This is a genomic window from Novosphingobium sp. NPDC080210 (assembly GCF_050281025.1).
In the GTDB taxonomy this organism is placed as follows: domain Bacteria; phylum Pseudomonadota; class Alphaproteobacteria; order Sphingomonadales; family Sphingomonadaceae; genus Novosphingobium.
In genome coordinates, this window is sequence record NZ_JBNNWL010000003.1 from 500381 (window position 1) to 557232 (window position 56852).

Here is a 56852-nt window from a genome sequence, read left to right on the forward strand (position 1 = left end):
AACATCGCGGCCAGCCTGCTGGCGCGGCTGGCACCGGATCATGGTCTGCTGGCCAGCCTTGCCACGGGCGAGGCGCGGATCGCGCTGGCCTTTGGCGATAGCGGCGAAGTCCCGCTGGTGGCGGGCGCTGCCGATGCCGACTGGCTGATCCTGGCCGGGACCGAGCGTACCGTGCTGGTGGCGGCGGAAGGCGCAGGCCTGTCGCGGCGCAAGCGGGCGCTGATGGACGGCACCCAGGCAGCGGACCTTTCGGTCGGCGGCAATCTGCAAGTCGATAGCCTGCTGGCCGAAGGGGCCGCTGCTGCGGCGGCGCGGCAATGGGCAATCGACGCGCGCAACGCGGCGCTCTGTGCAGAGGCGGCGGGGCTGATGGACCGGATGGTGACGGATACGGCGGCCTATCTGCAACAGCGCAAGCAGTTCGGCGTGGCGATTGCGACCTTCCAGGTCCTGCGCCACCGGCTGGCCGATATGCAGATGGCCCTGCTCAAGGCCGAGGGCCTGACCGAACGCGCCGTGCTGCGCGAAGGGGATGAAACCTGGGCCCATGCGGTCAGCGCCGCCGTGGTCGAAACCATCGACGCGGTGCGCACGGTCGGCGAAGGCGCGGTGCAATTGCACGGCGGCATGGGCGTGACCGAGGAGCTGGCCCTGGGCGGCCAGTTCAAGCGCGGCCTCGCCATTGCGGCAACGCTGGGTCCCAAGAGCCAGCATCTGGCGCGCCACGCAGCGGCGGCCTGATCGCGTCTCACACCTTCGTCATTGCGAGGAGCGTAGCGACGAAGCAATCCAGGGCGAAGGGGGACGCGCGTTTCATCCAGCGCTCCGGGCGATGGCGAGGTCCGATTGGTTCACGCAGAGGCGCGGAGGAGAAAGGAAAGACGCAGAGGGGGGCGTTTGCGGCAATGCCGCGCGTCATTTCTTCGCCCGGCCCAACGCACTGGTCCGATTACACGCCTGCGGCGGATCAGTATCCTTCGCGTCCGTCTTTCTTTTCGGCGTCCTCTGCGATCCCTGCGCGAAACCTCTCTACCCGTTCGTCCTGAGGAGGCGTTGAAGCCGCAGGCAGAATCGCCGTCTCGAAGGACTGTTCTCTCGCGCCGTGGTTCGAGACGGCCCCTCAACCTTCGGTTTCGATGCCTCCTCACCACGAACGGGTACAGGTTCCGAAGGTGTGGAGGGAAGCCTTCCCTACCCCAGCACGGCCCGCGCGATCAGGTCGCGCTGGATTTCGTTCGACCCGGCATAGATCGTCGCCGCGCGGCCATTGAGGTAGCGCGGCAGGGCGGTCGCCAGCAGGTCGGGGCTCTGCCCGTCTGCCTCGGCCCAGCCAGCCAGCCCGGCGATTTCGCAGGCCAGGGTGTCGATCCGCTGCGCCGCTTCGGTGCCCTGAACTTTCAGGACCGAGGCATAGAGCGCGGACTTGGCCCCGCTGGCATTGATCGATTTCAGCTCCAGCGCCTCCAGCGCTTCCAGCGTCACCTTTTCGCGGCGGAGGCGCTCTTGCAGCACCGGATCGTCGCCCGCTTCGCCCTCCAGCTTCGCCAGCTGGGCGAACAGCCCCGGCGCATAACGCCCGCCGCGTTCGAAGGTCAGGAGGTACTTGGCCACCGACCAGCCATCGTTCTCCTCGCCCAGGCGGTTGGCCACGGGCACGCGGACATTGTCAAAGAACACCTGGTTCAGTTCATGCTCGCCGGCCAGGCTGATGATCGGATCGACTTTCAGCCCCGGCGTCGCCATGTCGATCAGCAGGAAGCTGATTCCTGCCTGCGGCTTGCCTTCGCTGGACGTGCGGACCAGCGCGAACATCCAGTTGGCGAAGTGGGCATGGGTGGTCCAGATCTTCGATCCGTTCAGGACATAGTGATCGCCGTCCCGCTCTGCCTTGAGCTTGAGCGAAGCGAGGTCCGATCCCGAACCCGGCTCGGAAAAGCCCTGGCACCAGTAATGCTCGCCCGACAGAATCCGGGGCAGGAAATAGGCTTTCTGCTCGTCCGTGCCGTAATGCATCAGGACCGGAGCGACCATCTTCAGCCCCTGCGGCAACAGGTTGGGCGCACCGGCGCGGGCGCATTCGGCGGAGAAGATGTACTTCTGCATCGGCGTCCAGCCGGTGCCGCCATATTCCACCGGCCAGTCAATCGCGCCCCAGCCCTTGGCGGTCAGGATCTTCTGCCAGGGGATCGAATGATCGGGGTGCGAGAACACGCTGGTGGCGCGGCGACCGGCACGCGCCAGTTCGGGCGGCAGGCTATCGCGCAGGAATTCGCGGACTTCGGCGCGGAAGGCGGCAAGATCGTCTGGTTCGGTCATGCCGGCAGGTTGCCGCAAAACGATCAGCTTGCAAACCGGTTGATCGCGGCCTGTGCAAACATCTTGCCCAGGCTGGGTCCCTGCTCGGGATAAAGGTAGGGTTCGATCAATTCCGCCTCGATCACGGCGAGTTGCCCGCCGCCCAGCCGGACCATGTCGATCCGGGCATAGAGCGGGGCTTGGTCGAACGGCAGCATGGCCATGACCGCTTCGGCCGCGGCGCGGTCTGCCGGGGCGGGATCGAGCGCTTCCTCGCGCCCGCCATAGAGCGACTGGATGCGGTAATCGCCGGACTGCGGACGCTTCACCAGCGCGTGGCACAATTCGCCGCCGATGAAGATGAAGCTCAATTCCCCTTCGCTCTGGATCACGGTCAGGAACGGCTGGATCATCCCGGCCTGGCCGAGGTGCCAATCAGCGGCGGGCAGGTCATCGCGGGAAAAGCAGTGCTGCCCGACCGCCCCCGAACCGACCCGGCGCTTGACCACCACCTTGTCGCACTGGAACTGGTCCAGCGCGGAGAGCACTTCGGCCCGGCCCGGATTTTCCGGCCAGAGCGTCGGGATTGCAGGCGCGCCGCGCGCCGCCAGCTCCTTCAAGTAAAGCTTGTCGGCGTTCCAGCGGATTACTTCTACCGGGTTGCAGACCATCACGCCTGCGGTTTCCAGCGCGGTGAGCCGGGCCAGAAACTCGTCCTTGGCATCGGTGTAGTCCCACGGCGTGCCCAGATAGGCGAGGTCGTATCCGGTCAGTTCGTCCAGCGGCGCGCGCCAGTCGATGTCCTGAACCTCTGCCCGGGTGCCAAAACCGTCGCGCAGGGCCGCCAGTTGCAGGTCATGCTCGAACGCATCGGGGCGGCGAGTGGGCGAATCGGGCAGGGTGGTGGGGCAGGCCAGGAAAGCGATCTTCACGCGGGTTTCTCCATCAATCCCGCGCCCTTGGGCGGGCAGAGCCGGTCTTGCAAGGCCTGACGCAGCCAGCGCCGCGCCGGTCCCGGCGGGCAGTCGCGCCGCCACAGCGCGGCAAAGGGATAGTCGACCCCCGGATTTTCCGGCACCCGCAGCCGCACCAGCCGCCCCGCCGCCAGATCGTCGGCCACCAGGTCGAGCGGCATATTGCCCCAGCCGATCCCCTCCAGCAGCAGCGCGTGCTTTGCGCCAAGGTCGGCCAGCCGCCAGGTCCGCGCCGCCGTGACGGAGAATTCGCGCCCCTCGGTCAGCGGCGAACGGTCGCTCAGCACCAGTTGCAGATGCTGGCGCGCCACGCCGGGCTGGATCGTCTCCATCAGGGCCAAGGGGTGGTCCGGAGCGGCAACCGGCACCAGTTCGACCGCGCCGATGACGCTGCGGTTGAGCTCGGGATAGTCGCTGACCACCGGCCCGCCGACGCCCAGGTCGGCCCGGCCATCGAGCAACATGGCGGCCACCCCGCCCAGTGCCTCGACATGGACGCGCAGCTCGACCGTCGGGAAAGCGGCGATGAATTCCTTGAGCAGGGCGGCCAGGGCGGCGGCGGGGTACATGACGTCGATCACCAGGGTCAGTTCGGATTCCAGCCCCTGGTGATGATCGCGCGCCTTGGCCAGCAGGGCGTCCATGTCCCCCGCCACGGCCCGGGCGGCGGGAAGCAGGGCGCGGCCTGCGGCAGTGAGTTCCGGGCGGCGCGATCCCTCGCGCTCGAACAGGCGCATGGCCAGCAGGGCCTCAAGCTGGGCGATCCCGTAGGATATGGCAGAGATGGCGCGCCCGAGCCGCTTGGCCGCGCCGTTGAAGCTGCCCTCGTCCACCACGGCGAGGAAGATGCGAAGCTGGTCAATCGAAGGCTGGCCCAATTGCATGTTCTGAATTCCTGAACATTTGAGCGTGATTTATCCCAGTTCCACGATGGAACGGCAAGGGCTATCTCCTGCTTCAACAACAAGGAACCTTCCTTGCGGGAGAATAACCATGATCGAACTTCGTCCCTTTGCTACGCTTGGCGCCGCAAACCACGGCTGGCTTGACGCGCATCACCACTTTTCCTTCGCCAGCTATTACGAGCCGGAGCGGACCCAATGGGGCGCGCTGCGGGTGTGGAACGACGATGCGATTGCGCCCAAGACCGGCTTTCCCCCGCACCCGCACCAGGACATGGAAATCGTCACCTATGTCCGCGCCGGGGCGATCACGCACAAGGACAGCCTGGGCAACATGGGCCGCACCGGGGCTGGCGACGTCCAGGTGATGAGCGCCGGAACCGGTATCCAGCACGCGGAATACAATCTGGAGGACGAGGAAACCCGCCTGTTCCAGATCTGGATTCTGCCCGATGAACGCGGCCATGCCCCCAGCTGGGGCGCGCGCCCGTTCCCGCGCGACGATCGCAGCGGCAAGTTCGTGGTCCTCGCCTCTGGCATGGCCGCCGATACCGACGCGCTGCGCATCCATGCCCAGGCGCGGGTTGCCGGGGCGCTGGTCCGGGCTGGAGAGTCCATCCGCTATGAAACGAACCCGGACCGTCACCTCTACCTGGTCCCCGCCACGGGCCGCATCCGCATCGGCGAAGTCGAAGCCAATGCCCGCGACGGCGTGGCGATCACCGGTGAGGCCGTGATCGAGATCACCGCCCTGGAAGATGCCGAACTCGTCCTCGTCGACGCGGTTTAATGCCTTTTATGCTTAAAAAGCATAGGATTAATCTGATATTGCCTTGTCGCCTTGGTGGCGACATGCCACATTGAGAGTATTATCCATCACACTGGAAGAGAATGTGGCAGGCAGAACGGCCGAAGATAAGCGGCAAGAGGTCTCGGGTCTTAATCAGACGCATATCCAAAATGAAGCGGCGAGAGATAATTTTATTGGACTAGCTCATACCGCCCTTTTTGCTGCATCTGTTGCATTCGTCGGCGACGTCGTCCCACTCAAGGAGGCTGTTTTTAAATCAGCACTTCTGCTCTCGTGGCTTTCTAGTTTGGTTGGATTGGTGGCTCTCACCTTCAGTTTTGACAGTGCGCGTCGCGACACTGACGCTAGGCGTCAGGCTATTCACGAAGATAATGCGCCAGAGTCTGTTCTTACAAATCGCCTTAACGCGATTGCGCTTTGGACTTTCCCTATTGCATTGATAATGCTATTTTTCTTTCTCCTTGCGAACGTGGAGAACTCTATGTCAGGTGATGAAAAGCGAAATAACGCTCAGCAGCTTTCAAAGGGAATAACTCCGCCTAATAGGGTGCCGGTGATAACTGATCAGCAATATGGTATAACGCCTCCGCCTCGGGCGCCGCAGGTGCCTGCTTCTCCACCGCCGACAGAAAAGAAATGAATCACTGCGGCTGGTAGCATTTTCAAGTTCTGGTTACCCTTTTAAGCCAATTGGCGGCCGAACGCCTTCGGTGGCTGAATGTGCGGCGTCGCGGCGTCCTTGCCACGGCACCCGAACTTTGCCATCCTCACCGCGTGACACCCGAATCCACTCTCCGGCGTCTTCGCTGCAAGTCGAGCCAACTCCTCGCGGGCCGTTAGCCCCGACGCACGTTCCTGCACGTGCGGTCCGGGGCTTTATCAAGCAGACAACTGACAAGACTATTGCCCGCCCGGAATGCCCAGGTGGCACGGAGAACGATGATGAATACCCCGGTTCGGGCCAAGGCCCGCCCGCCGATCCTGCTGTGCGAAAGCGATGCTGACCGGATTGCCGATCTTGCAGTGGGGGTCGAAACCCGCCTGCCGCAGGTGTCGGCCATGTTGCTGAAGGAAATCGATCGCGCCCGCGTGGTCAAGGATGGCGCGCTGCCTGCCGATGTGGTCGGGATGGGTTCGCTGGTCCGCTTTCGTGACGAAAACGCCGGAACCGAACGCACGGTGCGGCTGGTCTATCCGCATGAGGCCGATATCGCAGCGGGCAAGGTGTCGATCCTGACCCCCATCGGCGCGGGCCTGATCGGCCTGCGCGAAGGCCAGTCGATCCGCTGGGAAGACCGCGACGGTCATCCCAAGGTGCTGCAAGTGATCGCTGTCGGAGAGGAACTGGACTCCGCCGCATAGGGCGGAGTCCCAATTTCCGGTTAGCGCGGCAGTTCGCTCGTGCCCATCAGGGCTTCGTCGACTGCCCGCGCGGCCTGGCGGCCTTCGCGAATGGCCCAGACGACCAGGCTCTGGCCGCGGCGCATGTCGCCGCAAGCGAAGATCTGCGGATCGCTGGTGCGATAGTCGGTGACATTGGCGGCGACATTGCCGCGCGCATCCAGTTCGACGCCCGACTGGTCGATCAGGCCCGGCTTGCGCGGACCGACAAAGCCCATGGCGAGCAGGATCAGGTCGGCCTTCAGCGTGAATTCGCTGCCCGGAATTTCCTGCATCTTGCCATCGACCCATTCGACGCGGACGCAGTCCAGCCCGGTGACCTGGCCATCCTTGCCCGCGACGCGCTTGGTCAGGATCGCCCAGTCACGCTCAACGCCTTCTTCATGGCTGGTCGAGGTGCGCAGCTTGAGCGGCCAGTCCGGCCAGGTCAGCAGCTTGTTTTCCTTTTCCGGCGGCTGCGGCATGATTTCGATCTGGGTGACCGAAGCCGCGCCCTGGCGGTTGCTCGTGCCCACGCAGTCGCTGCCGGTGTCGCCGCCGCCGATCACGACGACGTGCTTGCCGGTGGCGAGGAGTGAGCCGCGCGGTGCGGCGCGCAGTTCGTCGTCGCCCGCGTTGCGCTTGTTCTGCTGGGTCAGGAATTCCATTGCCAGGCGCACGCCGGGCAGTTCGGCGCCGGGGATTTCCAGACGGCGCGGCTCTTCCGCACCGCCGGCCAGGACCACGGCGTCAAAGTTTTCCTTCAGGCTTTCGATCGAGACATGGACCCCCACTTCTGTCGAAGTGCGGAATTCCACGCCTTCCAGCTCCATCTGCACCGCGCGGCGGTTGATCAGCTGCTTTTCCAGCTTGAAGTCGGGAATGCCATAACGAAGCAGCCCGCCGATCCGGTCGTTCTTTTCGAACACCGTGACGGAGTGGCCAGCGCGCGCCAGCTGCTGCGCGGCAGCCATGCCGGCGGGGCCGGAGCCGACTACGGCGACCGACTTGCCGGTGCGGCGGGTGGGCACCTGCGGCGTAATCCAGCCTTCGTTCCAGCCCTTGTCGACAATCGCGCATTCGATCGACTTGATCGTGACCGGCTGGTCGATCAGGTTCAGCGTGCAGCTCGCCTCGCACGGGGCGGGGCAGATGCGGCCGGTGAATTCCGGGAAGTTGTTGGTCGAATGCAGCACTTCCAGCGCATTCTGCCAATCGCCTTCATAGACCAGGTGGTTCCAGTCCGGGATGATGTTGTTCACCGGACAGCCGTTGTGACAATAAGGAATGCCGCAATTCATGCAGCGCGAAGCCTGCGCCTTCAGCGCCGGTTCCTCGTGCGGGATCACGAATTCCTTGTAGTGGCTCAGCCGTTCCTTGGGATCGGCATAGGTGCGATCCTGACGGTCCAGTTCGAGAAAGCCGGTTTCCTTGCCCATCTAATTAGCTCCCGAATCCATATTCGTCATACCGGCGAAGGCCGGTACCCAGTCCAAGAAAACCCAATCCTTGTTCGGGCTGGGCCCCGGCCTTCGCCGGGGTGACGCTGAAAAGAAACAGCCCTGACATGACTATTCCGCGGCTACCGAAGCGGCAGACAGCCGCTCGGCCTCGATTTGCTTCAGTGCCTTCGCATAGTCGCGCGGCATGACCTTGACGAACTTGCCCAGCGTGGTCTGCCAGTCATCCAGCAGAGCGCGCGCCCGGGCCGATCCGGTGTGCAGGTGGTGACGTTCCAGCAGGACGCGCAGGCGTTCCGCATCGTGGCGCAGGTGATCGCCCATGCCGTTGTCATAGACGCTCTGCGTGCGCTGCTGCGGACGGCCCGCGCCGTCCTCAGCGTCCGGCTGCGCGCTGATCGGCAGGATGTCGACCTGGGCCGGGTTGCACAGCGCGGCGAAGCTCGCGTCGGGATCGTAGACGTAGGCGATCCCGCCCGACATGCCCGCAGCGAAGTTGCGCCCGGTCTTGCCCAGCACCGCGACCACGCCGCCGGTCATGTATTCGCAGCCATGATCCCCGCAGCCTTCGACCACGGCAATCGCGCCCGAATTGCGGACCGCAAAGCGTTCACCCGCCACGCCGTTGAAGAACGCCTCACCGGCAATCGCGCCATAGAGCACGGTGTTGCCGACGATGATGTTCTCTGCCGCCTCGCGGTTCACGTGGGACGGCTGGCGCACGATCACGCGGCCGCCCGACAGGCCCTTGCCGACATAGTCGTTGGCATCGCCGGTCAGGTCCAGGGTGACGCCGTGGGCCAGCCAGGCGCCAAAGCTTTGCCCGGCCACGCCGTTCAGGCGGATGTTGATCGTGTTGTCGGGCAGGCCGGCATGGCCATAGCGCCGCGCCACTTCGCCCGAAAGCATCGCGCCGACCGTGCGGTTGACGTTGATGACCTTGCGTTCGATCACCACGGCCTGCTTGTTGTCCAGGGCATCGGCGGCGGCGGCGATCAGGTCGTTGTCGAGCGCCTTTTCCAGCTCGTGATCCTGGACGCCGGTCCAGCCCAGCGAGGGGCTGTCGCCCAGCGGAACCTGGTGCAGGATGCGCGACAGGTCGACGCCGCTGGCCTTCCAGTGGTCGATCGCCTTCTTCATGTCGAGCCGGTCAACCCGGCCGACCATTTCGGCAACCGTGCGGAAGCCCAGCTCGGCCATGATCGCCCGCAGTTCCTCGGCCACGAAGAAGAAGTAGTTGATCACGTGTTCCGGCTGGCCGTTGAAGCGCGCGCGCAGCACCGGGTCCTGGGTGGCAACGCCAACCGGGCAGGTGTTGAGGTGGCACTTGCGCATCATGATGCAGCCAGCGGCGATCAGCGGAGCCGTGGCAAAGCCGAACTCGTCCGCGCCGAGCAGCGCGGCAACTGCCACGTCGCGGCCGGTGCGCAGGCCGCCGTCGGCCTGGACGCAGATGCGGCTGCGCAGGTTGTTGAGGATCAGCGTCTGCTGGGTTTCAGCCAGGCCGATTTCCCACGGGCTGCCGGCATGGGTCAGCGAGGTCAGCGGCGAAGCGCCGGTCCCGCCTTCATAGCCGGAGATCGTGACATGGTCGGCCCGCGCCTTGGAAACGCCGGCGGCAACCGTGCCGACGCCCACTTCGGAGACGAGCTTGACCGAGATGCGCGCGCCGGTGTTCACGTTCTTCAGGTCGTGGATCAGCTGGGCCAGATCCTCGATCGAATAGATGTCGTGGTGCGGCGGCGGGCTGATCAGGCCAACGCCCGGGGTCGAGTGGCGGGTCGCGCCGATGGTCTTGTCGACCTTGTCGCCGGGCAGCTGGCCGCCTTCGCCGGGCTTGGCGCCCTGGGCCATCTTGATCTGCACGTCATCGGCATTGACCAGGTATTCGGTTGTCACGCCAAAGCGGCCAGAGGCCACCTGCTTGATCGCCGAGCGCATCGAATCGCCGTTTTCCAGCGGCTGGAAGCGCTTGGGATCTTCGCCGCCTTCGCCGGTGTTCGACTTGCCGCCGATCCGGTTCATGGCCAGCGCCAGAGTGGTGTGCGCTTCCCACGAGATCGAGCCATAGCTCATCGCGCCGGTGGCAAAGCGCTTCACGATTTCGCTGGCCGGTTCGACTTCGCTGATGTCGATCGGCTTGTCGGCCTTCCTGAACTCCATCAGGCCGCGGATGGTGAGCATCCGGCTTGACTGGTCGTTGATCGACTGGGCGAACTCGCGGTACTTTTCCGGCACGTTGCCGCGCACCGCGTGTTGCAGCGAGGCGATGTTCTGCGCGGTCCAGGCGTGTTCCTCGCCGCGCAGGCGCAGGCCGTACATCCCGCCCACGTCGAGCATGTTGCGATAGATCGGGTTGTCGCCATAGGCGGCCTGGTGGCGGCGCACCGCTTCTTCGGCCACCTGGGTCAGGCCGATGCCTTCGATGGTGGTGGCAGTGCCGGTGAAGTAGCTGGCGATGAACTCGCTCGACAGGCCGACCGCGTCAAAGATCTGCGCGCCGCAATAGGACTGATAGGTGCTGATGCCCATCTTGGACATGACCTTCAGGATGCCCTTGCCGACCGCCTTGATGTAGTTCTTCTGAACCGTCTTGGCATCCAGCGGCAGTTCCTTGCGCAGGCGGATTTCCTCGAGCGTTTCGAACGCGACATAGGGGTTGATCGCTTCGGCGCCGTAACCTGCCAGCACGCAGAAGTGGTGCACTTCGCGCGCTTCGCCGGTTTCGACGACCAGGCCGGTCTGCATGCGCAGGCCCTGGCGAACGAGGTGATGGTGCACTGCGGCCGTGGCGAGCAGGGCCGGCATCGGGATGCGGTCCGGGCCCTGGGCACGGTCGGACAGGATCAGGATGTTCTTGTCCTGCAGCACGGCTTCGGTCGCCGCCCAGCACATTTCCTTGATCGCCATTTCCAGACCGGCGGCGCCGCTCTTGGCGTCCCAGGTGATGTCGATGGTTTCGGTGCGGAAAGCGCCGTCCAGCGCGGCTTCGACCGAGCGGATCTTGGCCACGTCCTCGTTGGTCAGGATCGGCTGGTCGACTTCCAGGCGCTTGTGGGTGCCGGCTTCCATGCCCAGCAGGTTCGGGCGCGGGCCGATCATGCTGACCAGGCTCATCACCAGTTCTTCGCGGATCGGGTCGATCGGCGGGTTGGTGACCTGGGCGAAGTTCTGCTTGAAATAGTCGTAGAGCAGGCGGCTCTTGTTCGACAGCACGGCAATCGGCGTGTCGGTGCCCATCGACCCGATCGGATCGTCGCCGTTCGCGCCCATCGGTTCCAGGAACTTGGAGACGTCTTCCTGGGTGTAGCCAAAGGCCTGCTGGCGATCGAGCAGGCTGGTCGTTTCGACCGGCAGCTGCGCCAGTTCCGGCTCGACCACTTCCAGGTCCTTGAGCTTGTACTGCGCGGCGTGGAGCCAGTCTTCATAGGGCTGTTCGGCCGAAAGCTGGGCCTTCAGCTCCTCGTCCTCGATGATCCGGCCCTGTTCGAAGTCGATCAGCAGCATGCGGCCCGGCTGGAGCCGCCACTTGCGCACGATGCTCTCTTCCTTGATCGGCAGGACGCCGCTTTCGGACGCCATGACGACGATATCGTCATCGGTGACCAGGAAGCGGGCCGGACGCAGGCCGTTGCGGTCCAGCGTGGCGCCGATCTGGCGGCCATCGGTGAAGGCCACGGCCGCAGGGCCGTCCCACGGCTCCATCAGGGCGGCGTGGTATTCATAGAACGCGCGGCGCTCCGGCGTCATCAGCGGGTTGCCGGCCCAGGCTTCGGGGATCAGCATCATGACCGCATGGGCCAGGCTGTAGCCACCGGCCAGCAGCAGTTCGAGCGCGTTGTCGAGGCAGGCCGTGTCCGACTGACCATGCGGGATCAGCGGCCACATCTTGTCGAGGTCGGCGCCGAGCAGTTCCGATTCCATCGTGCGGCGGCGCGCGTTCATCCAGTTGACGTTGCCGCGCACCGTGTTGATTTCGCCGTTGTGGGCGATGAAGCGGTACGGGTGCGCCAGCTTCCAGCTGGGGAAGGTGTTGGTGCTGAAACGCTGGTGAACCAGGCCGAGCGCCGAAACGCAGTCCGGATCGCGCAGGTCGTCATAGAAAGAGCCGACCTGGGTGGCCAGCAGCAGCCCCTTGTAGACCACGGTGCGGCTGGAGAAGCTGGGCATGTACAGCTCGGTCAGGCCGGGCAGGCCATGCTTTTCGGCCAGGGCCGCCAGCGGGTTCTGGGTCTGCTTGCGGATCGCCAGGATCTTGCGTTCGAACGCGTCCTGGTCTTCGCAATTGTCGCCGCGCGCGACGAAGCACTGGCGGATGACCGGCATCTGCTCCAGCACGGCCTTGCCCAGGCCTTCGGTCGTCACCGGCACGTCGCGCCAGCCGATCAGGCGCTGGCCTTCCTTGGCGATGAACTTTTCGAAGATGCCGACGATGAAGTCGCGGCTCGCCTCGTCCTGCGGCAGGAAGCACATGGCCACGGCATAGTCGCCCGGCTGCGGCAGCTTCAGCCCTTCGCGGTCGGCCCACTTGCGATAGAGGGCATCGGGCAGCTGGATCAGGATGCCCGCGCCGTCACCCAGCAAGGGGTCGGCACCCACCGCGCCGCGGTGGTCGATATTTTTCAGAATCTCCAGGGCCTGGCTAATGATCGCATGGCTTTTCGCACCTTTGATGTGGGCGACAAAGCCCACGCCACAAGCGTCGTGTTCGTTACGCGGATCATAAAGGCCCTGAGGCTCCGGAAATCCCATCGAGTCCATTCCTGTGTTCAAGCCACAATTCCACGATTCGCGCGCGACACGCGAACAAACCGCAGAAATCCAGCAATTAAGCGCAAGAATTCCAGCCGCGCGAGGCAGCGAAAATTGCGCAGGATTTTCCCATGGCGACAGGAAGCTGCTTTTGCAACTGCGAAAAGGGCCGATCTGCGCAGGCAGGCGGCCCCATAGCTATGTGGTGTCCGGAATGCGGCGGGCGGAAAGCGGGTTCAGGCGGCTCCGCGCAGGCGCTGAAGGTTGGTCAGGGCCGTGCGCAAGACCCGCTCGGTCGCTTCGCGGTCAAGCTGGCCATAGGCCAGGTTGTCGCGGCCGGAAGCGGGCTCCTGCGCGGTTTGCGCTTCGATCCGGCCGGGGAAAATCACCACTGGCTCTGTATCACCGGCCAACTGGCTTTCACTCAGCGGATGAATGACCGGGGCTTTTGCAGAGGACAACTCCTGCTCGGGCAAAGGATCCTCGTCCGGGGCCAGCACGGTCAGGTCGAAAGGCTCGCCATGCGTTTCGGAGGTGAGTTCCATGGCCGAAATATCCAGCACTTGCGGCGCGGGATGGCGCGCGGGCTGCGGCTCCGGGGCTGGCGCGGGCGGTTCGGCCCGGTCATCGTCCCGCCGGGGATCTTCCGTCATGACGTCGCGGTTGGCTTCGACCACCGGGATTTGCAGGGCCATTTCCTGCGCGGCGGCGTGGCCGCGTGACGTCACACGGCGCATCAGGCGCGCGGCTGTGGTGCCGATCAGCAGGCCCAGCGCGGAAAGCGCGAGGGCGAGGATCACCTGGTCCGGCAAGCCCGTTGCCGCCCCGGCATCCCCGACAAGGGCAGCCAGGCCGTACCGGAACAACAGGACATCCAGCAGCGCGGGCTTCACCGCCAGGCAGCTCAGGCCGAGCAGGGCGGCGAACCATAGCGCCAGGACCGTGGGGAACAGGGGATGCGCGGAAACCGGCTTCCGGTTGATCTTGTTCTTCTTGCGACCCGTCTTGCCCATGGGGTTTGCCCTTCCGGTATGCTGGCCAACGCCATGCCTATTGCCCCATCGGCTAGGCCGGGTTTGGTAAACATCTTCCTAACGAGGGCGCCCTGGGCAGTGATTCGCGGTGCGGCGGCGAATCCGCGCCCGCATTTCCGTAGCGGCGTTGCCATGGCCGCCCGCTTGCGCCACAAGACGGCCTTTCCCGCTTGCTAGAGGAGAGGCAAATGACCCCGCAGGAACTGCAGGCCAAGACTGGCGAAGTGCTTGGCGTTTCGGACTGGCTGGAAGTGAGCCAGGAGCGCATCAACAAGTTCGCCGAAGCCACCGGCGATTTCCAGTTCATTCACATTGACGAGGAAAAGGCCAAGCTGACCCCGTTCGGCGGCACCATCGCCCACGGCTTCCTGACTCTCTCGCTGGTTCCGGTGCTGGGTTCGATGACCCAGGGCGTGCGGATCGACGGCGTTAAGATGGGCGTCAACTATGGCGGCAACAAGACCCGCTTCATCAGCCCGGTCCGCGCTGGCAAGCGCGTCCGCAGCCACACCAAGCTGCTCGAAATGGTCGAGAAGCGCCCTGGCCAGTGGCAGCAGACCAACGAAATCACCATCGAGATCGAAGGCGAGGACAAGCCCGCCCTGATCTGCGAATGGATCACGATGCTGTTCGTTTGATTTTCAACACGTCCACCCCCCAATTGTCATTCCGGCGCAGGCCGGAACCCAGCAAGAAATGGAGCCGTCGCCCCGCGACGACCTTGTTTTTCCGGTCTGGGTCCCGGCCTTCGCCGGGATGACGCAAATGGAGAATTCCAATGTCACGTGACGCCGTCATCGTTTCCGCCGCCCGCACGCCGATTGGCCGGGCCTATCGCGGTGCATTCAATGCCACTTCGGGTGCGACCCTGGGTGCGCTGAGCCTGAAGGAAGCCGTCGCCCGCGCCGGGATCGACCCGGCCGAAGTGGACGACGTGCTGTGGGGTTCGGCCCTGCAGCAGGGCACCCAGGCCGGCAACCTGGCGCGCCAGGTCGCGCTGCGCGCCGGTCTGCCGATCACCACTTCGGGCATGACCATGGACCGCCAGTGCTCGTCGGGCCTGATGTCGATCGCCACCGCTTCGAAGCAGGTCGTGTTCGACCGCATGGACGTGGTCGCTGCTGGCGGCCAGGAATCGATCAGCCTGGTGCAGACCAAGGAAATGCGCGTCCAGCCGGACCGTGCCCTGATGGAAATGCACAACGCGATCTACATGCCGATGCTGCAGACCGCCGAAATCGTCGGCAAGCGCTACAACATCAGCCGCGATGCCTGCGACGAATACGCCCTGCAATCGCAGCAGCGCACGGCTGCGGCCCAGGCTGCCGGCAAGTTCGACGACGAAATCGTCGCCTGCTCGGCCACCATGGCTGTGACCAACAAGGAAACCGGCGAAGTCACGATGAAGGACGTGACCCTGGCCAAGGACGAAGGCAACCGTCCCGAAACCACGCTGGAAGGCCTGAAGTCGCTTGGCCCGGTCCTGCCGGACGGTATCGTCACCGCCGGTAACGCCAGCCAGCTGTCGGACGGTTCGGCCGCCGTGGTCGTGATGGAAGCCGCTCTTGCCGCGCAGAAGGGCCTGACCCCGCTGGGCCGCTATGTCGGCATGGCCGTTGCCGGGACCGAGCCGGACGAAATGGGCATCGGCCCGGTCTATGCCATCCCCAAGCTGCTCAGCCGCTTTGGCCTGAGCATCGGCGACATCGGCCTGTGGGAACTGAACGAAGCCTTTGCCGTACAGGTCCTGTACTGCCGCGACAAGCTGGGCATTCCTGACGAGCTGCTCAACGTCAACGGCGGCTCGATCTCGATCGGCCACCCCTATGGCATGACCGGCGCGCGCTGCACCATGCATGCCCTGATCGAAGGCAAGCGCCGCGGCGCGAAGTACGTGGTCGTCACCATGTGCGTCGGCGGCGGCATGGGCGCGGCGGGGCTGTTCGAAGTCCTCTAAGCCCGGCGCAAGCCAAAATGCAGAGGCCGCGCGTTCGAAAGGACGCGCGGCCTTTTGCTGTTCGGGGTGGGTCTGCCGCCGTGTTGAACGCATCCACCCTTCGACAGCTCAGGGTGAGCGGAGGGTGTGCAGGCCGGTTATCCAGCCCGCTCAGGCCGAACGGAGCCTTTGGAGGGTGCCGCAATCCAGCCCCGCTCAGGCTGAGCCCGTCGAAGCCGGATTGCATCGCCCGCGCCTCAAGGCTTCAGCACCACCTTGATGCAGCTATCCTGCTCATCGTGGAACCTGCGGTAACCTTCCGGCCCCTGGTCCAGTCCCATGCGGTGGGTGATCAGGAAGGTCGTGTCGATCGCCCCTTCGGCAATCGCGGTGTAGAGCGGTTGCAGGTATTTCTGCACGTGGGTCTGGCCGGTGCGCAGGGTCAGCCCTTTCTCCATCAGCGCGCCTAGCGGGAACTTGTCGACGAAGCCGCCATAGACTGCCGGCATCGAAATCCGCCCGCCCTTGCGGCAGGCCATGATGACCTGGCGGATCGCATGGGCGCGGTCGGTGCCCATGAAGGTCGATACCTTGATCTGGTCCATCACATTGTCGGCAAAGGCGCCGAGCGCTTCCAGGCCGACGCAGTCGATGCAGGCGTCCGGCCCGATTCCGCCAGTCATGTCCTGCAAGGCTTCATAGACCTTGCTCTCCTCGAAATTGATCACTTCCGCGCCAAAGCCCTTGGCCAGTTCCAGCCGGTGGGGGAAATGGTCGATGACGATGACCCGCTCCGCGCCCATCAGGAAAGCGCATTGCACGGCAAACAGGCCGACCGGCCCGCAGCCCCAGACGGCCACCGTGTCGCCCGGTTCGATCCCGGCGTTTTCCGCAGCCATCCACCCGGTCGGCAGGATGTCGGTCATGAACAGGACTTTCTCGTCCGCCATGCTTTCGTCCGGGATGACGAAGGGGCCGACGTCGGAAAAGGGCACGCGGACATATTCCGCCTGTCCGCCCGAATAGCCGCCCGTCAGGTGGCTATAGCCAAAGATCCCGCCCATCACCTGCCCGTAGGCTTCGCGGCCCAGGTCCTGCTTGTCGGCGGGATTGGCGTTGTCGCAGGCGGAATATTGCTGCCTTGAACAGTGATAGCACGAGCCGCAGGAGATGGTGAAAGGTACGACCACGCGCTGCCCGGTGCGCAGGGTGCTGCGGGCGCCAACGTCCACCACTTCGCCCATGAATTCGTGGCCCAGCACGTCGCCCTTTTCCATGGCGGGAATATAGCCATCGTAAAGGTGCAAGTCCGATCCGCAGATCGCGGTGGAGGTGATGCGGATGATCGCATCGCGCGGGTTCAGGATTTCGGGATCGTCCACGCTTTCGCAGCGGACGTCGTGCTTGCCGTGCCAGGTAAGGGCTTTCATGGCTGCGCCTCCAGTCGTTCCTCGCGCTGCTTCTGGGTGCGGGCTCCGGTGGCGATTTCGCCGGTCTCCATCAGCTGCTTGAAGCGGCGCAGGTCGCGCCGGGTCTGGATGCGCGGTTCGCGCTGGAACAGCTTGGCAACCATCTGTCCCACGCTGCCGCCGGGCGGATCATAGGCGATGATCGCGCGCACCATGGTGCCGCGCTCTCCCGCCTCGATGAATTCGATCTTGCCGCTGTTGGCCACATCGGCCCCTTCGGCAGACTGCCAGGTGATGGAGCGGCCCGGCTCTTCGGCGGTAATGACCGATTCCCACGACAATTCCTTTCCGGCCGGACCCTTGACCGTCCAGCACGAGCGGTCCTCGCCCAGCGGAACGATCTCGACCACGTTCTCCATGATCCGCGCCAGATTCAGCGGATTGCGCCAGAATTGGTAAAGCTCGCTGGCCGGGCGGGCGATGGTCACGGCCTCGGCAGACAATGCGCGTTCGGGATCGATGGTCTTTGACGCGGTGACGGGGGCATCATCGCGCGGTCGTTCGTGAGTGTCGGACATGGTGCGCTCCTCGTTCGGGACGCACATGGCAACGGGTCATCCTGGGCACCGTTCCGCCGGTCGCGGTACGGCGCCCGATTGTTCGGCTCAGGCGACGACCTTCAGCCGCGCCCGGTCATGCGGGAGTGTCGTGCCGGGCGATCCAGTCCTCCAGCACGGGCGCGATCTGTCCGCGCCACTTGCTGCCGTTGAAGATGCCATAGTGGCCGACTTCCGGGGCGAGGTGATACTTTTTCTTTGCTTCGGCCAGGCCGGTGGTCAGGTGCAGCGCGGCCTTGGTCTGGCCGATGCCGGAAATGTCGTCGCGCTCACCCTCGACCGCGAGCAGGGCCGTGTCCTTGATCTGGCCCAGATCGACGCGGCGGCCGCGATGGACGAATTCGCCCTTGGGCAGCGAGTGCTTCTGGAACACTTCCTCCACCGTTTGCAGGTAATAGGCCGCGTTCAGGTCGCAGACCGCGCGGTATTCGTCATAGAACGCCTTGGTCGCGTCGGCGCTTTCGCCGTCGCCCGCCACCAGGTGCTTGAACATGTGGTAGTGGCTCAGCATGTGGTTGCCCAGGTTCATCGACATGAACCCGGCCAGTTGCAGGAAGCCCGGATAGACGCGGCGGCCCGCGCCCGGATATTGCAGCGGCACCGTGGCGATCACCGTATGGCGGAACCATTCGATCGGGCGCTGCATGGCCAGATCGTTGACCGAGGTCGGCGCTTCGCGGGTATCGACCGGACCGCCCATCATGGTCAGGGTGAGCGGGCGGCAGGGATGCTTGTCCTCGGCCATGATCGCCGTGGCGGCAAAGGTCGGGACCGACGGCTGGCAGACGGCCAGCGCGTGCGCGCCCGGGCCGATGTGTTCGAAGAATTCGACCAGGTAGTCGATATAGTCGTCCAGGTCGAACTCGCCCGCCGAGAGCGGCACCATGCGGGCATCGGCCCAGTCGGTGACATAGACTTCGCAGCGTTCCAGCATCCGCGCGACCGTGCCGCGCAGCAGGGTGGCGAAGTGCCCGCTCATCGGCGCGACGATCAGCAGGCGCGGCGCATCCTTGGGCAGGCCGGAGTGGGTGAAGCGCAGCAGGTTGCCGAACGGCTTGTGCAGGACAATGGCTTCGGTCACCGGATGAGAGGCGCCGTCGACTTCTACCGTTTTGATGTCGAATGCGGGCTTGCCATAGGGGGCGGAAGCATGGGCAAAGACTTCCAGGGCAGAGGCCATCACCGAACCGCCCGCGCCGTAACCGAACGGCAGCGCCGGGTTGTTCAGCATCTCTGCCCCGATGGATGCCCAGGTGCTGGCGGCGTTGAACCACGAGCGTTGCAGTTCGTATGCGGTGTAAAGCACGGCGTTTGACCCTCTTGTCCTGAGCCGAATGTGGCCCTTTCCAGATTATTGTGCAATGCACAAAATTGATGCCGCAGTGCAGAAGTGAGAGCGATATTCCCCTTACGCGGCGCTCCGGTTGTGCTAGGGCGCGGCCATGAGTTCACAGCAAGAGGGCGCGCAGGCTGCGTCCCAAGCCGAAACCGCCGCAGCAGAGCCGCCCCCGGCGCGCAACCTTGGCCCCTTGCGGATGGTCGTGCGGGAAACCGCCAAGTATCCTCGCCAGATGATCATGGCGCTGCTGGCCCTGACGGTCACGGCCTCTGCCACCCTGGCGATCCCGGCGGGCTTCCGCATGGTGGTGGACCAGGGCTTTGGCCCTGGCGGCAATGTGGCGGAGATCGGGCGCTGGTTCCGCTACCTCCTGCTGATCGTCGCCGTCCTGGGCCTGGGCACGGCGGTGCGGTTCTACTTCGTCTCGTGGCTGGGTGAGCGCGTGATTGCCGATATCCGGCTGAAGGTGCAGGACAACCTGCTGCGCCTTTCGCCCGGTTTCTTCGAGGAAAACAGCCCCAACGAAATCGCCTCGCGCATGACGTCGGACACGGCGCTGATCGAACAGGTGGTCGGAACGACCGTCTCGGTCGCGCTGCGCAATCTGATCATGGCGATTGGCGGGGTGGCGATCCTCTTCTCGCTCGCGCCCAAGCTGACCGCCGGATTGCTGGTCGGCATCGTCGGCGTATTGTTCCCGCTGCTCGCCTTTGGCCGCCGCATTCGCACCATTTCGCGCACCAGCCAGGACCGCGTGGCCGATATCGGTGCGATGGTCGCGGAAACCCTGGGAGCGATGAAGATCGTCCAGGCCTTCAACCAGGAACAGCGTGAGCAGGGGCGCTTTGCGGAATCGGTCGAGCTTAGCTTTGCTACGGCCAAGCGCCGGATCGTGCTGCGCGCGGTCATCTCGGCGCTGGCCATTGTCGCCATTTTCGGAGCGATTGTCCTGCTCGTCTGGCAGGGCGCGATCGGCGTGTCCGAAGGGACCATCACCAGCGGCACCATTGTCCAGATCGTCTTTGTCTCGGTGATCGTCGCCGGGGCTTTCGGGGCCCTGACCGAAGTCTATGGCGACCTGCTGCGTGGGGCTGGGGCGGCCAGCCGCCTGTCCGAACTGCTGAATGAAAAGCCGCAGATCGCTGCACCGGAACGGCCCCTGACCCTGCCCAGCCCGGGCCGCGGCAAGGTGAGTTTCGAGAACGTCACTTTCCGCTATCCGACCCGGCTGGAAACGGCGGCGCTGCACGATTTCTCGCTGACGGTCGAACCGGGCGAGACGGTCGCCATCGTCGGCCCGTCCGGGGCGGGCAAGTCCACCCTGTTCCAGCTGGCCGAGCGGTTCTACGATCCGCAGGCCGGGACGATCAAGCTGGACGGCGTGCCAATCACGGCAGTCGATCCGGCCGAAGTGCGCCGCCGCATCGCCCTCGTTCCGCAGGAAGCGGTCCTGTTCGCGGCCAGCGCGCGGGACAACCTGCGCTATGGCAACTGGACCGCTACCGACGAGCAGATCTGGGAAGCGGCCCGCGCCGCCAATGCCGAGAATTTCCTGCGCGACCTGCCCGAAGGCCTGGACACGTTCCTGGGCGAGGGCGGCGCGCGCCTGTCCGGCGGGCAGCGCCAGCGCGTGGCCATTGCCCGCGCCGTCCTGCGCCAGGCGCCGATCCTGCTGCTGGACGAAGCGACCAGCGCGCTCGACGCCGAAAGCGAACTGCTCGTCCAGCAGGCGCTTGACCGGCTGATGGCTGACCGTACCACCCTGGTCATTGCCCACCGCCTGGCCACGGTGCGCGGGGCGGACCGGATCGTGGTGCTGGACGGCGGGCGCATCGTCGAATCCGGCACGCATGAGCAATTGACCCGCGCCGGCGGCCTCTATGCCCGCCTTGCCTCGCTCCAGTTCGATGAACGCGCCTATGCCGCGCAGCAGGAAACCGAGTAAATGGACCCTATCGTCACCGCGATTCTGCTCGGCATTGTCGAGGGCGTAACCGAGTTCATTCCGGTGTCCTCCACCGGCCACCTGATCCTGGCGACCGAAGTGTTCGGCTATGACGCCAAGACCTGGGCCGCATTCAACGTGGTGATCCAGCTTGGCGCGATCCTGGCCGTGGTGGTGCAATACTGGCGCACCTTCTGGGCGGTCGGCATGGGGCTGCTCAAGCTTGAGGCGATGAGCCTGGCCTTCGTGCGCAACATCCTGCTGGCCTTCCTGCCCTCGGCCGTGCTGGGGCTGCTGCTCAAGGACTATATCGACATTCTGCTCGGCAGTCCGATGGTGGTCGGCTGGGCGCTGATCCTGGGCGGCATTGCGATCCTGGCAATCGAGCGCTGGGCCAAGCCCGGCGGGCCGAGCGGCGTGGCGCAGCTGCCGGCGCGGCAGGCGCTGGGCGTCGGCCTGTTCCAGTGCATTGCGATGATCCCGGGCGTCAGCCGTTCCGGCGCGACGATCATGGGCGCATTGGCCATGGGGATCGAGCGGCGCACGGCTGCCGAATTCAGCTTTTTCCTGGCCATTCCGACCATGCTGGGGGCGACCACGCTGGAGCTGTGGGACAACCATGCCGACCTGATGGCGGGCACCGGCACGGTCGGCTGGACCGAGATCGCGGTGGGCTTTGCCGTGTCCTTCGTGGTGGCGCTGGCCGTGATCAAGATGTTCGTCGCCTATGTCAGCCGGGCGGGCTTCGCGCCCTTTGCCTGGTACCGCATCGTCGCGGGGGGGCTGGCGATTTTCCTCCTTTCGCGCTGATTAACGCAAAAACCGGGAACCAGCATTTCCCCGGCGCGTTGAGGCGGGGTGTGGCTGGACCTGTCCGGCTGCCGCAATCCACCAGCGGCGCGGATGGTCCGCACCCGCACGGAAGGGGATGAACTGCATGAAGTACTTCAAGAAGAGCGTGCTGCTGGCCGCCACTGCCGTTTTGGGCCTGGGCGTTGCCGCTTGCGACAGCCGGTCGGAAAATGCCGAGGAGAAGGCTGCGCAGGATGTTCGTGAAGCTTCGGACGCCGCCGCCGATGCAATGGAAAACCGGGCCGACGCGGTTCGCGAAACCAGCGAGGCCAAGGCCGACAACATGGAAAACAAGGCTGACGCCGTCCGCGAACGCGGCGATGCCAAGGCCGACAAGATGGAAGACCAGGCTGACAAGAAGGATACCACGCCCGAATAAGGCGGACTGTCCCCTGGAGTCTGGCTCCTGCAAGGGCCGGTGGTCACCAGACCGCCGGCCCTACCTTTATGCGCCCGGCACAGGGGGATCAGACGGGCCGCGCCCCGGAACCGCGCCCGCCGCGCAGCAGATATTCCTGGGTGCCCCGGTGCAGCACGTCGTCGATGTCGATCACGGCGGTGTTGGCATAGGTAAATCCGGGCGCGAGGCTGCGATAGAGCCGGTCGAAATCGCGCTCCACCGTATCGTGATACAGCTCCTGGAAGCTTTCGATCACGAAATAGGTCGGTTGCAGATCGTCGATCACATAGTCAGTCCGCATCACCCGGTCGACGTTGAGCATGATCCGGTTGGGACTCTGCGCTTCCAGGCAATAGACCGCTTCCGTGGGGCCGGACAGGATGCCCGCGCCATAGGCGCGCAGCCCTTCGCTCTCCAGGATCAGGCCGAATTCGACCGTGTACCAGTAGAGCGCGCCCAGCGCCTTGAGCCGGTTGTAGCGCATCGCCTTCCACCCGGCGCGGCCATATTCCTGCATGTAATCGGCATAGGTCGGGTCGGTCAGCATCGGCACGTGCCCGAACACGTCATGGAACACGTCGGGTTCCTGGATGTAATCGAAGGTCTCGCGCGTGCGGATGAAGTTTCCGGCGGGAAAGCGGCGGTTGGCCAGGTGCCAGAAGAACACGTGGTCGGGAATCAGCATTGGCACCGGCACGACCGACCAGCCGGTCAGCGCGCCCAGCTCTTCGGACAGGCGGCCAAAGTCGGGCACTCCGCCGCGCCCCAGGTCCAGCTTGTCCAGCCCGGCCAGAAAGGCGCTGGCGGCGCGGCCCGGCAGGACTTCCATCTGGCGCGCGAACAGTTCGTCCCAGATCGCGTTCTCAGCGCTGGAATAGGCGTGCTGCTGCGGCTCCAGCCAATCTTCGCCGACATGGGCCGGGCGCTGCAGCGGGGCGGTGAACACTTCGGGCCCGGGATCGGGCAGGCGGGAAAAGTCGGCGTCCAACATGGTTGCAGTTGTAACCAGTCTGGGGCAGAGCGGCAAGCGTCGGTGCGAAATGGCGCGGCCAGACGCCTTTGCGCCCGCCAAGCCTTGACTTTCCAGCCCTCGTGCCGCATTGGCGCGGCCTTCCAGGGGCGGCAGCAATTGCCGCTCTCGCAGTTTTCAGCGCCTTCGGGCATCGAATCGAAAGTTCAGGACAAGCGCCATGGCGAAGCCCGCAACCGTCAAGATCCGGCTGGTCTCCTCTGCCGACACCGGTTTCTTCTATGTGACCAAGAAGAACCCGCGCAACACGACCGAGAAGATGAGCTTCCGCAAGTATGACCCGGTCGTGCGCAAGCACGTCGAGTTCAAGGAAGCCAAGATCAAATAAGCTTGGCGGCGGGGCGCAGGCATTTGCCCGCCCCGCACCGAACCCGTTCCAACCTGTACGCAGGGAACAAGCCGGGTTCATTGCGAGTTCAACGGGCTTCCTCTAGCAGGTGGACCCATGAACAAGATCAAGCTCTTCCCGATTTCGCTTGGTGCCGCCCTTTCGGCGGCACTTGTCGTTTCCGCGCCCGCGGCGCTGGTGGCCACGGCCCCGGCGGCGCAAGCGCAAGCCGGCGACCTGGCGCAAGCCGTGGCAGCATTGCGCGGCATTTCCACGATGCGCGCAAACTTCGTGCAGATCGACCGCAACGGCAAGCGGGTGAGCGGCGTCATGTCGCTCAAGCGCCCCGGCCGCATCCGCTTCCAGTATGAAAAGGGCGTGCCCTTCCTGATCGTTTCGGACGGTTCGGCCTTCACCTTTGTCGACTATTCGGTCCGGCAGGTGCAGCGCTGGCCGATCAAGAACAGCCCGCTTGGCGCGCTGCTTGATCCCAAGCGCGACGTGGCCAAGTTCGGCAAGCTGGTGCCGGTCAGCAGCCCGAACATCGTCAGCGTCGAAGTGCGGGACAAGGCTCATCCTGAATTCGGCGTCATCACCCTGGTCTTCGTGCGCAAGGCTTCGGCCCCGGGCGGGCTGGAACTGACCAGCTGGGCAGCGCTCGACTCGCAGAACACGCTGACGCGGGTCAACTTGTCGAATCACCAATATGGATTGGCCATTCCCGACAACACTTTCCGATTCAACGATCCGCGTCCGGCGGGCCGTCGATAAGGCGCAACGCCTCGTCGCAGAGCGTGGCTCGCTTGCGACAATTGGCGACAAATCCGGTCCGGTTGTTCATGACAGCGCAAGCCGAACTGGACTAAAAAGACATCGACGGCGCGGCCTGAGGCGGGTTTCCCCCCTGTTGCCCAAGCCTCCTGTTGGGCCAGACCGTCAAGCGTGACGAACGCACAAAATGAACCCCTGCTCCATTGCCCCCGGAGCAGGGGTTTTTCGTTGCTGGACCGCACCGGGCAACCTAAAGCCGCGCCATGGTCTCTATCGCCACCTGGAACATCAATTCGGTCCGCCTGCGCATCGATCAGGTCGAACGCTTCCTTAGTGAGCAGGCGCCCGACGTGCTCTGCCTGCAAGAGATCAAGTGCGCCGAGCACCTGTTCCCGCATGAGATGTTCGAGCGGCTGGGCTATGTCCACCGCGCGGTCCACGGGCAGAAGGGCTATCACGGCGTGGCCACGGTCAGCCGCATTCCCCTGCGCGAGCTGACCCGCAACGATTGGCAGGCCAATGGCGAGGCGCGCCATGTCGGCGTGGAACTGCTCGGACCGGGGCAGGGCATGGTGCTGGAGAACGTCTATATCCCGGCAGGCGGCGACGTGCCGGACCGCGAGGTCAATGCCAAGTTCGCCCAGAAGCTGGACTTCCTTGAGCGGATGGCGAACTGGGCCGACAAGCTGGACCGCCCGACCCTGCTGGTCGGCGATTTCAACATCGCCCCGCTGGAATGCGACGTCTACGATCACAAGGCCCTGCTCAAGGTGGTCAGCCACACCGCGATCGAGATTGAGGCGCTCTACCGCCTGCGCGATGCGCACGGCTGGGTCGATCTGGGCCGCAAGCATATCCCCGCGCCGGAACGCAACTGGACCTGGTGGTCCTATCGCACCTTCTGGCAGGAAAAGGATCGCGGGCGGCGGCTGGACCACATGTGGGCCTCGCCCGACCTGGCCGCACAGTCGAGTGCTCACCGCTTTGTCGAGGAAACCCGCCGCTGGGACCAGCCGAGCGACCACGTGCCGCTGATCACGGAGTTCGACCTGTGACTTCGCCCGCGCGCCGCGTGGCCCAGGCGCTGGACGCCTTGCGCCATGGCTGGCCAATTGTGCTGGAGGGTGCGTTCATTCTGCTTCCGGCGGAAACCGGCCTGGGGCAAGGTGCCATGTCGCGCACCATGCTGATTTCGGCGGCGCGGGCGGTAACGCTGAAACTGGCCAACCAGCGCGAGGCTGCCGTGCCCGAAGCGCCCGTCCTGATTCGCGGGGCGGAGCCGTTCGACCTCGGCGCCGCGCGGGCTCTGGCCGACCCGGCGCTGGACCTGACCTATCCGATGAAGGGCCCGTTCCTGGCCGAGCCCTTGGAGCAGGCAGAGGCCGCAGCAGCGGCGATGGAACTGGCCCGGCTCGCCGGTATCCTGCCAGCCTTCCTGGTCGATCCGGCAGAGGCGGGAGAGGCCGTGTCGCTATCGGCGCAGGATCTGGCCGCGTGGAAGGATACCGCGCACCTGGCGATTGCCGCCCGCGCCCGTCTGCCGGTCGCGGCGGCGGAAGAGGCGGAGATCGTCGCCTTCCGCTCCGCCGATGACCTGCGCGAACACGTTGCCCTGGTGATCGGCGCGCAGAATGGAGACCGCGCGCCGCTCGTCCGGCTCCATTCCGAATGCCTGACCGGCGACATCCTGGGCAGCCTGAAATGCGATTGCGGGCCGCAGCTGGATGCCGCGCTGCGCGAAATGGCGAAAGAAGCCGGGCAGGGCGGCTGGGGCGTGCTGCTCTACCTGCGGCAGGAAGGGCGCGGGATCGGCCTGATCAACAAGCTGCGCGCCTATGAATTGCAGGACCAGGGGTTCGATACGGTCGACGCCAACAACCGTTTGGGCCTGCCGACCGAAGCGCGCGACTTTCCCGTCGCGGCGCGGATGCTGGACCTGCTTGGCGTGCCAGCGATCCGGCTGATGACCAACAATCCTGCCAAGGTCGAGGCTCTGCGCGAAGCAGGCGTCACCGTGACCGAGCGGGTGCCGCACCAGCTTCCCCCCAACCCGCACAATGCCCGCTACCTCGCCACCAAGCGCGACCGCACCGGGCACTTGCTCTAGCCATCACAGAGGGGAATGAGATTCGTTCTCAATTCCCTCTTGAAATCGGAGCGAATCAGTCGTAATAAAGTCAGGCGGGACCGGGCCCCTCTGGCGCGGCGCATATGACCAAAGCCCCATCCTTGGTCAGCGCTGCGTGATGTCGGACCGCATCGGATACACCGATGCCAGGGTCCGGGTTCGTCCCCCTCCCAACCCATTACGGCCCTTGGCTCGGTGTGTCCGATCGTACCAACCAGTGCGATAGGGAGCATACTCATGTCTGACCGTCTGTTCCGTCTGATGGAACGCCACCAGAAACTGGACGAGGCCTTGCGCCGCTTGCAGGCGCGGCGACTGCCGGACCCGTTCGAGGTCGCCCGGCTCAAGAAACTCAAGCTGGCCGTCAAGGACCGCCTCGCGCGGCTTTCAACCAAGCCGCGGCATTCGCGCGCCTGACCGGCCTGCCTCCACTCGCCGGCGTTCCCTTTCGCGGGGGCGCCGGCCCTTTGATTCTGCAAACAGGGGACTGAACTGATGGAATTCCTTACCGCCGACTGGCTCGGCACACCTTTATGGTTCTGGCTGTCTTTCGCGGGGCTGGTCCTGGCCTTGACCGCGTTCGACCTGGGCATCCTCCACAAGGAGGACCGCGAAATGGGCATCGCGGAATCGCTCAAGCTGACGGCCTTCTACATCGCCATTGCCATGGCTTTTGGCGCCTGGGTCTGGATCGAGAAGGGCGCCGATCTGGGCATGAAGTATTACACCGGCTTCTTCATCGAAAAGGCGCTGTCGATCGACAATGTCTTCGTGATCAGCCTGATCTTCACCTTCTTCGCCATTCCGCCCAAGTACCAGTACCGCGCGCTGCTGTGGGGCATCCTGGCAGTGATCGTGCTGCGCGGCGCGATGATCGCGGCGGGTGCGGCCCTGGTCGAGCAGGCCTATTGGGTGCTCTATATCTTCGCCGCTTTCCTGATCTTCACCGGGATCAAGATGTTCTTCGCCGGGGACCACGATCCCGACATTGCCAAGAACCCGGTGGTGCGGTGGATTTCGAACCACCTGCGCGTGACGCCGCAGCTGCACGACCAGCACTTCTTTGTGAAGGTGCCGGATGAAAAGACCGGCAGGCTGGTGACGGCGGTGACGCCGCTGTTCGTGGCGCTGGTGGTGATCAACCTGGCCGACCTGGTCTTTGCGGTGGATTCGGTTCCGGCGATCTTCGCGATCACCACCGATACCTTCATCGTCTATACCAGCAACATCATGGCGATCCTGGGCCTGCGCGCGCTCTACTTCGCGCTCTCGGCCATGATCCACCGGTTCTATTACCTGAAGTACGCACTGGCATCGGTGCTGGTGTTCATCGGGTCGAAGATCTTCGTTTCGGACTTCTTGCTGGGCGGGGCCAAGTTCCCCCCGGTGCTGAGCCTGGGGATCACCTTTGGCCTGATCGCGGCGGGCGTGTTCTACTCGCTGTGGGCGACGCGCCACGGCGAGGATGCGGCACCGCACATCCCGCACGATTCGATCCGGCCGTAACCACTACCCGGCGCGGCGGGCGGTTTCAGAACCGCTCGCCGCGTATCACTTCCACGTCATAGACGGCGATCACCAGGCCGAAGCGTTCGATGTCCGGCGCCAGCCGCTCCAGCAGGGCCTGAACCTTCTCCTCGTTCGACAGGGCCAGGAACATCCGCTTGCCCACCGTGCCAAAGCCGTCGTCGCGCCAGGGGCCGGCGCGGCCCAGGCCCGATTCCACCGGCAGGATCGAATGGTGCAGGATCTCCACCGCAGCGGCCTGCTCGATCAGCCAGTCGCACAGCGGGGCATCGACCAGGATGTCGATGCGCTTGCGGGTGTAGGTCGTGATCATGGCGCGGCCTCCTTAAGCCAGGACCAGCGGGGCCAGCTGAATGACCAGCGGAATGCCCAGCAGGATGTTGAACGGGAAGGTAACGGCAAGCGACATCGAAAGGTAGATGCCCGGATCGGCATCCGGCATGGCCAGGCGCACCGCCGCCGGAACCGCGATATAGGAGGCGCTGGCCGCCAGCATGGCGAGCGCGGCGCCGGTGCCGGGATCGAGGCCCAGCAGTGCCGCCGTGGCGAGGCCGATCGAGCCGTTGACCAGCGGCAGGACTACGCCCAGCGCAATGAGCCGCCAGGTAAGCGCGCGGCTGTCACGCAGGCGGCGCATGGCGATCAGCCCCATGTCGAGCAGGAACAGGCAGAGCAGCCCGGTGAAGCCGGTGACGAAGACCGGGGCGATGGGCTCGAACCGCTGCTTGCCGATGGCGAGGCCGATCAGGAAGGCACCCAGCAGCAGGACCACCGAGCCGTTGAGCAGCACTTCGCGCAGCAGCTTGCCGCGCTGGCCTCCGCTCAGCGTGCCGGCGCCGCGCGCCAGCAGCAGGCCGGTGATGATCGCCGGGGTTTCCATCAGGGCCATCACCGCGACCATGTAGCCGGCCGGGGCCATGCCGCTGCGGGTCAGCGCGTCGGACACGGTGACGAAAGTGACGATGGAGACCGAGCCGTAGTGCGCCGCAACCGCGCCCGCGTTCAGCCGGTCGAGCCGGGCAAAGGCGCGCAGCAGGGCAAAGGCCAGGAGCGGCAGAGCAAAGCTGAGCGTCAGGCCGGCAAGGGCGGCTTGCAGAAGTTGCGGGGAGAAGCCCGCCTGCGACACCTGGACCCCGCCTTTCAGCCCGATCGCGGCCATCAGGTAGAGCGACAGGCTTTTGGCCAGCGGTTCGGGGACCGACAGGTCCGATCGCGCCGCTGCGGCCAGAACGCCGAGGACGAAAAACAGGATGACGGGGGAAAGAAGGGTCTCGAAGGCGGCCACGGGGTACTCCTGGTCGGTTTCGAGAGCGCCCCCTGAAAGCTTTTTGCCGCACAAGTCAAGCTGCAATTGCTAACGATTTGCAGCAGCAGGTTTCTAGTGCTGGCGAATCACGTCCAGGAAAGCTTCGCCATAGGCTTCCAGCTTGCGCGCGCCGATGCCGACCAGCTGGCCCAGTTCCGCCAGGCTGGCGGGGCGCAGCGCGGCCATGTCGCGCAGGGTGGAATCGTGGAAGATCACATAGGGTGGTACGCCCGCTTCGGCGGCCAGATCGCGGCGCAGCGTGCGCAGCGCGTCGAACAGCGGATCGCCGACCGGGTTGAACCCGCCGGAGCGGTCGCGCCGCGCCTTGCGCCCGCTTTCGCGCTTGGGCGGCAGCGCGATCATCACAGCCGCTTCGCCTTTTAAAACCTCTTTGGCGTCGCCGCCCAGCGCCAGCCCGCCATGCTCGGTCGGGACCAGGCTGCCCCGGGCCTGCAAGGCGCGGGCGAGGGGTTTCAGCAGCGGTGCTTCGTCCGGACCGACAATGGCGAACACGGTGAGCCGGTCGTGCCCGCGTTGCCGGACTCGCTCGTCGTCATGGCCGAGCAGGACTTTCTCGATATGGCCCAGGCCATAGGACTGGCCGGTGCGATAGACCGCCGACAGCAGCTTTTGCGCCAGAGTTGTCGCATCGACCACGGCGGGCGAATCCAGGCAATTGTCGCAATTGCCGCAAGTGGCGGGCGGGTCTTCGCCGAAATGGCGCAGCAGCAGCGCGCGGCGGCAACCGGCGGTTTCGACCAGGCGCGACATGGCATCGATCCGGCTGCGTTCGCCAGCGCGGCGGCTTTCCTCCACCTCGTCGAGCCGCATCCGGGCGCGGGCGAAGTCCTCTGCCCCCCACAGCAGCAGCGCGACCGAAGGATCGCCATCGCGGCCCGCGCGGCCGGTTTCCTGGTAATAGGACTCGATCGATTTCGGCACACCCGCATGGGCGACGAAGCGCACGTCGGGCTTGTCGATTCCCATGCCGAAAGCCACCGTGGCAACCATCACCATGTCTTCGCTGGCAACGAATGCGGCCTGATTGGCGGCGCGCACCTGGGGGTCCAGTCCGGCGTGATAGGGCAGGACGGGGCGCCCGGTGACAAGCGCCAGCTTGTCCGCCAGTTCCTCCACCTTGCGCCGGGTCGGGGCATAGACGATGCCGGGGCCGGGCTGCTCGGCCATCAGGGTGGTCAGCTGGCGCACCGGATTGTCGCGATGGCGGATCGCATAGCGGATATTGGGCCGGTCGAACCCGGCAACGATCAGGCCGTCGTCGGGAATGCCCAGCTGGGCCAGCACGTCGGCGCGGGTATGGGCATCGGCCGTGGCGGTCAGGGCAAGGCGCGGAACCTGCGGAAAGGCATCCATCAGCGGACGCAGCGCGCGGTATTCCGGAATGAACTCGTGACCCCATTCGGAAACCAGATGGGCTTCATCAATTGCGAATAGGCAGATTCGCGAGCCGGTTAGAAAGTCCCGGAAATGCTCCATGGCTGCTCTCTGGGGAGCAACATAGAGCAAGTCCAATTCGCCAGCTCTGAATTTGCGCATAGTTGCGCCGCGATCATCGTCGGCGCTGGTCAGGCTGGCGGCGCGGATGCCATTGGCTTCGGCGCTGCGCAGCTGATCGTGCATCAGCGCGATCAGCGGGGAGATCACCACGCAGGTTCCCGGCAGGGCGACGGCCGGCAACTGGTAGGTCAGGCTCTTGCCCGCGCCGGTGGGCATGACCGCAAGGGTCGACTGGCCTGCCATGATCCGGCCCACGACCTGATCCTGCACCCCGCGAAAGGCGGAGAAGCCGAAGGTATCGTGCAGTTTCTGAAGGAGGTCCGGCGCAGTCACGCCAGCGGCCTAGCCGCAGCCGCGCCTCAACGGAAGGGCGCGGCGCCCGCTCTCTCCACAATCGCTTCTTCGGCGGCGGTATAGGCGCTGCGCCCGCGCGGCGCATCGGGCGCGACGGCAGTGGTGAAATAGGCCAGGCCCCGGCCCGAAACCGGATCGAACCACAGCCCGCTCTTGAGGCCATAGGCATCGCCCGCATGGCCCAGGCGCAGGCGGCCATCGGTGAACAGGTCGTCATGGCAGCCCCTGCCGCCCGCCCCGATCCGGTGCAGGGCGAGGCCATAGGCGCAGAAGAAGCCGCTCGCCGTGCCGTCCTCGCCCAGGCCGTTCTGACCGTCAAAGCGCCATTCCATGCGGCCAAGCTGCGCGAAGGCGCGGGGCGAGAGGAAGCCCTTGCCGCCCCTGGCCAACATCTGCCCGATCCGTGCCAGGTCGAGCATCGATATGCGCAGCCCGCCCTGCGGGGAAAACAGCGCGCCGTTGTCTCCGGGGCGATAGGTCGAGAGGTCGCAGGCGCCGCCTTCCTGCACCACGACCGGGCAGGCGGGCGGATTGCCCTTCAGGTCATCGCGCGCCACTTCGCCGCTGTCGCGGTAAAGCACGACCGCGCTACGAAAGGCGCTGGCCGAGCAGCCCGCGCCCCAGTTGAAGCAGGCATCCAGCCCCAGCGGTTGCAGCACCAGGCGGCTCATCAGCACGTCAAACCGCTCGCCCGTCACCCGTTCCATCACGCTGGCGACGACGGGGAAGTTCAGGTTGGTATAGTGGAACCAGCCGGAACCGGGCGCGTGGTCCCTGTCCCACACGCGGGGATCGGCGAGCCGCTGCTGCAAGGTCATGCCGAGCGGGATGATGTAAAGGTCTTCGCCGTCGAGCAGGCTGGACTGGTGCGAGAGCAACAGCCGCAGGGTGATCGGCCGGTCGAGGAACGCCGGATTGCGGACCGGAAAGCCCAGGTAGGCGGAAACGTCCCGGTCCAGATCAAGCTGCCCTTGATCGACCAGCCGCATCACGCCCAGCGCCGTGACCAGTTTGGAGATCGAAGCGATCCGCACCGGATCGGCGGCAGTGACTTCGCGGCCCGTGGCGCGGTCGGCCAGGCCCTCTGCCAGGACGGGGCGGATCTTCTGCCGGTCGAAAGCGACCGCGACGCTGGCCGGACGCGCGCTGGCCGGTCCGGCGGGCAGGAGCAGGCTGGCCAGGGCGGAGCAAAGAAAGGCAAACCGCATGGGCAGGGTGTGCCGCTCCGTCCGCCGCCGCGCAATGGCCAATCGGGGCCTCAGTCCAGATTGGGCCGCAGCCAGCGCTCCGCCGTTTTGAGGTCCACGCCGCAGCGCTTGGCATAGTCTTCCAGCTGGTCATGGCCGATGCGGGCCACGCCGAAATACTGGCTTTCCGGGTGCGCGAAGTAGAAGCCGGAAACCGCAGAGGTGGGCAGCATGGCGTTCGATTCGGTCAGCGTAATGCCTGTGCTCTGGGTTGCGCCCAAAAGGTCGAACAGGATCGGCTTCAGGCTGTGGTCGGGACAGGCGGGATAGCCTGGGGCCGGACGGATGCCGCGATATTCTTCGCGGATCAGCGCTTCGTTGGTCAACTGCTCGCCCGGCGCATAGCCCCACAGCGTGGTGCGCACGTGCTGGTGCAGCCGCTCGGCAAAGGCCTCGGCAAAGCGGTCGGCCAGGGCTTTGAGCAGAATGTCCGAATAGTCGTCGTGCGCCGCCTGGAAGCGTTCCAGGTGCGGTTCGATGCCGTGGATGCTGACCGCAAAGCCGCCGATCCAGTCGCCATCCGGGTCGATGAAATCGGCGAGGCAGAAATTGGCGCGGTCGCGGCTCTTGCGGATCTGCTGGCGCAGCATCGGCAGGCGGACGTGGCGTTCCTCTTCGGTGAGGTAGACCATGATGTCGTCCTCTTCCCGCGCGCAGGGCCAGAAGCCGACGACGCCGCGCGCGGTCAGCCACTTTTCGCGGACGATCTTGTCCAGCATGGCCAGGGCATCGGCCTGGAGCGCGCGGGCGCTTTCGCCGACCACTTCGTCGGTCAGGATCGATGGGTAGGTGCCGTGCAGTTCCCAGGCGCGGTAGAACGGGGTCCAGTCAAAGGTCTCGACCAGATCGGCCAGGTCCCAGTCGTCAAAGACGTGGATGCCCGGCTGCTCGGGCGGCGGCGCCTTGTCCGACATGTCGGCCTTGAACGCATTGGCCCGCGCATCGGCCAGGCTGAGCAGGATCGAGGAATCCTTGCCCGCGCGCACGTCGCGGATGTGCTGGTATTCGTCGGCAACCGACTGGATGAACGGCTCTGCCTGGGTATCGGACAGCAACTGGCTGGCCACGCCGACCGCGCGGCTGGCATCCAGCACGTGGATCACCGGGCCGTCATAGGCCGGATCGATGCGCAGCGCGGTGTGGACCTTGCTGGTCGTCGCGCCGCCGATCAGCAGCGGCATGGTGAAGCCGGCGCGCTGCATTTCCTCGGCCACGGTGACCATTTCGTCCAGGCTGGGAGTGATCAGGCCAGACAGGCCGATCATGTCCGCGCCTTCCGCCTTGGCCGTTTCCAGGATCTTGGCCCAGGGGACCATGACCCCCAGGTCGATCACTTCATAGCCGTTGCACTGCAGGACCACGCCGACGATGTTCTTGCCGATGTCGTGCACGTCGCCCTTGACCGTGGCCATGACGATGCGGCCCTTGGCCTTGGCTCCGGCCTCCTTTTCCGCCTCGATGAAGGGGATCAGGTGGGCGACCGCCTTCTTCATCACGCGGGCCGACTTGACCACTTGCGGCAGGAACATCTTGCCCGCGCCGAACAGGTCGCCGACCGTGTTCATGCCGGCCATCAGCGGCCCTTCGATCACTTCGATCGGGCGGGCGTGAAGCTGGCGCGCTTCCTCGGTATCCTCGACGATATAGGCGTCGATGCCTTTGACCAGCGCGTGTTCCAGGCGGCGGACGACGTCCCAGCCGCGCCACTCCTCGGCTTCCTTGGCGGTCTTGGCATCGGTGCCCTTGAAGCTTTCGGCCAGCGCGATCAGGCGCTCGGTCGCGTCAGGGCGGCGGGCCAGGATCACGTCCTCGCAGGCATCGCGCAGGGCCGGGTCGATCTGGTCATAGATGTCGAGCTGCCCGGCATTGACGATGGCCATGTCCAGGCCCGCCGGGATGGCGTGGTAGAGGAAGACCGAATGCATCGCGCGGCGCACCGGCTCGTTCCCGCGGAAGCTGAACGACAGGTTCGACAGGCCGCCTGAGCAATGGACGTGCGGGCAGCGCGCCTTGATCTCGGCCACGGCCTCGATGAAGTCCAAGCCATAGCGGTCATGCTCTTCCATGCCGGTGGCGACGGCGAAGATGTTGGGATCGAAAATGATGTCTTCGGGTGGGAAGCCGATCCCGGTCAGCAGCTTGTAGGCGCGCTCGCAGATTTCGACCTTGCGCTCCCTGGTGTCGGCCTGACCCTTTTCGTCAAAGGCCATGACGACGACTGCCGCGCCATAGTCCATGCATTTGCGCGCCTGGGCCAGGAACGGCTCCTCGCCTTCCTTCATGGAGATCGAATTGACCACCGGCTTGCCCGAAACGCATTTCAGCCCGGCCTCGATTACTTCCCACTTGGAACTGTCGATCATCACCGGAACGCGGGCAATGTCCGGTTCGGCGGCGATCAGTTTCAGGAACGTGGTCATCGCCTCGACCGCGTCGAGCAGACCCTCGTCCATGTTGACGTCGATGATCTGCGCGCCGTTTTCGACCTGCTGGCGCGCCACTTCGACCGCCTTGGTGTAGTCACCGGCCAGGATCAGCTTCTTGAACGCGGCAGAGCCGGTGACGTTGGTGCGCTCGCCAATGTTGACGAAGCGGGCGGTGGAGGCGGGTTGGGTCATGGTTCAGGCTGCAATCACAAAAGGTTCAAGACCGGCGAGGCGGGTCACCGGCTCAAGCTGCGGGAGCTGGCGCGGCGGCAGGCCTTCGCAGGCCTTGGCAATGGCGGCGATATGGGCCGGGGTCGATCCGCAGCACCCGCCCAGCACGTTGACCTGTCCGGCCTCGGCCCATTCGCGGACCAGGCCCGCGGTGGTTTCCGGCATCTCGTCATACTGGCCCAGTTCGTTGGGCAGGCCGGCATTGGGATAGACCATGATCAGTGCATCGGCGATCTGGCTGAGCGTGCGGACATGGGGCCGCAGCTGCGAGGCGCCGAACGAGCAGTTGAGGCCAATGGTCAGCGGCTTGGCATGGCGCACCGCGTTCCAGAAGGCTTCGACCGTGTGGCCGGACAGGTTGCGGCCCGACAGGTCAGTCAGCGTCATCGACAGCATGATCGGAATGTCGCGGCCCAGTTCCTGCTCCAGCTGCTTGACCGCCATGATCCCGGCTTTGCAGTTGAGCGTATCGAACACGGTTTCGATCAGGATGAAGTCGGCCCCGCCCTCGACCAGCGCGGCAGCCTGTTCGTGATAGACTTCGACCAGATGGTCCCAATCGATCTCGCGGTAACCGGGATCGTTGACGTCCGGGGAGAGCGACAGGGTCTTGTTGGTCGGGCCGATGGCCCCGGCAACAAAGCGCGGGCGGCCGTCCTTTGCGGTGAACTCGTCGGCAATGCGGCGAGCCAGGCGGGCGCTTTCCAGATTGATCTCGCGCACCAGATGTTCGGCGGCATAGTCGGCCTGGCTGATCCGGTTGGCGGAAAAGGTGTTGGTTTCGGCAATGTCGGCCCCGGCCTCGAAATAGGCGCGGTGGATCGCCTCGGGCACTTCCGGCTTGGTCAGGGCCAGGATGTCGTTGTTGCCCTTCTGCTCCTTGGCCAGGCCCAGATTGCCGGCATAGTCCGCCTCGGACAGTTTCCAGCCCTGGATCTCGGTGCCGAACGCACCATCGGTAATCAGGATGCGCTGGGCCGCTGCGGCCAGGAATTGTTCTCGAACAGTCACGTCATTTCACCTTGTTCGTCACCCTGAACTCGTTTCAGGGTCTATCGCGCCGAAAGACCGGGGCGCAGAGTATCATGCTTCTTGGCCGCGTAGGCTGGCCATTCGGAGGTCTGCCTGTGTTGCCCGATGGACCCTGAAACGAGTTCAGGGTGACGGGTTAAGGGGCAATCCGGGATCATTGCGACGCCTTCGGGCGCAGGCCGAGCAGGTGGCAGATCGCATAGGTCTGTTCGGCGCGGTTGAGGGTGTAGAAGTGGAAGTCGCGCACGCCGCCCTGATAGAGGCGGCGGCACAGGTCGGCGGCGACCGCGGCGGAAACCATGGCGCGCGGACCGGGCAGGCCGTCCAGCCCGACGAACAGCTCGATCATCCAGCCCGGAATTTCGGTATTCCCGCTCATCCGCCGGATCGCGTTGAAATTGGTCACCGGCATGATCCCCGGCAGGATCGGCGCGGTAATGCCCGCTGCCAGCACCTTGTCGAGGAAGCGGAAGTAGGCATCGGTGGAATAGAAGAACTGCGTGATCGCGCGGCTCGCCCCGGCGTCCAGCTTGCGCTTCAGGTTATCAAGGTCGGCCTGGGCGCTGGCCGCTTCAGGATGGACTTCCGGGTAGGCCGCGACCGAAATCTCGAAATCGTGCCGCGCCTTCAGGCCCGCCACCAGCTCTGCCGCTCCGGCATAGCCCTGGGGGTGGGGCGTGTACTTGCCCCCCGCTTCCGGCGGCGGATCGCCGCGCAGGGCGACGATGTGGCGCACGCCTGCTTCCCAGTAGCGGTCCGCCACTTCGGCAATCTCGTCCTTGCTGGCCGCGACGCAGGTCAGGTGCGCGGCGGGGACCAGCGCGGTTTCGTTGACGATGCGCGAGACTGTGGCGTGGGTGCGTTCGCGGGTCGATCCGCCCGCGCCATAGGTGACCGAAACGAAGCTGGGATCAAGCGGGGCGAGCTCCACCACCGCGTTCCACAACTGCTGCTCCATCGCCTCGGTCTTGGGCGGGAAGAATTCGAAGCTGACCCGGAAATCGCCGGGGATCGTGGTGAACAGCGGGCGGTCTTCGACCCCGCGCAGCAGGCTTGGCGAATTCATCAGCGGACTTCTTTCCTATGCGGTGCGCGCGGCGCATGGGCCTGGTCAGCAAGGCGCTGGCCAGTCCAGATCTTGACGGTAAGCGGCTTGCCGGGAAGCGCGACCGGCGGGGCGGCGCGGAAACCGGCATCGGCCAGCAGGCCCAGCATCTGCTCGTCGGAAAAGCCCAGGCGGGCATGGGCGTGCTGGGTGCGCAGTTCCTCGCGGTCATGCGCGGCGAAGTCGACGATGGCGATGGTCCCGCCGGGGCGGCAGACGCGCGCCGCTTCGGCCAGGGCGGGGGCAGGCTCCTGCGCATAGTGCAGCACCTGGTGGAAGATCACCGTGTCAAAGCTCTCGCTGGCAAAGGGCAGGGCGGTAAAGTCTCCCTGGACCAGGTCGAGCCGGTCAGCGGGCAAGTCCTGCAAGCGGGTGCGGGCCAGGCGGAGCATTTCCGGGCTCTTGTCCAGACCGGTGACATGATTGGCGCGACTGGCCAGCAGTTCGGCAATCCGCCCGGTGCCCGTGCCGATGTCGAGCAGCGCGCCCAGACCTTCGCCGCCCAGCGCGCGGACCAGCGCGGCTTCGACCGGACCGTCGGGCGAATGCAACCCGCGCAGTTCGTCCCACTCTGCCGCGTGGCGCGCGAAATAGGCCTGGGCCGCCGTTTCCCGTCCGGCGCGGATCGCGGCCAAGTGGCGGCGGTCTTCCGCGCAGCGGGCGGCAAATTGCGCGTCGTCCTGCTCGGCCATGGCCAGCATTCGTGCGGCGGCGGCGCCCAGCGGCGGGGCGCGGTGTTCGCCAATCGCGCTGCGCAGGAACACCCAGGCGCCTTCCTTGCGCCGTTCGGCCAGGCCCGCATCGCACAAAATCTTGATGTGCCGTGACACGCGGGGCTGGCTTTGTCCGAGCACTTGCGCCAGTTCGCCCACGGCAAGCTCCATCGCCGCGAGCAGGCGCATGATGCGCAGGCGCGTCGGATCAGCCAGGGCACGCAGGGTCGGTTCAATCCGCATGGCGGCGCATATAAAGAAATCTTTATATCCGATCAACCAGTGATCGCGCGAATCTTTCGCATGGCGCTTTCCGCTCTTGGCAAGCAGCGCCGGACGGGTCTAGGCTGCGCCTTAACCTGCGGCAATATGCCGCTATCCCGCGAATTTCGAAAGGTTGTTCGATGAAAAAGCTTCTGGCCGCCGCTTTCGTTTCCTCCGCTGCACTGGCCCTGGCCGCTTGCGGGCAGAGCGAAAGCGCCAAGGAAGAGGCTCAGGCCGACAACGTCGAAATGCCTGCTGAGGAAGCTGTCGGCGACATCGACGCGACTCCAGTGGCGGAAGCTTCGGCAGCGGCGGGCGCCGATGCGGCGACCACGGCTGCGGCGGAACCGGCCAAGCAGTAGGGGCCTAGGCCAGAGCGGCGCTGATTTCGGCGGCGGTTGCGACCAGCGACCGGCCGAGCAGCTGCAAGGCGGCCTGGTCATGCGAATTGGCAAAGACCGAGGCGGAGAGGCAGAACCGCGAGCGCCCCGGCAGGGGTATGCGGCAACCCAGCGACGCGATCCCGGCATGGCCGCTGCCATCGTCGATAGCATAGCCCTGCGCGCCAGCCTCTGAAACTTCGCGCAGGTACTGGTCAAACTCCAGCGGGCGCTGCCAGCGCACGGCGGCAAAGCGGCGCTGCAATTCGCTGGTCGAAAGGCCCTCGCTTGCCGCCAGGGCGCGGCCCGTGGCGCCGCCGCCGATCGGCTGGCGCTGGCCCACCACCATGTGAATGCGCGTGGCCGCTCCGCTTTCGCTCAGCGCGATCAGGGCGAGCCGGTCAGCCGAGACGGCGTGCCACAGGCCGACCGTCGCCTCGGCCCGCTCCGCCAGTTCGCGCATCGGGGCGGCGGCGCGGGCGATCAACCGCTCGGTGAGGCGGCCAGAGCTGTCCAGCTCTCCCCAGGCGGCGGTGACGCGGTAACGCTGGTCCTCGGCCCGGGCGATCATCCCTTCGGCCACCAGAGTGCGCAGCAGGTTCAGGCAGCTGGACGGGCTGAGCCCCAGTTCGCGCCCGATCTGCGACAGGGTTAGCCCGTCGGTCCGGCGCGAGAGCAGGCGCAGGATGGCGAAAGCCTGGGAAACAGAGCGAACCGGACCGGACATTCCGCCTCTCTAGCTTTTCATATATGTGAAAAGCAATTCCAAATGATGAATTGACTTTTCTTTTCGCCGCGCCATTGCGATGGTCTGGCAAAGGAGAGATTCGATGGCGGGCATGCTGGAAGGAAAGGTTGTTGCAATCACCGGCGCGGGACGCGGCGTGGGCCGTGAAATCGCGCTGCTTTGTGCCAAGCACGGCGCGGCCGTGGTGGTGAACGATCCGGGCGTGGGCGGCGGCGGCGAAGGCGGCGATGCCGGTCCGGCGCAGCAGACCGTGGACGATATCGTCGCGGCAGGCGGCAAGGCCTGGGCCAACCTCGCTTTCGTGAACGATCCCGCCGGTGCGCAGTCGATCATCGAGGATGCGGTCCAGCGCTTTGGCCGGATCGACGCGGTGGTCAACAATGCGGGCATCCTGCGCGATGCGATCTGGCACAAGATGAGCCATGAGGACTGGCGCGCGGTGATCGACGTGCACCTCAACGGCGCGTTCTATGTCTCCAAGGCCGCGACCCCCTATTTCCGTGAGCAGCAGTCGGGCAGCTTCATCCACTTCACCTCGACCTCCGGCCTGATCGGCAATGTCGGCCAGGCGAATTACTCGGCTGCGAAGCTCGGCATTGTCGGCCTGTCGCAGTCCATCGCGCTCGACATGGCGCGTGCGGGCGTGCGCTCCAACTGCATCGCGCCGTTTGCCTGGAGCCGCATGACCGCCTCGATCCCCGCCGAAACGCCCGAGCAGAAGGAGCGGGTCGAGCGGCTCAAGACCATGAGCGCGGACAAGATCGCGCCGCTGGTGGTCTATCTTGCCTCGGATGCCAGCCAGGGCGTCAGCAACCAGATCTTCTCGGTCCGCAAGAACGAGATCGTTCTCTACAACAAGCCGCGCCCGGTGCGCTCGATGACCAAGATCGAAGGCTGGACGCCGGAAGCCATCGCGGATGAGCTTATCCCCGCCTTCAAGCCCAGCATGGCGCGCGCCGATGAAGTTTCGGCCCATGTCTTCCCCTACGACCCCATCTAAGGAGCCGGCGCAATGAACCCCGGAATGGACGCGGAAACCTTTGACCAGTTCATCGAACAGCTGCGCCGCTATGTGCGCGAACGGCTGATCCCGGCTGAAGAGGACGTTATCGCCCAGGATCGCATCCCGGACGATATCATCCAGGAAATGCGCGAAATGGGGCTGTTCGGGATCACCATTCCCGAAGAGTTCGGCGGCGCTGGCATGAACATCAGCCAGTACATCGAGACGGTGAAGCAGCTGTCCTATGCCTCGCCGGCCTTCCGCTCGACCGTGTCGATCAACATCGGCATGACCGGCAGCGCGATCAAGAACTATGGCACGCCGGAGCAGAAGGCCGAATGGCTGCCGCGCATCGCCAGCGGCGAGATTGCCTGCTTCGGCCTGACCGAGCCGGGTTCGGGTTCGGACAGCGCGGCCATGCAGACCACGGCGGTGCGCGATGGCAACGGCTACAAGCTCAACGGCACCAAGCGCTACATCACCAACAGCCCGAATGCGAAGATCGGCCTGATCATGGCCCGCACGTCGAAGGAGGCCCTGCCCAAGAACGCGCACGTCTCGGCCTTCATCGTCGACATGACGACGCCGGGCATCACCATCGGCAAGCCGGACAAGAAGATGGGCCAGTCCGGCGCGCATATCGCCGACGTGATCATGGAAGACGTCCACATTCCGGGATCGGCGCTGGTCGGCGGCGAGGAAGGGCGCGGCTTCCAGATCGCGATGCAGAGCCTCGACAATGGCCGCCTCTCGGTCGCGGGGATGAGCGTCGGCATGGGCCGCCGCGCGCTGGATACGGCCATCCGCTATGCCACCGAACGCAAGGCCTTTGGCGAACCGATCGCCAACTTCCAGCTGATCCAGGCCATGCTGGCCGACAGCGAGGCAGAACTCTACGCCGCCGAATGCATGATCACCGACGCCTGCGCCCGCGCCGACCGGGGTGAGAACATCCTGCGCAAGGCGGCAGCGGCCAAGCTGTTCGCTTCGGAAACCTGCGGCCGCGTCGTTGATCGCTGCGTCCAGGTCTATGGCGGCGCGGGTTACCTCGCCGAATATCCGGCGGAGCGCTTCTTCCGCGATGCCCGCATCCTGCGCATCTACGAAGGCACCAGCCAGATCATGCAGCTGCAGATCGCCAAGCACCTGCTGCGCGAATTCAAGAGCGAAGGGGCCGTCTGGTGATCCTGGGGGAAAACTCCCCCTTCTCCGTTCGTGCTGAGGAGGGATTGAGTGCAGCGAAAGCCCGTCTCGAAGCACCCGGCGCGGCCCTTCGAGACGCGTCTTCGCATCCGCTCAGCCGCTCCTCAGGGCGAACGGTGTAATCGCTCAAGGAGCATTTTCGAATGTACGACATTCTCTCCGGACTGAAGATCGTCGAGGTTTCCTCGTTCGTCGCATCGCCCACGGCGGGCCTCTATTGCGCACAGTTCGGAGCGGAAGTCGTCCGCATCGACCACAAGGCGGGCGGGCTGGACTATGACCGCTACATGGTCACCCGCGAAGGGCGTTCGCTCTCGTGGGAGAACCTCAACCGCGCCAAGAAAAGCGTCGCGCTCGACCTGCAAAGCGAGGAAGGGCGCGAACTGGCGGCGGAGCTGGTCCGCCAGACCGGGCAATTGATCACCAACCTGCCGGTGAACAGCTTCCTCAGCCACGAGAAACTGGCCGAAGGGCGGCCCGATCTCGTCTCGGTCCGCATCATGGGCTGGGGCGACGGGCGGCAGGCGATGGACTTCACCGTCAATGCCGCCTCTGGCTATCCGCTGATGTGCGGGCCAGAGGAATGGGACCCGGCCACCGCGCCGCCGGTCAACCAGATCCTGCCCGCCTGGGACTTCATCACCGGAGCCTACTGTGCCTTCTCGCTGCTGGCGGGCCTGCGTCACCGTGACCAGACCGGGCAGGGCATCGAAATGCGCGTGCCGCTGGGCGACGTGGCCATCGGCACCATGGCCAATGCCGGGGCCATGGCCGAAATGCTTTATCGCGGGGCCGACCGCGAACGCATCGGCAATGCGATCTGGGGCGCGTTCGGGCGCGATTTCCTGAGCCGCGATGGCAAGCGCTTCATGGTCGCCGCGCTCACGCCCAAGCAGTGGAAGGCGACGGTCGAAGCCTTTGGCCTGAGCGAGGAAGTCGCCGCGCTTGAGGCGGAGCTGGGCGTCAGCTTCCTGGCCAGCGATCACCAGCGCTTCGTCAATCGCCACCGCCTGTTCGACCTGTTCCAGCAAGCCGCCGACCAGTTCGACTATGCCGACCTCGCCGCGCGCCTGACCAAGGCGGGGGCGACGTTCGAACGCTATCGCACCATGTACGAAGCGGCGCAGGACCCGGACCTGGTCACCAACAATCCGCTGTTCGGCCCGTCTCCGGCCAACCCCAGCGGCTTTGCCTATCCGGCCCCGCGTTCCTTCGCCAATCTGCCGTCGCAGCAGGCCGGCGATCCCAAACCCGCGCCCTACCTGGGCGAACATAGCGAGGAAGTCCTGGCCGACCGGCTGGGCCTTTCCTCCGGTGAAATTGCCCGGCTGATTGACCGGGGTGTCGTCGCAACCTCAGACAAGGACCAGAAATGACTCAACTCCGCACCCAAGGGCTTAGAAGGGCAGCCATCGTTGCCCCGATCCGTACCGCCGTGGGCAAGTTCGGCGGCAGCCTCAGCCCGCTGACCGCAGGCCAACTGGGCGCTGTGATCCTGAAAGCGCTGATGGAGCGGACCAAGATCGACCCTTCGCGCGTCGATGACGTGATCTTCGCCCAGGGCTATGGCAGCGGCGAAGCGCCGTGCATTTCGCACTGGTCGTGGCTGCTGGCCGGCCTGCCCGAGGAAGTCCCCGGCTATCAGCTCGATCGCCGCTGCGGTTCGGGCCTGCAGGCCATCGTCAATGCGGCGATGATGGTGCAGACCGGCGTGTCCGACGTGGTCGTGGCCGGGGGCTGCGAGAGCATGTCAAACGTCGAGCATTACAGCACCGACATCCGCAAGGGCGTGCGCGCGGGCAACCTGACCCTGCACGACCGCCTGACGCGCGGCCGCGTGATGAGCCAGCCGATCGAACGCTATGGCGTGATCAGCGGCATGATCGAAACGGCCGAGAACCTGGCCAAGGACTGGAACATCAGCCGCGAGGCCTGCGACGCCTATGCCGTGCGCAGCCATCAGCGCGCTGCGGCGGCCTGGGAAAAGGGCCTGTTCGCCGACGAGCTGGTCCCGGTCGAAATCCCGCAGAAGAAGGGCGATCCCGTGGTCTTCGCGCATGACGAGGGCTACCGCGCCGATGCCTCGATGGAAACGCTGGGCAAGCTGCGCGCGCTGGAAGGCGGCGTGGTCACCGCTGGCAATGCCAGCCAGCAGAACGACGCGGCGGCGGCCTGCCTGGTCGTGGCCGAAGATAAACTGGAAGAGCTGGGCCTCGAACCCATCGCCTTCTTCCATTCCTGGGCCGCGGCGGGCTGCGATCCCAGCCGCATGGGCTATGGCCCGGTCCCCGCGACCGAGCGCCTGTTTGCCAAGAACGGCCTGTCGTGGAACGACATCGGCCTGATCGAACTGAACGAAGCCTTCGCCCCGCAGGTTCTGGCCTGCCTCAAGGGCCTGGGTTGGTCGGACGATGACAGCCGCCACGAAATTCTCAACGTCAACGGTTCGGGCATTTCGCTGGGCCATCCGATCGGCGCGACGGGTGGGCGCATCCTGGCCAACCTGACCCGCGAAATGCAGCGCCGCGACGTGAAGTACGGCCTGGAAACCATGTGCATCGGCGGCGGCCAGGGCATCGCGGCCGTGTTTGAACGTGCGTAAGGTCCTCCCCGATACGGGGAGGGTGACCGCGAAGCGGTGGAGGGGTTCTTCCGCCGCGCGCCCCCTCCACCACCCTGCGGGCGGTCCCCCTCCCCATGCTGGGGAGGTGTCATGAGCAGCATCGACTTCGGTCATGTGCTGGGCGCGGCGCGGGGTTATGCTGACCTCGCCCGCGCAGCGGTGGCGCAGATCGATCCGGCGAACCAGCGCGCGCACCATGGTTATGGCTGGATCGCCACCAGCGTCGCCGCGCTGGAAGCCGTGGCGGGCTGGCTGGAGCGCAATGGCGGCGGGACCGAACTGGACCGCAAGGTCGCCTTCCTGGGCTTTGCCGAAACGCTGGCGCAGCTGACCGGCGGCCTGCCGATGGGGCAGAACGAGCTGCTCCGCCCGGGCGACCTGGGGCTAGGGCCAGCCGCGCGCGATCTGGCCCATGCCTGCCGCGATCTGGTCGAAGGCGATCATGCCGCGATCCGCGCCGAAGTCGCTGCCATGCTGGCGGCGGGCGAATGGCCGAGCGAGGGCCTGGGCGACAGCGATCTCGATACGATCCGCGACCAGTTCCGCCGCTTCACCGAGGCCGAAATCCTGCCCCATGCGCACAAGTGGCATCTGGCCAATGACCTGATTCCGGACGCGACCGTTGCCGCCATGGCCGACCTTGGCACCTTTGGCGCGACCATCCCGGAGGAATTCGGCGGGCTGGGCCTGTCCAAGCTGGTCATGTGCCTGATTACCGAGGAACTGTCGCGCGGCTGGATCGGCGCAGGTTCGCTTGGCACCCGCAGCGAAATCGCGGGCGAACTGATCGCCATGGGCGGCACGGCGGAGCAGAAGGCTGCGTGGCTGCCCCGGATCGCCAGCGGGGAAGTGCTGCCCACTGCCGTTTTCACTGAACCCGATACCGGATCGGACCTCGGCTCGCTCCAGACCCGCGCCCGCCGCGATGAACAGGGCTGGGTGATCGACGGGGCCAAGACCTGGATCACCCATGCCAGCCGGTCCGACCTGATGACCCTGCTGGCCCGCACCCTGCCCGATGCCAGGGGCTATGCCGGCTTGTCGATGCTGCTGGTGCCCAAGCCGCGCGGGACCGATGCCGATCCCTTCCCGGCGGAAGGCATGACCGGCAGCGAGATCGAAGTGCTGGGCTATCGCGGAATGCGCGAATATGCGCTGCAGTTCGATGCCATGCGCGCCCCCGCCGATGCCCTGCTGGGCGGCGAGGAAGGGCAGGGCTTCAAGCAATTGATGCGCACCTTCGAAGCCGCCCGCATCCAGACCGCTGCCCGCGCCGTGGGCGTGGCGAAACGCGCGCTGGAACTGGGGCTGGACTATGCCATGGCCCGTAAGCAGTTCGGCAAGGCGCTGGTCCAGTTCCCGCGCGTGGCCGACAAGCTGGCGATGAGCCTGGTCGATTTCGTCCTCTCGCGCGAACTGACCTATGCCGCCGCTCGCGCCAAGGACACTGGCAAGCGCTGCGATATCGAGGCCGGCATGGCCAAGCTGCTCGCCGCCCGCGCCGCCTGGTCGAACGCGGACGCCAGCCTGCAGATCCATGGCGGCAACGGCTATGCGCTGGAATTCGAGATCAGCCGGATCCTGTGCGATGCCCGCATCCTCAACATCTTTGAAGGGGCGGCGGAAATCCAGGCGCAGGTGATCGCGCGCGGCCTGATCGAAGGACGCAATTGATGAGCCAGTGGCAGGCCTGGATCGGGCGCGAGGAACGCCGGGATGACCGGATCGATCCCGGCCATTTCGCGCGCTGGTGCGCCGCGCTGGACCGCCAGGCTCCGGCGGATGGCACCACGGCGCAGGGCTTTCACTGGTGCCTGGGCCTGCCCGACGCGCCGACCGCACAGCTGGGTCCGGACGGCCACCCGCTGCGCAGCGACAGTCCGGACAGCTTCCTGCCCCCGGTCCCGCTGCCGCGCCGGATGTGGGCCTCCAGCAAGGTAGAATTCGTCCAGCCGCTGCGCGTGGGCGAGGCGGTGTCGCGCCTCTCGCGCGTGCAATCCATCGCCGAAAAGAACGGCGGCACCGGGCAACTGGTCTTTGTCGACATCGCCCACGAAACCAGCGGGACAAGCGGGCTGGCCGTGCGCGAAGTGCAGACCGTGGTCTATCGCGCGCCAGCCGAACATGGCACGCCCCCCGCGCCGCCGCCTTTGGACGAGGGGCGGTTCGATGCTTCCGACTGGCAGGCGCACCGGACGCTGACCCCGTCGGAACCGCTGCTGTTCCGCTATTCCGCGCTGACCTTCAACAGCCACCGCATCCATTATGACCTGCCCTACGCGATGGGCGAGGAGAACTATCGCGGCCTGGTGGTCCACGGCCCATTGACGGCCAGCCTGCTGCTTGATCTGGTGCGGCGCGAGCTGGGTGACAATGGGCTGAAGTCGTTTGCCTTCCGGGGCGTTTCCCCGGCCATCTGCGGCGAGGACCTGCATCTGGTCCTGCGCCGGACCGGCGATGCCCTGGAACTGGGCGCCTTCGCGGCTGACGGCCGCCAGGTGATGAGCGCCAGTGCTACCTCGTCATTGCGAGGGGCCTAGCCCCACGGCAATCCAGGGCGCTCTGGCGCGGCCCTGGATTGCTTCGCTGCGCTCGCAATGACGAGGGGGAGGCGGGCCCTTTTCCTGCGGTGGCCGTTTGTGAGATATTTCTCACGCAAAGCCGCAAAGGCGCGAAGAGGTTGAGCCTGCGGCGAAGCCGCCTGCCATTCATTGGGTGCCTCTGGAGCAAATGTAGGTCTGGAAATGATTGCCTGCGGCGCAGAGCGACGTCTTCGCGCCTTTGCGGCTTTGCGTGCGTATTTTCTTCAGCAGCGGCTCTGCACAACCGCCCCTTAATCCAGCCGCACCTTGCCGCGCCCAGCCTTCACCGCCCCGCGCTTTTTCTTGCCTTCCAGCCGCTCGCCCTTGTTGATCCGGTTGAGGCGGGACTTGGCGCGCTTTTCGGGGAGGTTGAAGGCTTCCTCGATCAGCTCGGTCAGCCGCTCGCGCGCGTCCTGGCGGTTGGCTTCCTGGGTGCGGTGGCGCTGGGCGGTGAGAAGCAGTTCGCCCTTGGCCGTCATCCGGCTGCCGGCCAGCTGCTTGAACCGCTTGAACACTTCCACCGGCAGGCGCAGCGCATAGACGTCCAGCCGCAATTGCACGGCGGTGGCCACCTTGTTGACGTTCTGCCCGCCCGGGCCGGACGCAGCGATGAAGCTTTCGCTTACCAGCGCCAGCGCGCGGGCAATCGTGTCATGCGCTAAGGTCGTCATCGTCAAAGCCCAGCGCGCGGAAATCGGCGGGCAGCGGGGCCATTGCCGTGATCGGCGTCTTGCCTTCGCGCGGCACGGTCAGGGCGCGGGCGTGCAGCATGGTGCGCGGTGCGCCCTGGCCATTGCCATAGACCGGATCGCCCAGCAGCGCATGGCCCAGCCCATGTTCGGCATGGACGCGGATCTGGTGGGTGCGGCCCGTTTCCGGGCGGAACTCGACCAGGGTATTGCCGCCGCGCTCGGCCAGCTTGCGCCAGTGGGTCACGGCAGGCTTGCCCTTTTTCGCGGCGATCATCCGCCAGCCCTTTTCCGCGCTGGAAATCTTGCTGAGCGACAGGGCGATGGTGCCCTCGGCCTCGGCCACCGGACCGGAGACGATGCCAAGGTAGACCTTTTCCACCTCGCGCGCTTCGAAGGCGGCGTTGAACCGCTTCAGCGCCTTGGGATTGCGGGCCATGAGCAGGCAGCCAGAGGTGTCGGTATCGATGCGGTGGACCGCAACGGGCACGCGCTGAAAGCCCAGCTTCAGTTCCTCCAGATGGTTTTCCAGGCTGCGCCCACCAGCGCGGGGCCGCTCGATCGGCAGGCCCGCGGGCTTGTCGATCACCAGGGCTTCGCCATCTTCGTACAGGATCGGGATCACGCTCATTTTAGTGCCTCCGCAATGCGGCGCACCGCTTCTGAAAGTCTGGCCTCGTCGGCCGCGAAACTGATGCGGAAGCCATTGCTTCCGCCAAAGGATGAGGCCGGAACCACGGCCACGCCGTGATCCAGCAAGTGCAGGCACAGCGCCTCATCATCGCCAAAGCGCTCCATCAGGGGCGCGGCATCGACCATGCAATAGAAAGCGCCGTCGGGCACCGGAGTCGACAGCCCCGGGATGGCGTTGATCGCGGCCACGACCATGTCGCGCCGCGCGCGAAAGCGTTCGCGCCAATCGAGCAGGAACTCCTGCGGACCTTCGAAGGCGGCCACGGCAGCAGCCTGGCTGATCGAGGCGGGATTGCCCGAGCTGTGCGATTGCAGCCGCGCCATGGCCTTGATCAGCCATTCCGGCCCAGCCGAAACGCCGATGCGGAAACCGGTCATGGCGTGGCTTTTGGACACGCCCGACACGGTCAGCACGCGGTCTGCCAGATCGGGGCATTCGACCGCCAGCGTGGCATGCGCGCCCGCGCCATAGCGCAGCGGGGCATAGATATCGTCGCTCATCACCAGCACCTGCGGATGGCGGACGAGCACCTGGCCCAGCGCGCGCAGTTCCTCTGCCGGATAGGTCGCGCCGGTGGGATTGCCGGGACTGTTGAGCAGCAGCCAGCGCGTATTGGGCGTGATTGCGGCTTCCAGTTGCTCTGCCGTAATCCGGAAGCCCCCTGCCGCGCTGGTCGGCATATCGACCACTTCGGCCCCGGCAAAGCGGACGATTTCGGGATAGCTGACCCACCACGGGCTGGGGATCAGCACTTCGTCGCCCGGATCGAGCGTGGCCAACAGCGCGTGAAAGATCGCCTGCTTGCCCCCGGCGCTGACGATCACCTGTTCGGGGCTGACGGTCAGGCCCAGGTCGCGGCGGAAGTGCAGGGCCGCCGCCTCGCGCAGGCGCTGCGTGCCCGCGACCGGGGTATATTTCGTGTCGCCCGCATCGAGCGCGGCCTTGGCGGCGGCGACGACGTGGGGCGGGGTGGCAAAGTCCGGCTCGCCCACCGAAAGCGAGATCACGTCCTTGCCCGCCGCGCGCAGTTCGGTGGCGCGGTCGGTGATGGCGGTGGTGCGCGACGGGGCAATGCGCGACAGGGCCTGGGCCAGCTTCACAGCAGCACCGCCGGGATCAGGCCGCGCAGGGCATTGCCGATCAGGAACCCGTCCTTCAGATCGTCGAGCGTCAGTTCCGCCTCCTCGGCGCGGCCCTGTTCCAGCAGCGAGCGGCGCAGCACGCCGGGCAGCAGGCCCAGGCTGGCGGGCGGGGTCAGCAGCTTGCCGCCGCGTTCGACGAACAGGTTGGTAAAGCAGCCCTCGGTCAGCAGGCCATCGTCGCGCAGCAGCAGGGCCTCGTCCGCGCCCGCAGCCTTGGCGGCGGCCAGGCCCAGGTCGTAAAAGCCCCGGTCGCTGCTCTTGTGGCGCAGGCGCCAGTCGCCCGGATCGACCGGCAGGCGCAAGACCGCGCAGCGCGCCGGCTGGTTCAGGTCGGCGGGCAGGGGCGAGAGTTCCAGCGAATAGGCCCCGCTGCGCGCCGCAACCAGCCGCAGCCGCGCGGGCGCATCGGCTTCAAAGCACAGCGCCTGAATGGCATTGCGCACGGCATGGCGATCAAAGGCAAAGCCCAGTTCCGCCGCGCTCGCCTTGATCCGTTCCAGGTGCAGTTCCAGCAGCGGCACGCCGTCTTCGGGCGTAAAGCGCATCGTTTCGATCAGGTCCGCGCCCGCGCCGTGGAGCCGCACGAAGCCGCCCTTCAGCAGGCTCTCGCGCCATTCGGGCAGGGCTTCGCTGTCCGCGACAATGGCCGAGCCGACGCCCAGCACGGCGCGGCCCCGGCTGTTCTCGCCCGGGGTCAGGCGCAGGGTGCGGATCGCGACGTTGAAGGCGGCATCGCCATTCGCGTCGATCCGGCCAATCGCCCCGCAATAGGGTCCGCGTGCATCGCGCTCCACCTGGTCGATCAGCTCCATCGCGCGGATCTTGGGCGCGCCGGTGATCGAGCCGCAGGGGAACAGGGCGCGGATCATGTCGACCGGGCCCCTGCCCGCCATCAGCCGCGCGCGCACGGTCGTGACCATCTGGTGGACCGTGGGATAGCTTTCGACCGCAAAGGGCCGCTCCACCTTGACGCTGCCCGCTTCGGCCACGCGCGACAGGTCGTTGCGCAGCAAGTCCACGATCATCAGGTTTTCGGCGCGGTCCTTGGTCGATGCGGCCAGTTCGCTGGCGAGCGCCGCGTCCTCTGCCTGGCTGCGGCCGCGCGGGCGGGTGCCCTTCATCGGCTTGACCATGGCCGCCCCGTCCTTTTCCGCAAAGAACAGTTCAGGCGAGCAGGACAGCAGCCAGTGCGATCCGTCGAACACGACTCCGCCATAGCCCGCGCCCGCCGCCGGACGCAGCGCGGCATAGAGCGCCAGCGGATCGCCCCGGAACGATCCGGCCAGGTGGAAGGTCAGGTTGGCCTGGTAGATGTCGCCCGCCGCAATCGCTTCCTGCAAGGCGGCAAAGGCGGCGCCGTAGCCCCCGGCGGAAAGCTGCGGCTCCAGCGGGCCGATCTGGGCCGGGCCCGGTTCGGCATGGGCCGCAAGCCATTCCGGCACATGATCGGCGGCAATCGTTTCATAGGAGGCGAAGGCGCCGAACCACAGCAGCGGCCCCATCGCGCCGGACCGCGCATCGGCCAGCGGCATCAGCCGCTCTTCCAGCGCCAGGCCGGCTTCGTAGGCCATATAACCGGCCAGTTCAAAGCCCTGCGCGCGCAGTTCGCCCAGCCGGTCCAGCGCCGGGACAACGTCGGCCGCGCGGCGCGCGACCACCACTTCGGCAGGGGCGCGGTACAGCCGGGCGGCGCTGGCCCCGGTGGGGCGGGCATCGTCCAGCAGGATAAAGGGTTCTCGCGCGCTCATTCTCAACCGTAACTGAAGGTGTCCGGCACGCGCTTTAGCCGGGCTTTGCCAAGGTTGCAAAAACCCCTTCGCGTGCAGGCCTAAGTGGTCCTATCTAGTTTTCGCCCAAAACCCCTATGCGGAGCGTTACATGGACGAAATTTTCATTGGATTGTCCGGTACTGGCGAGCGGCAGGTGCTGCGCCTGGGCCGCGCCAACCGCCACGGCCTGATCGCGGGCGCCACCGGAACCGGCAAGACGGTGACGCTGCAAACCCTGGCCGAACAATTCTCCGCCGCCGGGGTGCCGGTCTTCATGGCCGACGTGAAAGGGGACCTGTCCGGGATCGCCATGGCCGGTAGTCATGACTTCAAGCACGCCGACAAGATAGAGAGCCGCGCCCGCGAACTTGGCATCGAACCCTTCGAATACCGCGACAATCCGGCGGTGTTCTGGGATCTCTATGGCGAGCTGGGCCACCCGATCCGCACCACGATCTCGGAAATGGGGCCGCTGCTGCTCAGCCGCCTGATGGGCCTGAACGAGACGCAGGAGGGGGTGCTGACCATCGCTTTCCGCTGGGCGGACGACAATGGCCTGCTCCTGCTCGACATGGACGACTTGCAGCAGACCCTGATCCACTGCGCCGCCCATGCCAGCGAACTGGCCGCGACCTATGGCAACATTTCCAAGGCCTCGGTCGGCACGATCCAGCGCCAGCTGCTCGCCTTTGAAAGCCAGGGCGCGGACCGGTTCTTTGGCGAGCCCGCGTTCGAGATCAACGATTTCCTGCGCACCGACGAAAGCGGCAAGGGGGTGGTCAATGTCCTCGCCGCCGAAAAGCTGATGCAGAGCCCCAAGCTTTACGCCACGTTCCTGCTCTGGCTGCTGAGCGAACTGTTCGAGGCTCTGCCAGAGGTGGGCGATCCGGAAAAGCCGTTGCTGGTGTTCTTCTTTGACGAAGCGCATCTGCTGTTCGACGATGCGCCGGAGGCTCTTCTGGACAAGGTGGAACAGGTCGTGCGCTTGATCCGGTCGAAGGGGGTGGGGGTCTATTTCATCAGCCAGAACCCCATCGACATTCCGGAAAAAATTGCGGGCCAGCTGGGCAACCGGGTCCAGCACGCGCTGCGCGCTTTCACCCCGCGCGACCAGAAGGCGATCCGCGCGGCGGCGGAAACCTTCCGCATCAATCCCGACCTCGACGTTGAAACGGCCATCACGGAACTGAAAGTGGGCGAGGCGCTGGTGTCCACGCTGGACGAGGATGGCGCGCCGACGATTGTCCAGCGTACTTTGGTGGCGCCGCCGCATTCGCGCCTCGGTCCGATCACCGCGAAAGAACGCGCGATCATCCAGTCGATCAGCCCCTTCGATGGCAAGTACGATAGCCTGGTAAACCGCGAAAGCGCGGCGGAAGTGCTGGCGCAAAAGGCGCAGGATGCGGCGGATGCGGCGCAAGTCGTGGCGGAGCAGGGCGAGGAAGCCCAGCGCGCCCGCCCGCGCGCCACGACCAGCCTGTGGGAGCGCGCCGGAAAGGCCGCGATGGGTGCCGCCGCAGCCTCGGCCGGAACCATGGTGGCGCGGCAGATGACCGGGCGGCGTTCCAGCGGATCGCCGGTTGCCTCTGCCGCCAGTGCGGCAGCGGGGACCATCGGCACGGCGCTGGGCGGGCAGATGCTGGGGCGCTTCGCCCGCGGCCTGCTGGGGGCGCTGCTGCGCTGAGGTTCAGGCGAGCGGCAGGGAGAGCGTGGCGGTCAGCCCGGCCACGCGTCCTTGCGCATCCAGCCGGTTCGCCAGGGTCAGCGCGCCGCCGTGCTGTTCGGCAATCGCGCGGGCCAGGGTGAGGCCCAGGCCCGCACCGCCCGTGGCGCTGTTGCGCGATGGTTCGCCGCGCGTGAAGGGCTGCATCATCGCTTCGATCTGGTCCGCCGGAATGCCGGGGCCATCGTCCTCGATCCGGATCAGCGCGTGGCCGTCGATGCGCTCGACCGCGATCCGTGCCGCGCCGCCATAGCGCAGGGCATTGACCACCAGGTTGCGCACCGCGCGCCGCGCCCAGGTGGCGCGCAGCGGCAAGACCATGCGCGCGCTGGGGGCAAAGCTGACCGGCTCGCCCATATCCTCGAACTCCTCGGCCACTTGTCCGACCAGGGCATTGAGTTCGGTCGGCTCCAGCGGGTCGCTGGGCCGGCCGACGCGGGCGAGCGAGAGGATATCGTCGAGGCTGTGGGTAATGTCCTCGATCGTCGCGGCCATCCTGGCCCGCTCGCCCTCATCCTCGACGCTTTCGATGCGGACGCGCAAGGCCGCCAGCGGCGTCTTGAGGTCATGGCCGATGGCCCCCAGCATGACGTCCTTTTCGTCCAGCAGGGCGGCAATCCGCTGCTCCATCGCATTGTGGGCCACGATCAGGCGGCGCACGTCGTCCGGCCCCTCCGGTTCCAGCTGGCCGTGGGTGTCGCGATTGGCGGCAAAGGTTTCCAGCCGGGTGGTCAGCGCCGCCAGCGGCTTGGTGATCTGGCGGACGATCAGGGCAATCGCAAAGACCATCAGCGCATAGAGCAGCAGGGTCTGGGCAATCAGCGTGCCGATCATCGCCGGTTCGCCCCTGGGCACCGGAACGCGCACGGTCAGCCACTTGCCCGCTTCGGGCAGTTCGATCGCCGCGACCATCAGGTGGTGCGGGCGTTCGGGATCGCGGCCCAGCATCCGGGCGCGGCGCTCCATGCGCTGCACCAGCCGGGCATCGTCGGATATGGGCCGCGCGGCGATGACGACCTTGCCGACTTGCAGGCCCTGGCCGGCGATGATCTCGCGCAGTTCCTCCTCGGCATGGTCATAGCGGCTGTCGCTGGCCAGAAGCGGCGCCTGGGCGCTGCTTTCGACCCGCAGCCCGCGCTCGGTGGCCCGGTCGATCCGGCGACCGGGATGGCGGAATTCGCCGCCGATCAGCCCTTCCTCGCGCGCGGCACCGAACAGGCGCAGGGCAGCGGTGTGGACCAGGGCAGCCTCGCGCCGCTCGGCCTGGGCGCGGTAGAGCAGGGCCGCGCTGATCCCCTGGGCCAGCAGCAGCGCCAGCGCGATGGCCAGCAGCAGTTGCCCTTGCAGGCTGCGCGGCCAGAACAGCCCCTTCAGGCGCGCCATCAGCCCTGCCGTGCCGGTTCGCGCCGGACATCGGCGGCCAGCATGTAGCCGCCACCCCAGACGGTCTGGATCAGGGTGGGATTGCGGCTGTCAGCCTCGATCTTGCGGCGCAGGCGGCTGATCTGGTTATCGACCGCGCGGTCGAACAGGTGCGCCTCGCGCCCCTGGACCATGTCGAGCAGGCGGTCGCGGTCCAGCACCTGGCGGGGATGTTCCAGAAAGGCCATGAGCAGGCGGAACTCAACCGAGGAAATGGCCACGACCGCGCCTTCCGGGTCGGTCAGCTTGCGTTTCAGCGGATCGAGCCGCCAGCCGTCAAAGACCAGGTCGGCCTCTTCCTCTGCCGGGGCCGGAGCGCCGCCCTTGGCCGCGCGGCGCAGGACCGAGCGGATCCGGGCGACCAGTTCGCGCGGCTCGAACGGTTTGGTCACGTAATCGTCCGCGCCGATTTCCAGCCCGACGATGCGGTCGGTCGCCTCGCCCCGCGCGGTGAGCAGGATGGTCGGGATCGCCTGCGTTTCGGCGAGGTGACGGCACAGCGACAGGCCATCCTCGCCCGGCATCATGATGTCGAGCAGGACCAGGTCGGGCGGGGCGTCGCGCAAGTGCACGCGCGCCTCTGCCGCGCTGGCGGCCTGCGCCACGACAAACCCCTGGCGAGCGAGATACTCGGCCAGGGGTTCGCGCAGGGCAGCTTCGTCATCGACGAGGAGCAGGCGGGTTGCCTCACTCTGGTCCATGGATGATCGCGCCGCCGCTTCGGTTACTTGTTGGTCTGGTGGCCGGCGTGGGCGGTGTGGTCGTGCTGCGCAGCCTTGCCGCCCATCTTCTGGCGCATCTGCGCGTGGTGCGCCTTGCGCTCTGCCGCAGTCAGCTGGCCGTCCTTGTTGGCATCGGCCATGTCGAACATGCGGGCATGGGCTGCGGTGAATTCCTCGCGGCTGATTGCACCATCCTTGTTGGCATCGGCCATCTGCATCATCATCCGGCCGCCGCCCATGTGGCCGCCGCCGCGCTTGCCCATGCGGTGTTCGCCCATCTTGTGCTCACCCATCTTGTGCTCGCCGGCAGCCTTGTCGCCATCGGCCATGCCCCGGTGGGCAGCGGCAAATTCTTCGCGGCTGACATTGCCGTCCTTGTTGGCGTCCAGCCGGTCGAACATCTGCGCGCGGTGTGCGCCGCGATCAGCCTGGTCCAGCTTGCCGTCCTTGTTGACGTCCATCCTGGCGAACATTTCGGCAGCCTTGGCCTGGGCTTCGGCCTTGGTCACGGTCTTGTCGCCCATCGGGTCTGCGCCCGGAGCGGGAGCCTGGGCAATCGCGGCACCGGCAAGGCCGGTGGTCAGCAGGGCAATGGCAAGAACGGTCTTTTTCATCACGCGAACTCCTTGTCTCAGAAAACGTCGCAGAAAAGCAGGAATTGGGGAGAAGCCACCGGGCCGGCAGGGGGAGAGGGGAAATCCGGCCCCGTGGCTTCCTGTCGTCGTTCTAGGGCCGGACTGTCGCGCATTTATGCCGACAGGCGGCCAAAGTGTCGCAATTTGTCACAGGCCCGCCGCTCCGTTCATCCGCGCGAAAGCGGCTGGCACGCCTGCCGCAGCCAGGCCAGCACCTCGCCTTGCAGTTGCGGGGCCAGGATCGCTTCAACCTGGGCGTGGTAATCGTCCCACCAGCGCAGTTCGTCGCGGGTCAGCAGGCTGGTATCGACCAGGGTGCGGTCAATCGGCGCCCAGGTGAGGTTTTCGAAGCCGAAATATTCGCCTTCCGCCCCGGCAATCGTGCGCGGTTCGACCAGCACCAGGTTCTCGATGCGGATGCCGTATTCGCCCGCCTTGTAGTAGCCGGGCTCGTTGGACAGGATCATCCCGGGCAGCAATTCCTGACCCGTTCCGGCCTGCCCCCCGGTCGCCTTGGCAATCCGCTGCGGCCCTTCGTGGACCGACAGGAAGCTGCCGACGCCGTGGCCCGTGCCGTGGGCATAGTCCACCCCGGCCTGCCACAGGGCATAGCGCGCCAAGGTGTCGAGCTGGCTGCCGACCGTGCCCTTGGGGAACACGGTCAGGGCCAGCGCGATGTGGCCCTTGAGCACGCGGGTAAAGCGGTCCCTGTGTTCCGCGCTCGGCTCACCCGGTCCGACCCAGACGGTGCGGGTGATGTCGGTGGTACCATCCAGGTACTGCCCGCCCGAATCGACCAGGTAGATCGAATTGGGGCTGATCGTCAGGTTCGATTCCTCGTCCACCCGGTAATGCGGGCTGGCCGCATGGGGACCGGCGGCAGAGATCGTGTCGAACGACAGGTCGCGCAGCAGATCGGATTCCTGGCGGAAGGCGTGCAGCCTTGCCGCTGCCGAGAGTTCCGTCTCCCCGCCCTTTGGCGCTTCGACGCTGAGCCAGTGGAGGAACTTGGCAATCGCTGCCCCGTCGCGGTGCTGGGCGGCGCGCTGTCCGGCCTGTTCGACCGGGTTCTTCACCGCCTTGGCCAGCACGGTCGGGTCCGTGGCTTCCACCACGCTCGCCCCGGCCTCGGTCAGAACCCCGAACACGGCCTGGACCGACCTTTCCGGATCGACCGCCACCTTCTTGCCCGCCAGCGCCTGCAACTGCGGCACGAAGTCCGCGCGCGGCAGGATCGTCACCGCATTGCCCAGATGGGCGCGCAGCTGCGGCGTGACCTTCTGCTCGTCAATGAACAGCTGCGCCGTGCCATCCGCATGAGCCAGCACGAAGGACAGGGCGACCGGTGTCCGCTCCACGTCGGTGCCACGAAGGTTGAGCAGCCAGGCGACGCCGTCCAGCGCCGAAACCACGGCGGCATCCAGGCCCTTG

50 protein-coding genes (2 of these 50 running past the window's edge) are annotated in these 56852 nt (G+C 65.9%); 23 read left to right on the forward strand and 27 right to left on the reverse strand.

The genetic code is table 11. The features are described from left to right. A protein-coding gene (locus ACQKOE_RS11470) for an acyl-CoA dehydrogenase family protein (RefSeq protein ID WP_427512888.1) crosses the window boundary here: on the forward strand, nt 1-741 show its 3' portion. The gene continues 228 nt to the left of window position 1, outside the view; the window shows 741 of its 969 coding nt (coding positions 229-969); its start codon lies off the left edge, out of view; the stop codon is at nt 739-741. Between the two features lie 450 nt (nt 742-1191). On the opposite strand, the gene ACQKOE_RS11475 is transcribed toward ACQKOE_RS11470, so the two are convergent. The 3 genes from ACQKOE_RS11475 to ACQKOE_RS11485 are packed head-to-tail and all read right to left on the reverse strand — an operon-like array spanning nt 1192 to nt 4153. Further along, nucleotides 1192-2316 carry an acyl-CoA dehydrogenase family protein gene (locus ACQKOE_RS11475; protein ID WP_427512889.1) on the reverse strand — a complete coding sequence of 375 codons (1125 nt, stop codon included), beginning with the start codon at nt 2314-2316 and terminating at the stop codon, nt 1192-1194. A 23-nt stretch (nt 2317-2339) separates the two neighbouring features. Beyond that, complete coding sequence (locus tag ACQKOE_RS11480; RefSeq protein WP_427512890.1) at nt 2340-3227, reverse strand: ATP-grasp domain-containing protein; 888 nt, start codon at nt 3225-3227, stop codon at nt 2340-2342. Next, nucleotides 3224-4153, reverse strand: coding sequence for a LysR family transcriptional regulator (locus tag ACQKOE_RS11485; RefSeq protein WP_427512891.1), 930 nt, complete (start codon nt 4151-4153; stop codon nt 3224-3226). Before ACQKOE_RS11485 ends, ACQKOE_RS11480 begins: the two co-directional genes overlap by 4 nt. Before the next feature lie 109 nt (nt 4154-4262). Here ACQKOE_RS11485 and ACQKOE_RS11490 point away from each other — a divergent pair, with 109 nt between their 5' ends. From ACQKOE_RS11490 to rnk, 3 genes are all read left to right on the forward strand, one after another. After that, the gene (locus ACQKOE_RS11490) at nt 4263-4961 is read left to right on the forward strand and encodes a pirin family protein (RefSeq protein WP_427512892.1); all 699 of its coding nucleotides are present in this window, start codon (nt 4263-4265) and stop codon (nt 4959-4961) included. 70 nt (nt 4962-5031) lie between these two features. Continuing rightward, nucleotides 5032-5622: a hypothetical protein gene (locus ACQKOE_RS11495; protein ID WP_427512893.1), complete on the forward strand. Its 591-nt coding sequence runs from the start codon at nt 5032-5034 to the stop codon at nt 5620-5622. A 299-nt stretch (nt 5623-5921) separates the two neighbouring features. Continuing rightward, nucleotides 5922-6344, forward strand: coding sequence for a nucleoside diphosphate kinase regulator (rnk, locus tag ACQKOE_RS11500; protein WP_427512894.1), 423 nt, complete (start codon nt 5922-5924; stop codon nt 6342-6344). A gap of 20 nt (nt 6345-6364) precedes the next feature. Here the strand turns inward: rnk and ACQKOE_RS11505 are convergent, their stop codons facing one another. The 3 genes from ACQKOE_RS11505 to ACQKOE_RS11515 form a co-directional block, all read right to left on the reverse strand. Next, nucleotides 6365-7801 carry a glutamate synthase subunit beta gene (locus ACQKOE_RS11505; RefSeq protein ID WP_427512895.1) on the reverse strand — a complete coding sequence of 479 codons (1437 nt, stop codon included), beginning with the start codon at nt 7799-7801 and terminating at the stop codon, nt 6365-6367. Between the two features lie 132 nt (nt 7802-7933). Next, nucleotides 7934-12574 (reverse strand): glutamate synthase large subunit, encoded by a 4641-nt coding sequence (gene gltB, locus ACQKOE_RS11510; protein WP_427512896.1) that lies wholly within the window; start codon nt 12572-12574, stop codon nt 7934-7936. Nucleotides 12575-12810: 236 nt separating this feature from the next. Beyond that, on the reverse strand, nt 12811-13587 hold the full coding sequence (locus ACQKOE_RS11515; RefSeq protein ID WP_427512897.1) for a hypothetical protein: 777 nt from the start codon (nt 13585-13587) through the stop codon (nt 12811-12813). 209 nt (nt 13588-13796) lie between these two features. Between ACQKOE_RS11515 and ACQKOE_RS11520 the strand changes: the two genes are divergently transcribed. Then, nucleotides 13797-14246, forward strand: a complete 450-nt coding sequence (locus ACQKOE_RS11520; RefSeq protein WP_374588427.1) for a MaoC family dehydratase — start codon at nt 13797-13799, stop codon at nt 14244-14246. Nucleotides 14247-14386: 140 nt separating this feature from the next. Further along, the gene (locus ACQKOE_RS11525; protein ID WP_374588425.1) at nt 14387-15565 is read left to right on the forward strand and encodes an acetyl-CoA C-acyltransferase; all 1179 of its coding nucleotides are present in this window, start codon (nt 14387-14389) and stop codon (nt 15563-15565) included. A gap of 236 nt (nt 15566-15801) precedes the next feature. On the opposite strand, the gene ACQKOE_RS11530 is transcribed toward ACQKOE_RS11525, so the two are convergent. The 3 genes from ACQKOE_RS11530 to ACQKOE_RS11540 all read right to left on the reverse strand — a co-directional run bounded on the left by ACQKOE_RS11530 (nt 15802) and on the right by ACQKOE_RS11540 (nt 18876). Further along, the gene (locus ACQKOE_RS11530) at nt 15802-16974 is read right to left on the reverse strand and encodes a zinc-dependent alcohol dehydrogenase (RefSeq protein WP_427512898.1); all 1173 of its coding nucleotides are present in this window, start codon (nt 16972-16974) and stop codon (nt 15802-15804) included. Further along, nucleotides 16971-17531, reverse strand: a complete 561-nt coding sequence (locus tag ACQKOE_RS11535) for an SRPBCC family protein (RefSeq protein ID WP_427512899.1) — start codon at nt 17529-17531, stop codon at nt 16971-16973. Before ACQKOE_RS11535 ends, ACQKOE_RS11530 begins: the two co-directional genes overlap by 4 nt. A gap of 115 nt (nt 17532-17646) precedes the next feature. Continuing rightward, complete coding sequence (locus ACQKOE_RS11540) at nt 17647-18876, reverse strand: polyhydroxyalkanoate depolymerase (protein WP_427512900.1); 1230 nt, start codon at nt 18874-18876, stop codon at nt 17647-17649. Between the two features lie 136 nt (nt 18877-19012). On the opposite strand from ACQKOE_RS11540, the gene ACQKOE_RS11545 reads away from it, so the two are divergent. The 3 genes from ACQKOE_RS11545 (at nt 19013) to ACQKOE_RS11555 (ending at nt 22085) form a co-directional block, all read left to right on the forward strand. Further along, nucleotides 19013-20854 (forward strand): ABC transporter transmembrane domain-containing protein, encoded by a 1842-nt coding sequence (locus tag ACQKOE_RS11545; protein WP_427512901.1) that lies wholly within the window; start codon nt 19013-19015, stop codon nt 20852-20854. Then, nucleotides 20855-21664, forward strand: coding sequence for an undecaprenyl-diphosphate phosphatase (locus tag ACQKOE_RS11550; RefSeq protein WP_427512902.1), 810 nt, complete (start codon nt 20855-20857; stop codon nt 21662-21664). It abuts the gene before it with no gap. A 127-nt stretch (nt 21665-21791) separates the two neighbouring features. Then, the gene (locus ACQKOE_RS11555; RefSeq protein ID WP_427512903.1) at nt 21792-22085 is read left to right on the forward strand and encodes a hypothetical protein; all 294 of its coding nucleotides are present in this window, start codon (nt 21792-21794) and stop codon (nt 22083-22085) included. Between the two features lie 88 nt (nt 22086-22173). On the opposite strand, the gene phhA is transcribed toward ACQKOE_RS11555, so the two are convergent. Beyond that, on the reverse strand, nt 22174-23097 hold the full coding sequence (gene phhA / locus ACQKOE_RS11560; protein WP_427512904.1) for a phenylalanine 4-monooxygenase: 924 nt from the start codon (nt 23095-23097) through the stop codon (nt 22174-22176). A 199-nt stretch (nt 23098-23296) separates the two neighbouring features. Here phhA and rpmG point away from each other — a divergent pair, with 199 nt between their 5' ends. From rpmG to ACQKOE_RS11590, 6 genes are all read left to right on the forward strand, one after another. After that, nucleotides 23297-23464, forward strand: coding sequence for a 50S ribosomal protein L33 (gene rpmG / locus ACQKOE_RS11565; protein WP_309623779.1), 168 nt, complete (start codon nt 23297-23299; stop codon nt 23462-23464). A 117-nt stretch (nt 23465-23581) separates the two neighbouring features. Beyond that, complete coding sequence (locus tag ACQKOE_RS11570; protein WP_427512905.1) at nt 23582-24235, forward strand: LolA family protein; 654 nt, start codon at nt 23582-23584, stop codon at nt 24233-24235. A 263-nt stretch (nt 24236-24498) separates the two neighbouring features. After that, nucleotides 24499-25290 carry an exodeoxyribonuclease III gene (locus ACQKOE_RS11575; protein WP_427512906.1) on the forward strand — a complete coding sequence of 264 codons (792 nt, stop codon included), beginning with the start codon at nt 24499-24501 and terminating at the stop codon, nt 25288-25290. Then, entirely contained in the window at nt 25287-26342 is a 1056-nt protein-coding gene (gene ribA / locus ACQKOE_RS11580; RefSeq protein ID WP_427512907.1) for a GTP cyclohydrolase II, read from the forward strand. Before ACQKOE_RS11575 ends, ribA begins: the two co-directional genes overlap by 4 nt. A 258-nt stretch (nt 26343-26600) precedes the next feature. After that, nucleotides 26601-26780, forward strand: a complete 180-nt coding sequence (locus ACQKOE_RS11585; protein WP_427512908.1) for a DUF465 domain-containing protein — start codon at nt 26601-26603, stop codon at nt 26778-26780. A 78-nt stretch (nt 26781-26858) separates the two neighbouring features. Beyond that, entirely contained in the window at nt 26859-27869 is a 1011-nt protein-coding gene (locus ACQKOE_RS11590) for a TerC family protein (RefSeq protein WP_427512909.1), read from the forward strand. Between the two features lie 25 nt (nt 27870-27894). Here ACQKOE_RS11590 and ACQKOE_RS11595 read toward each other — a convergent pair whose 3' ends face one another. From ACQKOE_RS11595 to ACQKOE_RS11630, 8 genes are all read right to left on the reverse strand, one after another. Then, complete coding sequence (locus ACQKOE_RS11595) at nt 27895-28203, reverse strand: P-II family nitrogen regulator (protein WP_427512910.1); 309 nt, start codon at nt 28201-28203, stop codon at nt 27895-27897. A 12-nt stretch (nt 28204-28215) separates the two neighbouring features. Then, on the reverse strand, nt 28216-29175 hold the full coding sequence (locus ACQKOE_RS11600) for a sodium-dependent bicarbonate transport family permease (RefSeq protein ID WP_427512911.1): 960 nt from the start codon (nt 29173-29175) through the stop codon (nt 28216-28218). A gap of 93 nt (nt 29176-29268) precedes the next feature. Next, on the reverse strand, nt 29269-31047 hold the full coding sequence (locus ACQKOE_RS11605; protein ID WP_427512912.1) for a RecQ family ATP-dependent DNA helicase: 1779 nt from the start codon (nt 31045-31047) through the stop codon (nt 29269-29271). A gap of 26 nt (nt 31048-31073) precedes the next feature. Continuing rightward, entirely contained in the window at nt 31074-32276 is a 1203-nt protein-coding gene (locus ACQKOE_RS11610; protein WP_427512913.1) for a serine hydrolase domain-containing protein, read from the reverse strand. A gap of 50 nt (nt 32277-32326) precedes the next feature. Further along, complete coding sequence (gene metH, locus ACQKOE_RS11615) at nt 32327-34933, reverse strand: methionine synthase (protein ID WP_427512914.1); 2607 nt, start codon at nt 34931-34933, stop codon at nt 32327-32329. A 3-nt stretch (nt 34934-34936) separates the two neighbouring features. Further along, nucleotides 34937-35983 carry a homocysteine S-methyltransferase family protein gene (locus ACQKOE_RS11620; protein ID WP_427512915.1) on the reverse strand — a complete coding sequence of 349 codons (1047 nt, stop codon included), beginning with the start codon at nt 35981-35983 and terminating at the stop codon, nt 34937-34939. 175 nt (nt 35984-36158) lie between these two features. Then, a complete protein-coding gene (gene metF / locus ACQKOE_RS11625) occupies nt 36159-37070 on the reverse strand; it encodes a methylenetetrahydrofolate reductase [NAD(P)H] (RefSeq protein WP_374588384.1) in 912 nt (303 codons plus the stop codon). Continuing rightward, nucleotides 37070-38065, reverse strand: coding sequence for an ArsR/SmtB family transcription factor (locus ACQKOE_RS11630; protein ID WP_427512916.1), 996 nt, complete (start codon nt 38063-38065; stop codon nt 37070-37072). Before ACQKOE_RS11630 ends, metF begins: the two co-directional genes overlap by 1 nt. Nucleotides 38066-38226: 161 nt before the next feature. On the opposite strand from ACQKOE_RS11630, the gene ACQKOE_RS11635 reads away from it, so the two are divergent. Beyond that, nucleotides 38227-38448 carry a hypothetical protein gene (locus ACQKOE_RS11635; RefSeq protein ID WP_427512917.1) on the forward strand — a complete coding sequence of 74 codons (222 nt, stop codon included), beginning with the start codon at nt 38227-38229 and terminating at the stop codon, nt 38446-38448. A gap of 4 nt (nt 38449-38452) precedes the next feature. On the opposite strand, the gene ACQKOE_RS11640 is transcribed toward ACQKOE_RS11635, so the two are convergent. After that, nucleotides 38453-39193 (reverse strand): IclR family transcriptional regulator, encoded by a 741-nt coding sequence (locus tag ACQKOE_RS11640; RefSeq protein WP_374588378.1) that lies wholly within the window; start codon nt 39191-39193, stop codon nt 38453-38455. A gap of 103 nt (nt 39194-39296) precedes the next feature. Between ACQKOE_RS11640 and ACQKOE_RS11645 the strand changes: the two genes are divergently transcribed. From ACQKOE_RS11645 to ACQKOE_RS11670, 6 genes are all read left to right on the forward strand, one after another. Then, nucleotides 39297-40214 (forward strand): SDR family NAD(P)-dependent oxidoreductase, encoded by a 918-nt coding sequence (locus ACQKOE_RS11645; protein ID WP_374588376.1) that lies wholly within the window; start codon nt 39297-39299, stop codon nt 40212-40214. A 12-nt stretch (nt 40215-40226) separates the two neighbouring features. Further along, nucleotides 40227-41402, forward strand: a complete 1176-nt coding sequence (locus ACQKOE_RS11650; protein ID WP_427512918.1) for an acyl-CoA dehydrogenase family protein — start codon at nt 40227-40229, stop codon at nt 41400-41402. Between the two features lie 161 nt (nt 41403-41563). After that, the gene (locus tag ACQKOE_RS11655; RefSeq protein WP_427512919.1) at nt 41564-42796 is read left to right on the forward strand and encodes a CoA transferase; all 1233 of its coding nucleotides are present in this window, start codon (nt 41564-41566) and stop codon (nt 42794-42796) included. After that, nucleotides 42793-44022, forward strand: coding sequence for an acetyl-CoA C-acetyltransferase (locus ACQKOE_RS11660; RefSeq protein WP_427512920.1), 1230 nt, complete (start codon nt 42793-42795; stop codon nt 44020-44022). The genes ACQKOE_RS11655 and ACQKOE_RS11660 overlap by 4 nt, the downstream gene beginning before the upstream one ends. A gap of 111 nt (nt 44023-44133) precedes the next feature. Further along, nucleotides 44134-45717 (forward strand): acyl-CoA dehydrogenase family protein, encoded by a 1584-nt coding sequence (locus tag ACQKOE_RS11665; RefSeq protein ID WP_427512921.1) that lies wholly within the window; start codon nt 44134-44136, stop codon nt 45715-45717. Continuing rightward, complete coding sequence (locus ACQKOE_RS11670; protein WP_427512922.1) at nt 45717-46583, forward strand: FAS1-like dehydratase domain-containing protein; 867 nt, start codon at nt 45717-45719, stop codon at nt 46581-46583. Before ACQKOE_RS11665 ends, ACQKOE_RS11670 begins: the two co-directional genes overlap by 1 nt. Before the next feature lie 293 nt (nt 46584-46876). Here ACQKOE_RS11670 and arfB read toward each other — a convergent pair whose 3' ends face one another. From arfB to pabB, 4 genes are read right to left on the reverse strand one after another with little or no spacing between them, the layout of a single operon-like run. Further along, a complete protein-coding gene (gene arfB, locus ACQKOE_RS11675; protein WP_427512923.1) occupies nt 46877-47296 on the reverse strand; it encodes an alternative ribosome rescue aminoacyl-tRNA hydrolase ArfB in 420 nt (139 codons plus the stop codon). Continuing rightward, nucleotides 47277-47945 carry an RluA family pseudouridine synthase gene (locus ACQKOE_RS11680; protein WP_427512924.1) on the reverse strand — a complete coding sequence of 223 codons (669 nt, stop codon included), beginning with the start codon at nt 47943-47945 and terminating at the stop codon, nt 47277-47279. Before ACQKOE_RS11680 ends, arfB begins: the two co-directional genes overlap by 20 nt. After that, the gene (locus ACQKOE_RS11685) at nt 47942-49108 is read right to left on the reverse strand and encodes a pyridoxal phosphate-dependent aminotransferase (RefSeq protein ID WP_427512925.1); all 1167 of its coding nucleotides are present in this window, start codon (nt 49106-49108) and stop codon (nt 47942-47944) included. Before ACQKOE_RS11685 ends, ACQKOE_RS11680 begins: the two co-directional genes overlap by 4 nt. Continuing rightward, nucleotides 49105-50898, reverse strand: coding sequence for an aminodeoxychorismate synthase component I (gene pabB, locus ACQKOE_RS11690; protein WP_427512926.1), 1794 nt, complete (start codon nt 50896-50898; stop codon nt 49105-49107). Before pabB ends, ACQKOE_RS11685 begins: the two co-directional genes overlap by 4 nt. Before the next feature lie 130 nt (nt 50899-51028). Between pabB and ACQKOE_RS11695 the strand changes: the two genes are divergently transcribed. Further along, nucleotides 51029-52603: a helicase HerA-like domain-containing protein gene (locus ACQKOE_RS11695; protein WP_427512927.1), complete on the forward strand. Its 1575-nt coding sequence runs from the start codon at nt 51029-51031 to the stop codon at nt 52601-52603. A gap of 3 nt (nt 52604-52606) precedes the next feature. On the opposite strand, the gene ACQKOE_RS11700 is transcribed toward ACQKOE_RS11695, so the two are convergent. The 4 genes from ACQKOE_RS11700 to ACQKOE_RS11715 all read right to left on the reverse strand — a co-directional run. Continuing rightward, nucleotides 52607-54025 (reverse strand): sensor histidine kinase, encoded by a 1419-nt coding sequence (locus ACQKOE_RS11700; protein WP_427512928.1) that lies wholly within the window; start codon nt 54023-54025, stop codon nt 52607-52609. Then, nucleotides 54025-54765, reverse strand: a complete 741-nt coding sequence (locus tag ACQKOE_RS11705) for a response regulator (RefSeq protein WP_427512929.1) — start codon at nt 54763-54765, stop codon at nt 54025-54027. The genes ACQKOE_RS11700 and ACQKOE_RS11705 overlap by 1 nt, the downstream gene beginning before the upstream one ends. Nucleotides 54766-54788: 23 nt before the next feature. After that, complete coding sequence (locus ACQKOE_RS11710) at nt 54789-55400, reverse strand: EF-hand domain-containing protein (protein WP_427512930.1); 612 nt, start codon at nt 55398-55400, stop codon at nt 54789-54791. A 188-nt stretch (nt 55401-55588) separates the two neighbouring features. Further along, nucleotides 55589-56852, reverse strand: partial view of an aminopeptidase P family protein gene (locus tag ACQKOE_RS11715; RefSeq protein WP_427512931.1) — the 3' portion only. 551 nt of this gene lie beyond the right edge of the window; 1264 of the gene's 1815 nt are visible here — the last part of the coding sequence; its start codon lies off the right edge, out of view — the gene reads right to left on this strand; it ends in the stop codon at nt 55589-55591.

Coding starts and splice junctions, on each gene's coding strand:
- ACQKOE_RS11485 (WP_427512891.1), bottom strand. CDS start 4,153: ATGCAATTGGGCCAGCCTTCGATTGACCAGCTTCGCATCTTCCTCGCC.
- ACQKOE_RS11700 (WP_427512928.1), bottom strand. CDS start 54,025: ATGGCGCGCCTGAAGGGGCTGTTCTGGCCGCGCAGCCTGCAAGGGCAA.
- ACQKOE_RS11475 (WP_427512889.1), bottom strand. CDS start 2,316: ATGACCGAACCAGACGATCTTGCCGCCTTCCGCGCCGAAGTCCGCGAA.
- ACQKOE_RS11555 (WP_427512903.1), top strand. CDS start 21,792: ATGAAGTACTTCAAGAAGAGCGTGCTGCTGGCCGCCACTGCCGTTTTG.
- ACQKOE_RS11545 (WP_427512901.1), top strand. CDS start 19,013: ATGAGTTCACAGCAAGAGGGCGCGCAGGCTGCGTCCCAAGCCGAAACC.
- ACQKOE_RS11640 (WP_374588378.1), bottom strand. CDS start 39,193: ATGTCCGGTCCGGTTCGCTCTGTTTCCCAGGCTTTCGCCATCCTGCGC.
- ACQKOE_RS11525 (WP_374588425.1), top strand. CDS start 14,387: ATGTCACGTGACGCCGTCATCGTTTCCGCCGCCCGCACGCCGATTGGC.
- ACQKOE_RS11655 (WP_427512919.1), top strand. CDS start 41,564: ATGTACGACATTCTCTCCGGACTGAAGATCGTCGAGGTTTCCTCGTTC.
- pabB (WP_427512926.1), bottom strand. CDS start 50,898: ATGAGCGCGCGAGAACCCTTTATCCTGCTGGACGATGCCCGCCCCACC.
- ACQKOE_RS11570 (WP_427512905.1), top strand. CDS start 23,582: ATGAACAAGATCAAGCTCTTCCCGATTTCGCTTGGTGCCGCCCTTTCG.
- ACQKOE_RS11550 (WP_427512902.1), top strand. CDS start 20,855: ATGGACCCTATCGTCACCGCGATTCTGCTCGGCATTGTCGAGGGCGTA.
- ACQKOE_RS11575 (WP_427512906.1), top strand. CDS start 24,499: ATGGTCTCTATCGCCACCTGGAACATCAATTCGGTCCGCCTGCGCATC.
- ACQKOE_RS11595 (WP_427512910.1), bottom strand. CDS start 28,203: ATGATCACGACCTACACCCGCAAGCGCATCGACATCCTGGTCGATGCC.
- ACQKOE_RS11505 (WP_427512895.1), bottom strand. CDS start 7,801: ATGGGCAAGGAAACCGGCTTTCTCGAACTGGACCGTCAGGATCGCACC.
- ACQKOE_RS11630 (WP_427512916.1), bottom strand. CDS start 38,065: ATGCGGATTGAACCGACCCTGCGTGCCCTGGCTGATCCGACGCGCCTG.
- ACQKOE_RS11610 (WP_427512913.1), bottom strand. CDS start 32,276: ATGCGGTTTGCCTTTCTTTGCTCCGCCCTGGCCAGCCTGCTCCTGCCC.
- arfB (WP_427512923.1), bottom strand. CDS start 47,296: ATGACGACCTTAGCGCATGACACGATTGCCCGCGCGCTGGCGCTGGTA.
- metF (WP_374588384.1), bottom strand. CDS start 37,070: ATGAATTCGCCAAGCCTGCTGCGCGGGGTCGAAGACCGCCCGCTGTTC.
- ACQKOE_RS11490 (WP_427512892.1), top strand. CDS start 4,263: ATGATCGAACTTCGTCCCTTTGCTACGCTTGGCGCCGCAAACCACGGC.
- rnk (WP_427512894.1), top strand. CDS start 5,922: ATGATGAATACCCCGGTTCGGGCCAAGGCCCGCCCGCCGATCCTGCTG.
- ACQKOE_RS11515 (WP_427512897.1), bottom strand. CDS start 13,587: ATGGGCAAGACGGGTCGCAAGAAGAACAAGATCAACCGGAAGCCGGTT.
- ACQKOE_RS11670 (WP_427512922.1), top strand. CDS start 45,717: ATGAGCCAGTGGCAGGCCTGGATCGGGCGCGAGGAACGCCGGGATGAC.
- ACQKOE_RS11520 (WP_374588427.1), top strand. CDS start 13,797: ATGACCCCGCAGGAACTGCAGGCCAAGACTGGCGAAGTGCTTGGCGTT.
- ACQKOE_RS11585 (WP_427512908.1), top strand. CDS start 26,601: ATGTCTGACCGTCTGTTCCGTCTGATGGAACGCCACCAGAAACTGGAC.
- ACQKOE_RS11705 (WP_427512929.1), bottom strand. CDS start 54,765: ATGGACCAGAGTGAGGCAACCCGCCTGCTCCTCGTCGATGACGAAGCT.
- ACQKOE_RS11665 (WP_427512921.1), top strand. CDS start 44,134: ATGAGCAGCATCGACTTCGGTCATGTGCTGGGCGCGGCGCGGGGTTAT.
- phhA (WP_427512904.1), bottom strand. CDS start 23,097: ATGTTGGACGCCGACTTTTCCCGCCTGCCCGATCCCGGGCCCGAAGTG.
- ACQKOE_RS11695 (WP_427512927.1), top strand. CDS start 51,029: ATGGACGAAATTTTCATTGGATTGTCCGGTACTGGCGAGCGGCAGGTG.
- ACQKOE_RS11650 (WP_427512918.1), top strand. CDS start 40,227: ATGAACCCCGGAATGGACGCGGAAACCTTTGACCAGTTCATCGAACAG.
- ACQKOE_RS11535 (WP_427512899.1), bottom strand. CDS start 17,531: ATGTCCGACACTCACGAACGACCGCGCGATGATGCCCCCGTCACCGCG.
- ACQKOE_RS11645 (WP_374588376.1), top strand. CDS start 39,297: ATGGCGGGCATGCTGGAAGGAAAGGTTGTTGCAATCACCGGCGCGGGA.
- ACQKOE_RS11660 (WP_427512920.1), top strand. CDS start 42,793: ATGACTCAACTCCGCACCCAAGGGCTTAGAAGGGCAGCCATCGTTGCC.
- gltB (WP_427512896.1), bottom strand. CDS start 12,574: ATGGGATTTCCGGAGCCTCAGGGCCTTTATGATCCGCGTAACGAACAC.
- ACQKOE_RS11710 (WP_427512930.1), bottom strand. CDS start 55,400: ATGAAAAAGACCGTTCTTGCCATTGCCCTGCTGACCACCGGCCTTGCC.
- rpmG (WP_309623779.1), top strand. CDS start 23,297: ATGGCGAAGCCCGCAACCGTCAAGATCCGGCTGGTCTCCTCTGCCGAC.
- ACQKOE_RS11635 (WP_427512917.1), top strand. CDS start 38,227: ATGAAAAAGCTTCTGGCCGCCGCTTTCGTTTCCTCCGCTGCACTGGCC.
- metH (WP_427512914.1), bottom strand. CDS start 34,933: ATGACCCAACCCGCCTCCACCGCCCGCTTCGTCAACATTGGCGAGCGC.
- ACQKOE_RS11530 (WP_427512898.1), bottom strand. CDS start 16,974: ATGAAAGCCCTTACCTGGCACGGCAAGCACGACGTCCGCTGCGAAAGC.
- ACQKOE_RS11680 (WP_427512924.1), bottom strand. CDS start 47,945: ATGAGCGTGATCCCGATCCTGTACGAAGATGGCGAAGCCCTGGTGATC.
- ACQKOE_RS11590 (WP_427512909.1), top strand. CDS start 26,859: ATGGAATTCCTTACCGCCGACTGGCTCGGCACACCTTTATGGTTCTGG.